Origin of the sequence: Halovenus aranensis, assembly GCF_900100385.1 — an archaeon.
Taxonomy (GTDB): domain Archaea; phylum Halobacteriota; class Halobacteria; order Halobacteriales; family Haloarculaceae; genus Halovenus; species Halovenus aranensis.
Genome location: NZ_FNFC01000007.1, coordinates 110,373 through 165,684, shown reverse-complemented (window position 1 = coordinate 165,684; position 55,312 = coordinate 110,373). Strand labels below are relative to the sequence as shown.

The window sequence follows — 55,312 nt, the reverse complement described above, 5'->3', positions numbered from 1 at the left end:
CGGCGACGAACGCCGGAATGGCAAAGAGGAACGGCCACACGAAGTGCGAGACACTCAGGCCGGCCAGTCCGAAGCCAGTTAGCACGACGCTCGACGCGGTGAGGAACGGCCACCAGCTCGCGTGGTCGGCGTGTTCTTCTGGCGGCGCCAGCGTCTCCTCCACACCGCCGTCGGTCGCTGCATCCTCGACGCCGCCGTCGGTTTCGGCTCTGTCGAGGAAGTTCAGTTCACCCGAGGCGAAGCTCGGCTTGCCGGGGAAGTTCTCCAGGGGCGGCGGCGAGGAGACCGCCCACTCGGGCGAGGCGACGTACGACCACGGCGACTCGCCGACGTGACGGTCACTGTAGAGGCTCTTGGCCAGGTTGTAGAACATCACCAGGAACGACGCCGCGAAGAGGAACGCTCCCGCAGTCGCCGTCTGGTGCCACATGGTAAACCCGGAGTTATAATGGAAGATACGTCGCGGCGTCTCCCAGACGATGAACATCGGGAAGTACAGGAGATTGAACCCGATAAAGGCCATCGCGAAGTGCACCTTCCCGAGGAATTCGTTGTACATCTTGCCCGTCATCTTCGGGAACCAGTAGTAGACGGCCCCGATGAGTATCACTGCACTGGAAGCCATCACGTAATGGAAGTGTGCAACGACCCAGTAGGTGCCACGGAACGAGTAATCCAGCACGATAGCACCGAGGAAGACCCCTGTGATACCGCCGATGATGAAGATAACGAGCGCACCGAGCGAGAACAGGAACGGTGTCTTCCAGCGAATCTTGCCCTTTATCATCGTGTAGATGAGCGAGAACACCATCAGGTCGAAGGGCAAGGAAATGGCGACTGTCGTCACCATCATCACGGTCTTTATTTCGAGGCTGATAGCGGTGAGGAACATGTGGTGCATCCAGACGATGAAACTCTGGATGCCGACGAGTGCCATCGCGATGATGAACCACTTGCGACCCACCAGGCGGCGGCCAGAGAACGTCTGGACCATCTCACCCAGCACACCGAGTGCCGGGAAGAAGACGATGTACACCTCCGGGTGACCGAAGAACCAGAAGATGTGTGTCCACAGCAGCGAACCGCTGTCGGTCGCTTCGGGGCCGCTGCCGGTTTCGAGTGCGAAAAACGACGTGTGAAGCAGGTGGTCAGAGCTGAGGATGATGAGCGCAGCCAGGTACGCCGCGAAGGCGAACAGCATCATCCAAACCGTGACGAGAATAGAGATACTGAACAGCGGGATATCACGCATCCGCAGGCCTTTCGCGCGCATCCGGTAAATCGTCGTCAGGAAGTTCACCGAGCCGATGGTGACCGACCCGATGAACGCAATCAGCGCGAGAATCGTCGCGAAGGAACCGACCTGACCGAAGTCGGGGATGTAAGACGGGACATTAAGCGGCGCGTATGCCGTCCAGCCGCCCATGAACGTCGCACCCTGGAAGAACGAACCCAGGACCAGCACACCTGAGAACAGGTACAGCCAGTAACTCATCGCGTTCAGCCGCGGGAACGCGAGGTCGTCGGCCCCAATCTGGAGGGGGACGAAGTAGTTCGCGAAGCCAAACGCGAACGGAGAGAGGAACCAGAAAATCATCAGGAAGCCGTGGGACGTGACGACCTGATTGTACCCCGCGTCGCTGAGAATCGTTCCGCCAGACTGCAGGAGCTGAATTCGGATAAGCAGCGCCAGCACCCCTGCGACGACGAGGAAAAACACCGACGTCAGCAGGTAGAGGATGCCGATGTCCTTGTGGTTAGTTGTGACGAGCCAGCGCTTCACGCTTGACCGTGGTGGTAGATCTCCCATCAGTTGGTCACCTCAAGTTGGTTGTCGAGTTCGCCGTTTTGCCAGGCTTCGAGCGTCTGCTGGTACCACTCCCCGAACTCCTCGGGGTCGTCGAAGTCGTACTCTTCCTGTCCCTGTTCCCAGACACTCGTGGGGACGACGAGTACGTCTTCACGCATGTTCGAGTGGCCGTTGCCACACAGCTCGAAGCAGATTGCCTGGTACTCGCCGGACTCGTCGGCCTGGAACCACGTCTCGGTGGTCTGGCCCGGGATAGCGTCGCTCTTTGCCCGGAGTCCGCGTATGCCGTAGTTATGCATCACGTCGCGTGATGTCACTTCGAGTCCGACCACCGCCTCGTTAGGCACGACCAGTTCGTCGGTCGTCTCGAAGCCGTTGTCGTACTCGTAGGCCCAGGCGAACTGGAATCCCTCGACGTTGACTTCCATGTCGGGCTCGACGTCGCCGGTGTCCTCGACGTACAGCAACAGCGAGTACGAGTAGATAATCAGCCCCAGCACGATGACGGCGCTGATACCGAAAGAGAGGAAGAGCTTCTTTCCACCCTTCGAACTCGACGGCATCTCGCCGAGTTTCGGGCGGACGACGTCGTCGTCTTGAACCTCTTCGACATCGTACTTTCCGTCGGCGTCGGGCGCATCAGTCCTGTACTTGTACGCGTTGTACACCAGGTAGCTGATGACGACGACGCCGACCAGCGTTCCCATGCCGAGAAACACCAGGTAGAGTCGGCTGAAAATGTCTACCTGGGTTCGGGAGAGCGTAGCGACTGCCCCCAGCCTCGGCAACAACGTCTGTATGGCTCCGGAACCCAGCATTTGACTCGGCCTTACGACCACCATGTATTATGCATTTCGGTACCCCGCCATATCCGGGGCCAGTTTTTATTAGGACAGCCGTATCTCGGCAATCTCTGTCGGTTTGTCGAAGAAAAGTCGGGGATATCTCCGTCTGTGCGAACGAGACGACCGGCGTTACTGCCCGTCCCACTCGGGCTCGCGGTCCTCGAAGAAGGCGTCGATTCCCTCGTCTTTATCCTCGGTCGAAAACAGCGTCGCGAACAGTTCAGCCTCGTACTCGATACCAGCTTCGAGGTCCATCCGCGTCCCGGCTTTGACGGCTTTCTTTCCGATTTCGAGGGCAATTGGGCTCTTTTCTGCCATCGAGCCAGCCAGGCCGTAGACCTCCTCGTCGAGTTCGTCCTCGTCAGCACAGACGACGTCGACGAGCCCGATATCGCGTGCCTCGTGGGCGTCGATGAGTTCGCCCGAGAGAATCAACCGCATCGCCTGCCCTTCACCGACGAGTCGGGGCAGTCGCTGGGTTCCGCCGCCACCTGGGATGATGCCGAGATTGATTTCTGGTTGGCCGAGTTTGGCCCGCTCGTGAGCGATACGCACGTCACAGGCTTGTGCAAGCTCCGAGCCGCCGCCGAGCGCGTGGCCGTTGATGCGGGCGATGACCGGCTGGCGAAGGTCGTCGACGGCCTCGTAGACGCGCGGTCGTTTCGAGGCCTCCCGCTGTTCGATGGCACTGCGCTCGCGCAGTTCTTCGACATCCGCGCCGGCAACGAAGGCTTTTGCCTCGGCCGCACCGGTCAGGACGACGACTCGGATGTCACTGTCGTCGATGGCGTCGAGTACCTCCTTGAGTTCGCGGCGCAGCTGCCCGTTGAGCGCATTCCGAGCGTCGGGGCGGTTCAGCGTCACCGTCGCGACCCCATCGACGCGCTCGCCGACGGCCACAGTCAGCAGGTCACAGTCAGCTGCCAGTTCCTCGATGTGGTCGGCTCCCTCGACGCGGTCGTCGCTCATCGTCGCACCTCGGCTGGACAGTTCATACCGGTCCGTCGGTCGGCGCGATAAAAGGCGTTTCCGTGCCAGGGACGCGGTACAGTTTTGTCGTTCCGATGGGTAGAGTAGGGTATTCCCCACGACGCGTGGGAGAGACGGAGTGAGCGTACGTGTCCGAGACAACGGCCGAAGACTGCCAGTTCTGCGGGCGAACAGCACCGGCCGACCCAATCGAGACGGGCGGCCACAGCTACTGTTCGCCGGGGTGTCGAGACGCAGCCGACACGCTCGATTCGGCGCCGGTAGACCCAGAGCCAGTAGCGACAGACCCCGACGACGGCGAGCGCGTCTTCTTTCACGTCGCCGGGATGCACTGTGTGACCTGTGAGTCGTTTCTCGAATCGACTGCACTCGACCAAGACGGCGTCCACGACGCCAGCGCGAGCTACGTCTCCGAGAGCGTCCGCGTCACCTACGACCCCGACGAGACCGACACCGAGACGTTGGCAGAAGCGCTCTCTATCGCGGGCTACCGCGTCGCCGACCGGGAGCAGACCGGGAAAGAGTCTGTCACCACAGTTCTTTCACGAGAGGGCGGGGCCGAAACCCGCGACCTCGAAGACCTGCTGGGCTTTCGATACGCTGCCGGCGTCCTCTTTGGCCTCTTCTTGATGTTCCCGTACGTCGTCGTTCTCTACCCCTACCAGCTCTCGGACCTGCTCGGCGGCCCGCTGCAGGGGTTCGAGGGCGGGACGATGGACAGCGGCATGATTCTCCTCTTGCCGCTGTTTACGAGCGTCGCGGGCGTGGTCGTCTTTTTCACCAGTCTCCCACTGCTCCGTGGCGCGTACGTCAGCATCCGGTCCCGGGAGCCAAACACCGACCTGCTCGCGGCGGTCATGTTGCTGTCTGCATACAGTTACAGCATCGTCGCGGTCCTGCTCGGTCGGCTGGACATGTACTTCGATTTGACTATCTTCGTGGGCGCGAGCGTCGTCGCGGCCGTCTTCTACGAGTCACTGACCAAACAGCGTGCGATGGACCGCCTCACCGACCTCACTATCTCACAGACCGAGACCGCGACGCTGTATCGCGGCGGCGACACCGAGCAGGTGGCCGTCGAGGACCTCACACCTGGCGACGAGGTGCTCGTCGGCCAGGGGGAACGGGTCCCTGTCGACGGCACGCTCACGGCCGAGGGCTGTACCGTCGACGAGTCTGTGGTCACCGGCGAGTCCCTCCCGGTGAGCAAGGAAGCCGGCGACCCGCTTGTCGGTGGCTCCGTCGTCACCGAGGGGGCGGCCGTCGTGCGTGTGGGCGACCCGCCGACGAGCAGTATCGACCGCCTCACGACGGCAGTCTGGCTCCTCCAGAGCGCGACACACGGCCTCCAGCGCGGGGCCGACAGGCTCGCCGGTCGCGTCGTCCCGCTGTTGGCTGTCGGGGTAGTCACAGTCGCTGCAGTCGTCCTCGCGACCAGCGCCGCACCGACGGCCGCCCTACTCGGCGCGTTGACCGTCGTGCTGGTGGGCTGTCCGTGGGGCCTCGCGCTGTCGACGCCCCTGTCTGTGGCGGCGAATCTCCAGGCGGCGATGCAGCGGGGTATCGTCGTCTTCGACGAGACGGTCTTCGAGCGCGTCCGCGAGACCGACGTGGTGGTCTTCGACAAGACGGGGACGCTGACCCAGGGCACCATGACCGTCCGGGAGACCGACGCCCCACCGGATGCCCTCGCCGCCGTCGCCGACCTCGAACGGCGGGCCGCCCACCCGGCTGCCGAAGCCATCACGGCCGCGTTTGGCGACCACGCTGTCACAGACGGCGGAGCGGCGGCCGACGTGACCGAGTTCGAGACCCTCGGCCGTGGGGTTGCCGGCACCGTCGACGGCGACCGGTACCTCGTTGGGCACCCGGACCTCTTCGAGGAACGCGAGTGGCCTGTACCCCCGTCAGTCGAGTCGGCGGCTGCGGACGCACGCGCGGACGGTCATCTGCCGGTCGTCGTCGGTCGTGACGGCGAAGCGAAGTGGGTAGTCGTTCTCGGCGACGAGCCACGAGAGGGATGGGAACAGGTGCTCTCAGAGCTAGGAGAGCGCGGCGTCGATACGGTCGTGTTGACCGGCGACGACCCCGAGGCGACCCGGTTTTTCGAGTCCCGGGCCGACGTGACCCACGTCTTCGCCGAAATCCCGCCCGAGGGAAAAACTGAGGCGCTGCGGCGTCTCCAGGCCGAGCAGACCGTAACGATGGTCGGTGACGGCACCAACGACGCCCCCGCCCTCGCCCAGGCCGACCTGGGTATCTCGCTTGGCAGCGGGACGGCACTGGCCTCCGACGCCGCAGACGTGGCCATCGCGGACGACGACCTCACCGGTGTCGAAGAAACGTTTGACCTCGCGGGCGCGGCCGGAAAGCGCGTGAGACAGAACACTGCGCTCGGCGTCCTCTACAACGCGTTGACAATACCGACGGTGGTACTCGGTGTATTGAATCCCGTGGTCGCCATCGCCGCAGCAGCGACGAGCGGTGCACTGCTCGTGGCAAACGCCCACCGGCCGCTCTAGAGCCGCCGGAACTGTTCTTCGAGACAGACCGTGACAATCGATTTGGCGATAGCCAGCCCGCCTTCGATTGGGTCGAGTTTCGTCTCGCCTTTGCGCTCGCCGTACCGGATTGGGCGCTCCTGTACGTCGTAGCCACGCATCAGCGGGCGGATGAGAAGTTCGGCCGACAGTCCCGTGTTCTCGGTCCACTCGATAGACTCGATGACCTCGCGGCGGTAGGCCCGCATCCCAGTCGTCGTGTCGTGGACGCGCTCACCCATCAAGACACTCGCCGTGAGCGCAAACAGGTGATTGCCGAGACGGTTGAACGCTGGCATCGCCTCGGCCCCGTGATAGAGACGGTCGCCGCTGACCACGTCGTACCCCTCGTTGATGGCCGCGAGGAACTCCGGCAGTTGCTCCATCGGGTAGGTGTCGTCACAGTCGGTCGTCACGACGATTGGTCGGTCGGGCGTGCGAATCGCCTCCTCGACCGCGACGCCGTACCCCTGGGGCTCCTGTTCGATGACCCGCGCGCCGTGTTCGCGGGCAATCTCCGGCGTGCGGTCCGAGGAGCCGTCGACGCAGACGACCTCGGCCTCGCCGTCGGTGACTCTCTCGATATCTTCGAGGACGGTTCCGATTGCCTCCTCCTCGTTGTAGGTCCCCATCACGACGCTCAGGTCCGCGAAGGTGAACGCGTCGTCTGTCTGCTCGCCGCCGCCATCTCCGTTGAGATGCTGTTTCTGACTCATTATCCCGGCTTTCGGCCCGATATACTTATGTTTTAGGTTTGCCTAAAATAGAGGGAAGCGAACAAGAGCAGTGCCCGGGTGGCTGCTGACGACGGCGTCACAGCGCGTCGTCGAGATGCTCGGCCGCCCGGAGCGCGAGCGCCCCAATCGTCAGCGTCGGATTCATCGCGCCGCCAGTGGGGAAGACGCTACTGGAGACAATCCAGCAGTTATCGAGGTCGTGGGTCTGTAGACGCGGGTCGACGACGCTCTCGTCGGGGTCGGTGCCCATCCGCGTCGTCCCCATGTGGTGGTAGGCCGGACCGGTCGAGTCGGGGCCGGCCTGCCACGTAATCTCTGCGCCGAGTTGCTCCAGTATCCGCTCTTGAATCTCGTTTGCCCGTTCGATGGTCCGCAGCGCCCGGTCGCCGACGTTCCAGTGAACGTCAGGCACGGGGTTGCCGTGGTCGTCGGTCTGGTCGCGGTCCAGCCCGACGTAGCTGTCCTCGCGGGGGAGTTGCTCGACCAGTGCTCCCACCGCGACGTGGTTGCCGTAGTCCTCGCGCAGGCGTCCCAGCAGGTCGTCGCCCCAGTCCTCGCCGGATAGGGCCATCTCGACTGGCGAGGGGCCGGCGTAGTTGAAAAACTCCAGTTTGAACGGGCCGACCTCGGCGTCGGCCTCGTCGTAGAACTGGTGGGACTCGCTGGTGAGAAAACCAACGTGGTTCTGGCGGGTCGGCTCGTCGAGGACGCCCCCGGTGCCGGCAAAGAGGTGGTCCATGAAGTACCGCCCCACCAGCCCGCTGGAGTTCGCCAGCCCGTCGGGGTACTGCGCCGACTTCGAGAGCAACAGCAGGCGGGGCGTCTCGACGCCGCCACAGGCGAGGACGAACTGCTCGGCGGGCTGACGGTGGCGCTCGCCGTCCGGTGTGGCGTACACCGCGGCCTCGATGGCGTCTGCGTCGTGGGCGAGGTGCTGGACTGGGGCGCGGTCGATGACCGTCGCACCCGCCGCCTCGGCGCGCTCGATGTGAACGGTCGCGTCGTATTTCGCGCCGGAGGGACAGACCGGCTGACAGGTGCCGTAACCGACGCACTCGCTGCGGTCGTCGTAGGGTTCGGAGTTGCGGGCGTTTGGCACCGAGTGCATATCGATACCCAACTCGGCACAGGCCTCGGCGAACAGGCTGTCACTGTAGGAAGGTTCGAACGGTGCCATCGGGAACGGTTCCTCACGCGGCGGCGCGTAGGGATTGTCCATCCCGCCGGCGACGCCGATTTCGCGCTCGGCCTCGGCGTAGTGTGGACGCAGGTCCGCGTAATCGAGTGGCCAGTCGACGCCGACGCCGCGCTCGCTGGCCGACCGGAAATCGGCCTCGTGTAGACGCATCACCATTCCCTGCCAGTGGAGCGTCGACCCGCCGACACCCTTGACGCGGGCGTGATTCAGCGGATAGAACCACTCGCCGGAGGCGGCGTGTGCGTCTCGCTTTGGGTCGCCCTCCCAGACGTCCGGTCTGTCGTACGCCGGCCGGATGGCTCGCTCCTGTCTGGCGAGTCGGTCGTCGGCGTCGAACCGCGGCCCGGCATCGAGAACGACGACCTCCTGGCCCGCCTCGGCGAGTCGGGCGGCCACGAGCGCGCCGGCCGGTCCCGCTCCAACGACACAGAGGTCGGCGTCGGCGACGGGCTGGCGGTCGTCGCTCATTTCGATGGCCCCCGCTGATACGTGTCCGTCCCTCCGGGATGGCCCTGTGGGTTCTCGATGCCGACCAGGTCGCCGCCGGTGGGCGAGCTATACAGCGCGAGCAACAGTTCGTTGACGACATAGAAGCGCACCCGCTCGGCGAGTGTCCCCTCGGGGTCTTCGTCGGCCGCATCGACTCCGACTTCCCGCAACAGCTGGTCCCGGGCCGACTCGTCGAGGGCCGGTACCTCCTCGTCGTACCACTCGCGGGACACAGTCTGTAACTCCGTGACGGTCTCGCGCATCGCCGGGCCGTGTGTCGACCGGTCGAGTCGGGCCGGCAGGAACGACCTGACGAACGACGGCACGCCCGAAACGGCTGTGGGGTAGACGACCGCCGCAATCGCGACGTAAGTCTCGACGACCGACTCGTCGACTCCCTCCTGTGGCGCGCGAGCGGCACAGCCAGCCATAGCAGTGGTCCCAAGCGCCGAGAGCGCAGCGAGTGCGTCCCGTCTCGACAGTTCCATGCCCGCTCCTAGGCAAACCTAAACCTTATAATCGTTGGAGCGACTTCGTTGAGCTAGATGCGAGGGCCAGTTGCGGCGCTCCGTGCGGTCAGGAGACAGTTTTCGAGGGACGAACTGCCGCTCGGCCTGACGTTGCTTTGTGGCGTGATAGCAGCCAGCATGGTATTTCCGGTTTCCTGGCTGTTTATCAAAGCCTTCCAGGTCGAACGCGGCCGAGCCGTCGACCTCGTCGTACAACAGGAGACGCTCGATATCCTTGTCAACAGCCTCCTGTTGATGGGGGGCGTGACGGGATTTTCTGTTCTGCTGGGCGTGCCTCTCGCGTATCTCACCACGCGGACGAACCTCCCCTTTCGCCGGTTCTGGACTGTTATTGTCGCACTCCCGCTCGTGATTCCGAGCTACATCGGAGCGTTTACGTTCGTCTCTGCATTCGGCCCCCGCGGCGAGTTCCAAGACTTGCTCGCACCGTTTGGCGTCGAGCGCGTGCCAGAAATCTACGGCCTCGGCGGCGCAACGCTCGTTATCACACTGTATACCTATCCATACGTCTATCTCACCGCGCGGGCGGCGTTGCTGACGCTCGATACGTCGCTGCTCGAAGCCGCGCGCACCCTCAACCATTCGCGGTGGGAGGCGTTCAAGCGGGTGACCCTGCCACACATCCGGTCGGCGACCGCGGCCGGCGGCCTGCTGGCGGCGCTGTATGCCGTCTCTGACTTCGGGACACCCGCAATCATGCGTTTGCCGGTGTTCACCCGCCAGATTTACGTCGAAAACGATACCTTCGGCACCGAGTATGCGGCGTTGCTCGCCTTGCACCTGTTGGGTATCGTGCTGGTGGTGCTGGCACTCGAACAGCATATTCGGTCCGACGACAGGCTCGACGGCGACACCAGCAACCCCGCGAAACCGGTCGACCTGGGTCGGTGGCGCTGGCCGGCACTTGTGTTTCCGCTCGCCGTCACCGGCCTCGCGCTGTTGGTGCCAATCTGGATTCTCCTGCTCTGGGTGGTCCGGGCCGACACCGCCGGCGGGCGCTCCGAACTCGCCTTCGAGTTGGGCCACGTCATCAACTCGGTCGAAGTCGCTGGCGCGGCCGCGATACTCTCTGCGATGGCTGCGATACCCATCGCGTACTACGCGGCACGCCACCGCTCCTGGCTGTCGACTATCTTCGAGCGGACCACCTACATCGGCTTCGCCGTCCCGGGTATCGTCCTCGCGCTCTCACTCGTCTTCTTCGGGACGGATTATGCGCCAGCGTTCTACCAGACGGTGCCGATGCTGGTGTTCGCCTACGTCGTCCGGTTCATGTCTCAGGCGGTCGGCATCATCCGCTCGGGTACCCAGCAGGTCGACCCGACACTCGTCGAGGCTGCGCGCACGCTCGGCGAGTCGTCGCTGGGCGCGTTCCGCCGGGTGACGCTGCCGCTTATCAGCTCCAGTGTTGTCGCCGGGATGGCACTGGTCTTCCTGACGACGATGAAGGAGTTGCCGGTGACGCTCGTGCTTCGGCCGACTGGCTTCGAGACCATCGTCACCCAAATCTGGCGCGCCCAGAGCAACCTCCTCTATCAGTACGCGGCCGTTCCGGCCCTCCTGTTGCTCGCTATCTCCGGTATCTCGATGGTCATTCTGCTCTCACAGGGCGGCCAGGAAGGGCTGTGATTACCGATTTGCTTCGAACCACTCGACGGCGAAGTCGACGAGGGCTCGCTGGTCGATGCGTTTCGCCTCGGCGGCCCCGACCGTGCCCGTCTCGAAGGCCTCGGGACGTTCGCGCTCGAAGGCCGCGCCACAGGCGGGAAAGTCCTCGTCGCTGAAATCGATATCCTCCCACGTGACCCACTCGCGCTCGCCGTCGACGAGTATCGCGCTCCCGCAGTCTCTGGTCCCGACGTCGAGGTCTGTCCGGTACTCCGCGAGGTGTATCGACGTGTTCGTCGCGTGGTCGGTCCCGAGAAAGACCACCTGGCCCTCGCGGTCGTAGACCCGCGCGAGCGGTGACGCCTCGCCGAGCGAGTACTCGAGCGAGTGCTCCCCGGTCACGTCGTCGGCGTCGGCCCCCCAGGCGGCAAACGAGTGCTGTGGGTGATCGCTGCGGACGACCCCCGGACAGGACCGGAAACACTCGGCGATGGCTCCCATCCCCTGTGTCGGCGTCATCGCCGGCCGGTAGGGGGGCATCTGTTCGCGGACCGTCCCGTGCCACGACTCCGGGAGCGGCGGGTGTTCCATCGCCGACGGCTCCATGTTCCCGGGCGAGTGTGTCGGCATCACGAGCGTCCCCGCCTCGCCGAGGGTCCGCTGGAGCGCGTCGACGACGGCGGGCGCACCGCCACACACCCATCCGAGCGAGGACAGCGAACCGTGGACGAGAACAGTGTCTCCGCGCGCGACTCCGAGGTCCCGGAGGTCCGCGGTCATCGACGCGACCGTCACCGGCTCCGCTGAACGCTCCTCGGGCGGTCGTTCGCTCATGCAGAGACGGTGCCCGAGAACCCACATAAGCTTCGTGGCTGTGAGCCAACCCGTCACAACCATTTAGGCTTGCCTAAGAATCGACAATCTTTTAGGTTCTCCTAAAAACAATTGCATACCACGATGAGCGAGGACATTTGCGTCATCGTTCCCACGATACGGGAGTACGACTGCGTCAGGGCGTACGTCGAAAACGCCCGACAGCACGGATTCGATACCTCGCGGCTCCACTTTGTGCTCGTGACAGAGGACTTCTGTGAGACCGACGAGATGGAAGCGATGCTCGAGGAGGAGGGCGTCGCTGGCGAGGTCTTCGACGGAACCCGCCGGCAGACCTTCTACGAGCGCCACGGCATCGAGAACTACAGTCACGTCGTGCCGGCGGCCAGCCACGCCGAGACGAGTTTCGGCCTGCTGTATATGTGGGCTCACCCCCGGTTCGAGTACGGCGTTTTCATCGACGACGACACCCTGCCCCACGAAGCCGACGACTTCTTCGGTCGGCACCTCCAGAACCTCGCCTACGAGGGCGAAATCGAGGCGGTCTCCTCCGACGAGGAGTGGGTAAACGTGCTCTACCAGCGCGCCGACGAACACGGGCTCTACCCGCGAGGGTACCCATACGCCGCGATGGACGAGTCTGTCGAGACGACGACGGCCGAGGTCGACGACGTGGTCGCTTCACAGGGGCTGTGGACGAACGTTCCCGACCTCGATGCGGTGCGCATCCTGATGGACGGTGACCTCGACGGCCAGGCCCAGACGCGGACGAGCCGCGACGATTTCACCGGCGATTTCGTCGCCGCACCTGGCCAGTATCTGACCGTCTGCTCGATGAATCTGGCCTTCCGCCGGGAAGTGGTTCCGGCCTTCTACCAGCTCCCGATGGACGACAACGAGTGGGACGTGGGCCGGTTCGACGACATCTGGAGCGGCGTCTTCCTCAAGCGGGCCTGTGACGTGCTCGGCAAGCAGATTTACAACGGGTATCCCCTCTGTGAGCACAACAAGGCACCGCGGTCGACGTTCGACGACCTCACAAACGAAGTCGCCGGACTGGAGCTCAACGAACACCTCTGGCAGATTATCGACGATGTCGGCGGCGACGCGACGACCTACGCCGGCGTCTTCGAGGCGATGGCTCGGGAACTCGCCACACGGGAGTTCTCGTCGTACAACAACGGAGCGTTCTTCAACCACGTCGGCGAACACATGCTCGATTGGCTCGACTGCCTCGACGACCTCGACGGACTCGAGGGCCACAGTCGCGTTTCGACACCTGCTGACGACTGATACACATGACCGGACACGATTCACACGACAGCTACGACAGGCGGCGGTTCCTCGCGGGGATGACCGCGCTGGGGGCCGCAGGCCTTGCAGGATGTACAGACCTTCTGGGCAGTGACGACAGCGAAGACACCCCAGACATCGGCCAGATTGGGTCGGGACGGGCCGGTCGGGACGCCCCCGGCGGCACGTCGATGGAAGAACTGCCCGACCTCTCAGGCGAGCTGACAGTCTACTCGGGCCGCAACGAGTTCCTCGTTGGCCCCCTCGTCGATTACATCGAGAACCTCTACGACGATTTCGAGTTGACGCCCCGGTACAACGCCTCGACCGACCACGTCAACGCCATTCTCAACGAGGGCGACGGCACGCCCGCAGACGTGTTCTACTCCGTCAACTCCGGTTCACTCGGCGCACTCGCCGACGAGGGCCGCACGCAGGCCCTGCCCGAGGCAGTCACCGAGACCGTCAGCGAGGAGTTCCGAACCGACCAGTGGGTCGGTACCTCGGGTCGAGGGCGGACGATTGCTCACAACACGAACGCCTACTCGGCCGAGGACCTCCCGAACGACATCATGGCCTACTCCGACTTCGAGGGCGACCTCGGCTGGGCCCCGTCGTACGGCTCCTGTCAGGCCTTCGTGACCGCGATGCGTCTCCTCGAAGGCGAGGAGGCGACACGCGAGTGGGTCGAGGGTGTCGTCGACGGCGGCATTCGCTCGTATCCCGACGAGTTCGCCGCCAGTCAGGCCGTCGCCGACGGCGAAATCGACGCCGCCTTCGCGAACCACTACTACATCCAGCGCGTCCTCGACGGCAACCCTGAGGCCCCTATCTCGACGGCATTTACGAGCGGCGACGCCGGCGCTGTGTTCAACGTCGCTGGCGCGACTATCATCGACGCCGCCGACGACACGGAGCTCGCAGGGAACTTCATCAGACACCTCCTCTCGGCAGAAGCACAGGAGTACTTCGCCGTCGAAACCTTCGAGTACCCACTCATCCCCGAGGTCGACCCTGTCGGTGACCTGCCGTCTATCGACGAACTCGACGTGCCCGACATCGACCTCTCGAAGCTGTCGAACCTTCAGCCGACGGTCGACCTGCTTCGAGACGCGGGCGCGAACCTCTAGGAGGGGATTCGCGTGCCCGGCGACAGCCACGGCAGACGGATACGCGAGAGCCTCGAACAGCGCGTCGTAAGCGCTCGCGACCGCCTCCGCGCGATGTCTCCCGAGGCTGTGGCGGCCGGTGGACTCGCAGTTCTGACCGGCGTCGCCGTCTTCGCTCTCGCCTCGACTGTCTTCGAGTACCACTCCAGTAATCACGACGAGGCGGTCTACCTCCAGCAGGCGGCGATGTTGCTGGAGGGGAAACTCGAGTTAGCCGCCGGCGACCTCGTCGGGGCGTTTCGCCCCTGGTTTTTCGTCGAAGACGGCGGGACCCTCTATCCGAAGTACGCGCCGGTGCCGGCCGCGATGTACGCGATTTCGATGGCGCTGTTTGGCGAGCCACGCGTCACCCTCGCAGCAATCGCCGCCGCGAACACCGGCCTCGTTTATATCCTCGGGGCCGCCGTCGCCGACAGACGCGTCGGCCTCGTCGCCGCCGCTCTCTTTGCCTGCTCGCCGATGGCGTTCGTGACGAGCGCAACCTTTCTCCCCTACGCGCCGACGACACTGTGTAACCTCGTCTTTGCCGTTGCCTACCTCCGTGGCGTCCGGACCGGCGGCTACCGGTGGGGGGCTGTCGCCGGCCTCGCCATCGGCATCGCCTTTTTCGCCCGGCCGTACACGGCCGTCCTGTTCGCGCTCCCGTTCGTCGCACACGCCGCCTACACCGCGCTCGCGTGTCTCGCAGACGAGGGGTACTGGCCGCTTCCGACGACAGCTCGCCGACAGCTACTCACCGCACTCTGTGGGCTCTGTTTTGTCCTCGTCACGCTTTGCTACAACGCCCGGCTGACCGGTGACCCACTGACCTTTCCATACGCGGCGTTCGCGCCGCTCGACGGGCCGGGCTTTGGCTACCGACGGATTCTCGACCACGCTATCGAGTACACGCCTGGCGTCGCCGTGCGGGCAAACGGGTTCGCCGTCTGGTATCTGCTCTCCCGGTGGGTCGTCGCCGGCCTCCTGGGTGCGGGACTCGCGCTCGGGGGCATCGCGGTCGTCGTCCGGGCCTGGCAGCGCGAAGGCGACAGTCTGGTCGACCCGACCGCCGGACTGCTGGTCGCGGCCGTCGTGCCCTCGGTCGTCCTCGGGAACGTGCCGTTCTGGGGGAACTACAACCTGCTTGCCACGCTCTCTGACCCGACCGACGGCCTCGTCTCGCAGTTCGGCCCCTTCTATCACTTCGACCTGCTCGCGCCGGTTGCCGTCTTCGCCGCCGTCGCCCTCGTCGTCGGCTGGCGGCGGCTCTCGTCCCGACTGGCCGCGCACGGTCCCGTCTCTCCACGGCGGCTAGCGCTGTCTGGCTTGCTGGTGAGCGTCCTCGTCCTCGCGGGAACGAGCGCGGTCCTCGCGGCGACACCCGTCGACCGAAACGCGGCCTACGCCGAAAAGTACGACACCGCCTACGGGCCGGTCGAAGCGGCTGACTTCGAGAACGACCTCGTGTTCGTCCCGACACCGTACGGCGAGTGGCAGGCCCACCCATTCCAGGTGCTCCGAAACGACCCCGGCTTCGACGGCCCGGTCGTCTACGCGCTCGACCGCGACCCCGCCGAAGACTTCGCGGTCATCGACGCCTATCCAGACCGGAGTCTCCATCGCTACACCTACCGCGGCGAGTGGAGTGCCGACGCCAGCGAACACGTGCTGCCGAGACTCGAATCCCTGTCGGTTCGTCGCGCCGCGGCCTTCGACGCCGAGGCTGTCGTCGGCGTCCCCGACCGCGTCGACCGCGCTCACGTTCGACTGACGACGCAGGGCGGCGGTCCCGTCGAGTACACCGTCGACGACCCGGACACAGAGCTGACTGTCCCGTGGTCACTCGACGGAAACAACGCCAGTCTGGATGAGGCCGCCGGCGCTGTCGCCCTCGACGAGACAGACCTCGTCGTGGTGACGGTAACACTCGTCCAGCCCGATGGGTCGACGCTCACATACCGGCAGGAAGCGACTGTCCGAGCCGACGGCGACGCGGTCGAGGTCGTCTGGCCGCCCGAACGCACGGTCTGTCGGCTCACGACAGCCTGTGGCAGGGAGGGGACCTATCTGCCAGACCACCCCGGAGAACACCTCGGCGGCGTGAGCTTCCGGGTCTCACTCGACCCCGAGTGAGTTACTGGAAGCGCAGGCGGAACCAGCCGAGCCCGGGAATCCGCGCCTCTGCAGTCCCGACGACCCACTCGGGTTTGACCGGTCTGGTGGCTTGGAGCGAGGCCTGGTCGTAGCGGCCGTTGTTGTCGCCTTTCGTAATGAAACCGTCGTTGGGCGCGACACACTCCTCGTCGTCCGGGTCGAGACTCCCCAGGTAGGCCTGGTTCGCCTGTGCACACCAGTTCTCGCCTTCCTCGACCCAGAACATCGCCCGGTGAATTATCGGTGTCGTCCCCTCGTTGCCGTCGGGATTGAAGACGATAACGTCGCCGTCACCACCGTGGCTCCCGTACCCGGTCTCGTTCCCGACGGCGGCGGTCACGACACCGGTGTCGCCGTGTGCCTCAGCGGGCTGGAACCGCTCTGTCTCCATCAGGATGACGAGGTCGTTGACCTCCATGTTGGGCTCCATACTCCCGCTCTCGATAGCGACCATCGGCGGCCAGACGCCGCTTATCGCAAACAGGTACGCGCCGAGTAACAGGACAGCGACCACGCTCGTCACGATATCCCGGACGAACTGCACCCACTCGCTGGACTCCTCGGTTGCCGGGGTCGGGCGGGGTGTGCCACCGCGGCCGACCGCGGGCGGGCGGGACAGGTCCTCGGACTGATAGCCCTCGGCGAGGGCCGCCGAGTGGACGCCGTCTGTATCCGACTCGCTGTCCTCCACGTCTTCCGGTGGGTCGTTACCGGAAGTCGGTGACGCTCCGGCGTCCCCGGGCGCTCGCTCGGCGTCTGTCTCCTCGTCGCCGGGCGCTGTCATTGGCTAGCTGTTCCACAGTCGGGCGTTTGAATGTTCTGGAGTCGTGGTTCGAGCTCGTCGACGGGCGCAGTATTCGCTATGCTTTTGAGCGCTTCGCCCCAGTACCGACCTGTGTCTCTCGACGCGAGCACTCGCATCGTTCGTGCACTCGCAGACCGTGGCTACAACGCAGACCGGGAAGCAGTCACGCTACTGGCGAGTGCGTCGGACCCACAGGCGGCAATCGAGCGTGCACTCGAAACGGTGCCCGATGGGACTGTCGTCGTTACGGCAGACCACGTCAAAGAAGCGGTCGATACACCGGCAAATGGCCCGAAGTCTGCCGGTTCGTCACAGCCAACAGAGACCGACGAATCCGGCCAGAGTGACGATTCCCAACACCCCCCTATTTCAACTGGAGACAGCCACGACCAACCAACCGACAGCAGGGACGGCGTTCCAGTTGAAACGAAGGGGTCTGAGAACGATGCACGTGGTAGCGATTTCCGAGACAGAGACAGCACATCGAGCGGGCGGTCGCCCGTCGAGCCGGAGCTGAGCGGCGACATCCAGAGCACCGGAACCGGCGAGTACGACGATTTCGTCTCCGTCTTCCGGAACCGCTACGAGAAGCTGGCGGCACAGCTCCGGGGGCGCGTCAACCACCGGCCGACCGACGCCGTCGCGGAGATGAGCGGCAACAGCGACGCCGCCATCATCGGGATGGTGTCAGATATTCGCTCGACGGCCAGCGGGCACTGGCTGGTCGAACTCGAAGATACGAACGGGACCTTCCCCTGTCTGGTGATGAAAGACCGGGATTTCGCCGACGACGTGCAGACGTTGCTGTACGACGAGGTCATCGCCGTCGAGGGGAGCCTGGCCGACGACGCGGGTATCCTCTTCGTCGACACGATGCACTTCCCGGATGTGCCCCGCACCTACACGCCGTCGACGGCCGACAGGCCGGTCGAAGCCGCGCTCGTCTCTGATGTACACGTCGGCAGCGAAGAGTTCCGCGCCGACGCCTGGCAACGGTTTGCCGACTGGCTCCACACTCCCGAGGCCGAGTCCGTCGAGTATCTGCTCGTCGGCGGTGACATGGTCGAAGGCGTCGGCGTCTACCCCGACCAAGACGAGGAACTCGACATCGTCGATATCTACGACCAGTACGAGGCCTTCAGCGAACACCTCAAAGACGTTCCCGGCGACATGGAAATCGTGATGATACCGGGGAACCACGACGCCGTCCGGCTGGCCGAACCACAGCCGGCCTTCGACGAGGAACTCCGCGATATCATGTCTGCCCACGACGCCCGTATCACGGCGAACCCGTCGATGGTAACCGTCGAGGGTGTCTCGGTACTGATGTACCACGGCACCTCCTTCGACGAGATTATCGCCGAGTTGCCCGACGAACACGCAAGCTACGAGAATCCCGAGGGGACGATGGCACAGCTGTTGCGGAAACGCCACGTCGCCCCCCAGTACGGCGGGATGACGCGAATCGCACCCGAGGAGGAAGACCACCTCGTCATCGAGGAGGTGCCAGACATCCTCCACACCGGCCACATCCACAAGCTCGGCTACGGCACCTACCACAACGTCCTCACTATCAACTCCAGTTGCTGGCAGGCTCAGACCGACTTCCAGAAGAGTGTCAACCTCGAACCCGACGTGGGATACGCGCCGATTGTCGACCTGCAGACGCTTGATTTGACGATTCGACAGTTCGTCTAGTCCGTCAGCCGGAGCCTAAGCGTCTCGTCGACCGCAAGTGTCGGCCCCGCGGTCACTGACACTGGTTCACTCGCCCGGAACCGGCCGTGTTGACAGACGACCGCAACGGCCAGCCGAAGCAGTTGGTCGGCCATGTTCGCGCCCAGACAGTAGCGGGGGCCGCCACCGTACGGGAGATACGCGTACTCCGGGCAGTCCGGGCCACCGTCGAGCCAGCGTTCGGGTCGAAACGCCGACGGTGCTTCCCAGAACGTGGGGTCACGATGGAGCACCCACGGCGCAACGACGACGGGAGTACCGGCCGACACCTGATACCCCGCGAGCGTCGTGTCGGCTGTCGGCTCGCGAAAGAGGAGATACTGTGGCGGATACAGCCGGAGGCTCTCTTCGACGACCGCATCCAGCACGTCGAGTGAGTGGACGTCCTCGGCGGTCGGTGTCCCATCGAGCGACACAGCGAGGTCGCGCCGCAGGTCGGCCTGAATCTGCGGGTGGGTGCCGAGCAGACCGAGCGTACACGACAGCGCGGTCGCCGTCGAGTCGTAGCCAGCAAACAGCAACGCGATGAGTTCGTCACGCATCTCCGAAGACGAGAGGCCCGCCGCCCGCATCCGACCGAGCAGTGAGTCGTCACTCCCGCCGTCATCGACGACCACATCGAGGCGGTCGTGCAGCGTCGAGACAGCCCGCTGGAACCGACGGTTCGTCGGCGTGGGAACCCACTCCGGAAGATACGTCGACGGCGACCGCAGGTCGAGACGCGCGAGGATGTCTGTGGCCGCCTCGTGAATCGGCGTCTGTTCGTTGCGAAGCTCCAGCCCGAACAGCGCCTCGGCCAGCACACCGAGAACGAACGTTCGCGTCTCGTCGACGACACGGATTGACGCTCCCGGCCCCCACGTTGCAACCATCTCGCGGGCGTGGTCGGTCGCAACTGCGCCAGTCGCCGACACCTCCGCCGGTCTAAAGGCCGGCTGCAGGGTCTGTCGCCGGTCGCGCCACTGTTGTCCCTCCAGCAAGACGAGACTGTTCCCCTGAAGCGTGCCGAGTCGGTCACGAACGAGTTCGGCTTTCTGGTAGCTCTCACTGTCGGTCGCAAGCACCTGCTTGGCCGGGTCGGGCGCGGTGACCAGTACCATCGTCTGTCCCGCAATCTGCAGGCGAACGAGGTCCTCGTCGGTCCGTCCCCAGCGCTGGATAGCGTCCAGCGGTCCGCGCAAAAGCGAAACCGTGTGGCCGATGACGGGATGACGACCGTGCGCTGCCGGCGGTCGCTCGTTCACGCCGAACGTTCGGACGGTGGCGGTGAAAATGTTGTGTCGCCTCCGGGGAGCCACAGCATTATGTCAGTCTGTCGTGAACAGCCAGATAACGACGAAGACAGATGTTCGACAGGATACTCATCCCGACAGACGGCAGCGATGCGGTCACGCCAGCAGTCGAAAACGCGGTCACGCTGGCAGAAATCCACGATGCCACGCTCCATGCGCTGTTCATCGTCGAGAACCCGGTCGTCTCTGGCGTCGGCGAGGGCAACTCGGAACTCGAATCGTACATGGAATATCTCGAAGAGGAGGGGACAGACGTCACGGCCTCGGTCGCAACACGAGCCGAGGACCACGGCGTCGAGACGGAGATATCGGTTCGGGAGGGAGCGCCGAGCGAGACAATACTGGAGTATGCGACAGCACACGATATCGACCTGATTGTAATGGGGACACACGGGCGAACGGGCGTGAAGCGGGCGCTGGTCGGCAGTGTCACCGAAGGCGTCGTCCGCCACGCCGACGTTCCGGTTCTGACCGTGCGGCACGACACAGAGTAGCGAAGTCGGCGGCACCGCTCAGAGACGACCCGTCCGGGGCACGTCGGCGCTAATCACTCCGGTTCGGTCTCGGCGAGCAGGGAAGCGAGGTGTTCGGTCGCTGCGTCGTCTGGCGGCTGGTGCGGTGAGCGCGGGTAGCCTGCCGGCGCGCCGCGTTCCCGCATCGCCCACTTCAGCCCGGGAACGCCGTAGGTCGCCGTAATCGCCGTGTTCACGTCGACAACGGCCGCGTTTGTCGCTCGCGCGCGCTCGGCGTCCTCGGTCTGTGCAATCTCGCGACAGACCTCGGGAAAGAGGTTTGCCAGCGCGAGGACGCCCCCACTCGCACCGGCATCGAGGGCCTGGGCCAGCAGGCTCCCGCTGCCGACCAGCAGGTCGAACGCCTCGTCTGTAGTCCGACGCTGGGTTCTGATGAACGCCGCCAGGTCGCCCGAGGAGTCTTTCATGCCAGCGATGTTGGGGTGTGTCGCCAGGTCGGCGACCGTTTCGGGGTCGAGCCTGAGGCCCGTGTAGCTGGGGACCGAGTAGAGATAGACCGGCAAGTCAGCGCTGTCTGCTACCTCGCGGTAGTACGCGGCGAGTGTCGACTGGTCGTGGTCGTAGTAGAACGGCGTCACCACGAGCGCCGCATCCGCGCCGGTCTCGGCGGCGGCGTCGGTCGCCGCAAGCGTCTCGCGCAGGCCGGGGTGGCCGGTGCCGGCCAACACCGGCACCGACGCCGCCTCGACGACCGTCTCGATGACGCGGTTCCGTTCGGTCGCGGTCAGCAGTTCGGCTTCGCTGTTCGAGCCACAGGGGACCAGAAAGTCGACGCCGCGTGCTTCGACCCAGCCGACGAGTTCGCGAAGCGCCGGGTAGTCGACCTCACCATCCTCCGTAAACGGGGTTACGAGCGGTGGCCCGATACCGTGCATGGGTGTGTCTCGGTTGCCCGGAACTTAACGTCTTTCTAGGCGGAGTCCTCTTCCTCAAGGAGCAACGCAGTGAGCGGAGCGAACGAGTAGCACAGTAGGGAGAGGAGGAGCCGACAACCACCAATTATTAATTGACTTTAGTACTACATTGAAGGTAGTGTCGGACGACGACTATCACCGCCGAACCGCCATCACACGGCTCGCCGTATCCCCCACCGACGAGTCACTCCTCCGAGATACCACCGCGGAGTGGAAACAAGGCTGCCAAATCGCCGTGGACAAAGCATGGGAGCGGTGTCACTCCAAGTCCGACGTGCAACAACTCGCCTACGACGACGTGCGAGACCAGACGAGTCTCGGTAGCCAACACGCTATCCTCGCGTGTCACCAAGCCGCCGAGAACATCAAATCCTGCATCTCCCGCCGCCAAGACGGGAAGAAAGCCAGCAAGCCCACCTACACCAGTCCGACCGTCACCTACGACAGTCGGACGATGACAGTCTTCCCCGAGAAAGAGCAGGTCTCGCTCACCACGCACGGCGACCACGCTCGCGTTCGTGCCGACCTCGTACTCCCCGACGACGAGGACGGCTACCAACACCAGTACCTTGACAGCGACGAGTGGGAACCCACTGAATCCACGCTCCATTACCGAGACGAAGACTGGTATTTGCATCTCGGCTTCCGCAAGCCCAAGACTGCCGACGAAGCGACCGAGAACGGAACGGTTCTCGGCGTTGACCTTGGCGTGACCGAAATCGCTGTCACCAGTACGGCCCGCTTTTTCTCGGCTGGTGAACTCAACCACAAGCGACGGGAGTTCGAGCGTGTGCGTGGCGACTTACAGGAGTGTGGCACGCGGAGCGCTCACCGAACGTTGGAAGTCGTGAGTGGGCGGGAAGACGAGTACGTGAAACACGTCCTCCACAGCGTGGCCAACGGTATTGTCGAAGAAGCACTCCGCTACGACTGCGAGGGCATCGTCTTCGAGGAGTTAGATGGCATCCGTGAACGGTTGCCCGAAGCGGCGTGGCACTCGGAGTGGGCGTTCGACCGCCTCTACGAGTACGTCGAGTACAAGGCCGAAGCTGAAGGGTTGTTCGTGGAGACAACGAATCCGAAGAACACCAGTAAGCGGTGCGCTGAGTGTGGGTTCATTCACGACGACAACCGCCCGTCACGCGATACGTTCGAGTGCCAGCAATGCGGGAATCAGAATCACGCCGACTACAACGCCGCTAAAAACGTAGCAGACGTGTATCTCCGACGCGAGCAACAGTCCTCGCGTGGGAGGGGCGTCAGTCAATACGCCCTGAAGTCTGGGACGGTGACGCCGAACCGGGGATACACCCCGTACCCAGACGGGTTCGAGGTCGAGCCCACGGACAAGCCCCACCCTCAACGAAGCGAGTAGCGCGAGCGAGTAGGGTGGGGTCGTTGACTCGTGTGGTGGCCGAAGTTCATTCGACCCGTCCGCCGGAGAACTGTCCGCGGTAGACGATCTCCCCCTCAGTTCGAATTTCCTCCTCGCCGTCGAATCGGTCCAGGTTTCCATCGACAGTACTGCGGTAGGATAGGTCGTCCCCGCGGAGCTGTTCGGGGCCGCGGTACGGCCGGGCAGGAGTCGCCTCGCGTAACGCGTCACGGAGGAATCCGTACACCTTGTCGCGGTCGACGGTGACTGTCGTCAGGTCGCCGTAGTAGCTCATTCCCCAGACGGGGTCGCTCTCGTGAGACACAACCTCGTGCCCGACAAACGCGCTGGAGCCGGTGTAGGAGTCCCGGTAGCGCCACGGGCCACGCTCGTAGGTGAGAATCGTCCCGGCTTGTTCTGTGGCGTTATCGGGCTGTGCAGCCGCATAGCCGTGCTTGTGGGCCTGGGCGATGAACGCAGACAGGTTGGTCATATGAGTGTCTCGTCGGTACCAGGAGAATAAACAAACACTGAACCACAGAAGCTACTTCGCGAAGATGCTGTCGGCGGTCGCCGCGCCGACGACGCTGAATATCGCTCCGATACTGATGGCTTTGACCGTCGTCTGTGCGAGGTCGGCGGTGTCGCTCGCGTCGAGAAACGTCGCTGGCGCGCCAAACAGCGCCGCGAGAATCGCCACCGAGCCGAAAGAGACAGCCATCAGCGAGATGAACCGCACAGGAATCCCGAGAAAGCGCTGTTCGTCGGTCGTGTCACGCGTCGTGTCCGCCTTGTACAGCGCCGCGTATCCGATTGCGAACACGACGCCGGCCGTGCCTACGGCGTGGAAGATAGTCATGTTGCCTGCGAGTGTCCACACCTCCTCGGTGACGACGAACGGTCCCGCGAGCAGGAAGCCGCCGACGAGCTGCTGTGCGGAGTCGGCGAGCCGAAACCCGCGAGGGCGGCGTGGCCGGCGTATTCTCATGCCCGCCAGTACTACGGGGAGTGGCAAATAAGACAGGGTCGACACGCAGTGTCGACCGGTCAGGTGCAGTCGGCGAGTATCTCGGTCACCGTCGTGCGAAGGTCGGCCGCCTTCTGCTCGGTCGTCTCCGGGTCGTGTTGGTCCTGGACGTACAGCGACTCGAAGAAATAAAGCAGGTGCAATAGCACGTACCACGGCCGTCGCGTCGCGAGACCGTCCGGAAGCGGGCGGACGGATTCGTACCCCCGACGGAACGCCGCTCGCGTGCCGTCGTCCTCGGGACCGAACGTCGGCAACACCGTTCGCCAGTAGTCGAACTCACCGGGTGCGCCGATAGCGTGTTCGAAATCGACGAGACAGGCGGGTTCACCGTCGCGCACCGCGAGGTGTTCGGGAGTCACCCAGCCGTGACAGCAGACCGACGTGCCCGTGCCGGCAAAGGCGTCGGGATGAGCACGCAGGCAGTCAAGAGCGCGCTGTGCGATGTCGCCGTGGCCGTGCCGTTCGAGCGTCGGCCGATACTCGGTGACGTACTCGATGGCGGCCGCGTGCCACTCGTCGTGGCCGGTCGTCTCGATGGCGTTGCTGCCGGCGGGTTCGAACTGTCCGTACCCGTCGAGATGAGAGGCCGTCTCTGCGTGGAGCGTGGCCATCCCGCGCCCTGCGGTCCGTGCCCACTCCTCGGTCGACACCTGATCGGCCTCCGGCGTCGGTGCTTCGGGGTGCCACGCGGTGACGTAGTAGTCGTTTCCACGGGCGAGAACCTCCGGGACTGGAACCGACGTTCGCGCGCCGACGAAGCCGATGACTGCCCCCGCCATTCCGGCGCTCCCGGTCCTGTCGGTGTCGAGTTTGGCGACGGCGCGTCGTCCCTCGACGGTGACCTCGTACACCGCGTGGGGTGGCACGTCGTGAAGGCGGTCGTCGATACTGTAGCTCTCGAACTGTGCCTCGAGTCTATCGCGAGTCTTCTCTCTCATGAGTCTCTGCCACTACGGGTGGTGTCCGGCCGGAGTCGGAACAGTGCCGCGGCTCCGGCCCGAAGAATGTGTATCTTCGTGCATCCGGCTCGTATATAAATAGCAGTGATTCGGGAGCTATCTCGGCATTGTACTCTGGGTACAAACCCGCGAAATCCTTAGGTTCGTCCCGGCACAAGCTATCGTCGTGTCTACTATCAAACTCTACGACAGAGAGCAGTGTCCATACTCGAAGAAAGTCAGAGACAAACTCGACGAGTTAGACCTCGAGTACGACGAGACAGTCGTCCCGGACGCACACGCCGAGCGCTCGGAAGTCGAGGAGGCGACCGGTCAGACCGGCGTTCCCGTCATCCTCGACGACAACATGGACGAGGAGTTTCTTGCCGACAGCGACGATATCGTCCGCTATCTCGAACGACAGTACAGTTAGAGTCGGTCTGCGACGCTTTCGAGTTCGGTGTGGAGTGTCTCGTTTGCCACCGCGATGTCGGATATTTCAGTCGAGATTTGTGAGGCTTTCCGAGAGGCTTCGTCAATCATCAGTGCTAGCTCTTCGGCGCTTTCGGACTGTTCTTCGGTCGCGGTTTCGACCTCTTCGAGCGCCGTCGACACCGTCGTGACGTGTTCCTCGATGCTATCGAAGGTGTCAAGCGCCTGTGTGACGGCGTCGACGCCCTCGTCGGTTTCACTCTCTAGCTCGTCGAGTTCCGCTGCGGCCTCGGCGGTACCGGACTGAATCACGTCCACGAGCTCCTCGATTTCGCCGGCCTGTGCTTTGCTCTTTTCGGCGAGTGACTTGACTTCGTCGGCGACGACGGCAAAGCCCTCGCTGTCGCCGCCGGCACGAGCGGCCTCAATGGAGGCGTTCAGCGCCAGCATGTTCGTCTGCTCGGCGATGTCGTCGATGACATCGACAATCTCGTCGATTTCCGAGGTCCGGTCCTGGAGCGTCCCGACGCGCTCGCCGACCTGGGTCGCCCTGTCGTTGATTCGTTCGAGTCGGTCGGCCATCTCATCGGCGCGCTCTCGACCCTTTTGTGCGAGGTCCTGTGCCTCGTCACTTTGCTCGTTTACCTCCTGTGCTGTCGCGGCAATCTCCTCGGTCGCGGCGTTGATGTCGTCGATTTCGCCCGCGAGGTTGTCAGTGTTCTCTGCCTGCTGCTCGGCGAGTGTCTGTATCTCGAAGGAACTCTCCTGGATGTCGGTCGCCTGGTCGACGAGTTCGTCTACCGACTGCTTGGTCTGTGTCACGCCCTCCTCACCCCCGTGGATGCGAGGCGCGAGCGCGGCGGTGTCTATCGTCACGACCCGCGAGAGCGCCGCGGTCGCGGCCGGCGAGCCGTCCTCGGCGAGCAGGTTGGCCTGGACCGTCGCCAGTGCCCCAAAGAACTCCGCCGGCGCTGTCTCCGTCTCGGCGACGAGTGCGACGAGGTCCTCGTACGCACTGTCTCCGTTCGGAAGCGTGTTCGTGAAATACTCGCCGACACAGGTCAACAGCTCCTGGTCCCGTGTGTCGAGTTGGGACGAAACGTACGCTGTGGTTTCCTCGCGTGATTCGGGTAGTGCAGTCTCTGCGGTGTAGCGAAGCTCGGCGGTCGGCGTCGAGAGGGTGGTCGCCGTCTCCACGTCGACGGTTGGGTCTGGCGTACTCATCTTGGCCCGGTATTGGTGGGGGCGCGGGATAACCGTTCTGTAGCCACAGTCCGGGAACGGCCACCCGGACCCGTGCAGGCCAGTCTCGGGAGCTTGAAGATGCCGGGAACCGTAGCTACCCGACGACCCCGATGAAACGACGGAGCGCACTACGAACACTCCTTGCAGGGGTGGCCGGCGGCCTCGCCGGGTGCCTCGGCTCTGAGAACGATGACAACGCCCTGTCCGGGACAGCCACGCCAGCGGAGACGGCGACTACCACGCCGACCGAGACAGAGACCCCGACCGAGACAGAGACCCCGACCGAGACGGCAACGCCCACTGAGACACCGACTCCCGAGTCGCTCTTTCCGGGCTACGAGACGACTGAGATAACATTCGCCACGCCCGACGGCGAGCAACTCGCTTCGATTACCGCCGCACTCGCAGAGACCTCCGAGGAGTGGCGGCTCGGCCTCAGCGACACCGTGTCGTTGCCCGAGGACTGGGGAATGTTGTTCGTCGACGAGTCGGTCTCGGACCGGGAGTTCTGGATGAAAGAGATGGATTTCGGCCTCGATATGCTCTTTGTCGACGACGAGAAAACCATCACCGGCATCCGCCACGCCCCCGAGCCAGCGGGAGACGGCACCGAGGACACGTACAGCGGCCGCGGGCAGTACGTCCTCGAAGTCAACTACCGGTGGACCGACCGAAATGACGTGTCCGAGGGCGACGTGCTCGAGTTTACGCTGTAGCTACGCACTGTGTGTCATTTGCGCTCAGTCTGTTCGCGTCGAGTGACTCACAGTCGTCGTCTTACCGCTCCTCGGAGTCGAGCACCCGAATCTGGTCGCCACGAACCGTGACGGGAATCGGGACTGTCGCCTCGTAGAGTTCGACCGTGACCTGGTCTTTGCCCTCGTCGATGCGCTGGACCTGCGCTTTCTCGCCTTTGAACGGGCCGGCGATGAGTTCGACGATGTCACCCTCGGCGATACCCTCGACATCGGGCGTCGGCGAGAGGAAGTGCTCGATTTCGGCCATCGAGGTCTGGCCGGGGACGACACCGTTTGCGTGGGGAATCTCGTCGAGGATGCGCTCGAACACCGAAGAGTCCTCGGCCTCGACCATCACGTAGGAGGTGACCGAGTCCGGCGCAAGCGCCGCGTGAATCTCTGGCTCCTCGCGGTTGATAATCATATCCGCGACGGTCTGTTCCTGACTCGCTGTCGTCTTGACCGCGTAGATTCCCATTACGGACCACCCGGCACGAACGTCATGAACGCGAAGATGACGAACCCGATGAACCCGACGAGGACGATTCCCAGGCCGGCAATCTTGGCGACCTGACTGAACTCCTCCCAGGCGGGCGTGCTCGCCAACTTGAGGACACGGATGTACGAGCTGAGGTCTGTTGGCGTGTTCATACGGACCCTTTTCCGGTGCGTGCTTTTCTATCTATTGGTTGGCACCGACTGTCAGCAGTCTGTAACACTCTGTCCAGTTCACTCAACTCTCAAAGGTAGTACCCACCCCAAAACCGTTAATTACCCTCAATCCCCCTGTCTTTGTATGGCAAGTGAAAACATGTCAGGGGGTGGCTCGCGGCTGTCGGCACGGATAGCTGCTGGCTACGAGGATTTCGTTCGGTACGTGCCACAGGGGCGGTCGATACCGGACGACACGTGGACTGCACGTCACCGGGGAATCCTCCCCTTGCTGTTCGCACATCCACCGTTGTTGCTCTTACTCGGACTGTTCGACGGCCACGACCCATACCTCACCGGAGCAACCTTCGACGCAGAGCCCCTAGGTGTTGTGCTCTTCGAGGTGGGCAGTATCACTGCACTCGCGGTGCTTGCAAGTGTCTCTCGTCTCGACCGACGGGTGCGGACGTTCATCGCCGCGCTCGGACTGATGACCGGCTCGGCATCGCTCGTCCACTTCTCTGGTGGCTTCATCGAAGCACACTTCCATTTCTTCGTGATGGTCGGGGTCGTCGCCATCTACGAGGACTGGCTGCCGTACATCCTGGCGATTCTTTACGTCGCACTCCAGCACGGCGCTGCCGGGATGTACTTCCCCGAGGCTGTCTACAACCACGCCGCCGCCATCGCTAACCCCTGGCGGTGGGGCTTCATCCACGCGGTGTTCATCCTCGGACTCGCGGGCGCAATCGTCATGCATTGGCGGTCTATCGAGCGTGCCCGCGAGGAGACACAGCGACAGATTCAAAATCTCAAGGAGAACCGTGCCGACATGGCCGACCTCGAAGCGGCGAAATCAGAGGCCGAGGACGCCCGGTCAGCCGCCGAGGAGGCACAGGCAAAGGCCGAGACGCGCAGACAGGAGGTCGAACAGTTGAACGATGAGTTGCTGACCCGGGCCGATAATATCGCAAACGCGATGGATGCCGTCGCCGACGGCGACCTGACAGTCGACCCACCAGAGAATACTGACATCGAAGCCATCGACGAAATCAACGCCGCCTTCGGGACGATGACAGACGAGCTATCGGCGACTATTGCCGACCTGCGGGCATTCGTGGGGACCGTCGAGGAGACGACGGCCTCGGTTTACGACGACGCCGAGACCTTCGAGCGCGAGCAACAGGAGATGGCCGACGATATCAGGGGTTTTGCGACACAGCTCCGTGAGCGGGCGGCCGACCTGGAGGCCGCGACCGACGAACTCGGCGACCTGGCGGCGACAATCGAGGAGATTGCAGCAAATGCCGACTCGGTCGCAGCCGAGGCCGGCGCGGCTGCCGATGCGGCCGAGGCGGGCGGCGAAACCGCCACAGAGGCCGTCGAATCGATTGCCGAAATCGAGAACAGCATCGAAGAACTATGGGGGCTGATTGACTCTCTCGACAGCCGGATGGACGACGTTGCAGAGAGCACGGGTCTCATCGACGATATCGCTGAGCAGACGAACATGCTAGCGCTGAACGCGAACATCGAGGCTGCCCGGGCCGGCACCGACGGCGAGGGATTCACTGTCGTCGCCGACGAGGTCAAGTCACTGGCCGACGAAACCCGAGAGCACTCGACGGCAATCGAGGAGACTATCGAGACCACTGTCGGGGACGTCGAGCGGGTGCTCTCCGAGATGGAGCGAGCCAGAGACCGCACCGAGGACGGGAAATCGACAGTCACCGAGGCCGGCAACCAGTTCGAAGCGCTCTCGGAGACGGTCGACTCGGTCGACGATTCGGTGGATGGGGTCGCGACGGCGACCGACAGCGCCGCACAGACGACCGAAGGCGTCGTCGATGCGGTCATGCAGGTGGCAGACCAGTCTCGCTCTATCGCGGCCCAGAGCGAGGCGTTCGCCGACCGCGCCGAGGAGAACGCCGCCACGATGGCCGACATCAGCGATCGTCTCGCCGACCTCACGAGCCAGACAACCGAGCTACAGAGCCGCCTCGAAGCCTTCGACTGTGCCCCGCGAGGTGGCGTCGAGTCACCACAGCTGACCGACGGTGGCTCGGAGACGGAGCAATGACCTCGCGACGATGACGACCTGTCGCCTCTGTTCGTTGCCGGTGACAGAGCCCGTCCGCGGCGAGGACGTCGAGGGCGTCTTCTGCTGTCAGGGCTGTCTGCAGGTGTACCAGACGGTCGGCGACGTCGAGACGACCGAGGGTACGGCGGACCGACAGCCAGCACCCGAGGACGCGACAACCGCGTTTTTCGCGATGGACGGGATGCACTGTACGACCTGTGAGGTGTATCTGGAATCGGTCGCGACCGACTGCGACGGCGTCTATCACGCCGAAGCGAGCTACGCGGCCGAGGCGGTCAAAGTGGTGTACGACTCCGAGGCACTCTCCCGGGAGCATCTGAAGGAGGCGCTCTCGGGGACGGGATACATCGCGCGGAACCGTGACACGACGAGTGAGGACGACGTCGAGGCAATCGAGAACCGCCTCATCGTCGGTGCCGCCCTGGGGATGATGGCGATGACGGCGTACGCGGCCTTTCTGTACCCGACGTACTTCGGGTACGACCCGCTGGTCCCCCTGGAGCCAGGCGACAGCGCACACATCTACGGCCATCTCGCCGCGCTCTCAGCTATCCTCGTGTTGTACACTGGTGCGCCGATGCTCCGGGGCGCCTACGTCAGCCTCCGGACCAGGCGACCGAACGTCGACCTACTGGTGACGACCGCTGCGCTAGCGGCGTACACCTACAGCACCGTCCGTCTGGTCGGCGGCCACGCCGACCTCTACTACGACGTGACCGTCGTCGTCGTGTTGGCGGTGACGGCCGGAACCTACTACGAGCGGCGAATCCGGGCACAGACCTCGGGGCTGCTCACCGACCTCACGCCGCTACAGGTGGAGACGGCCACCAGAGAGAACGGAGAGTCGGTCTCTGTCGACGCTGTCGACCCCGGCGACCGCCTCCTCGTCAAGCCGGGCGAGCGAGTTCCTGTCGACGGCGTGGTCCGCGAGGGGCAAGCCCCAGTCGAAGAGGCACTGGTCACGGGGGAGTCGCTGCCGGAGACGAAATCGCCGGATGATACCGTCGTCGGCGGCGCAGTCGTCACCGACGCGCCGCTGGTGATCGAAGCGACGCGGGGTGAGAACACGCTCGACCGGGTCGTCGACTCGCTATGGGAGGTCCAGACCGCCCGGTCGGGCGCACAGCGGTTCGCCGACAGACTCGCGACGGTCTTCGTCCCGCTGGTGTTGACGGTCGCGGCGCTGGTGAGCGGCTGGCTCCTCCTGACAGCCGCACCACAGACGGCACTGCTCACCGGCCTAACGGTGCTCATCGTCTCCTGTCCGTGTGCGCTCGGGCTGGCAACGCCGCTTGCGGTCGCATCGGGCCTCCAGTCAGCGGCCGACCGAGGCGTCGTCGTCACGACGCCCGCGCTGTTCGAACACGTCGACGCCGTCGATACCGTCGTCTTCGACAAGACCGGTACCCTGACCGACGGCGAGATGGCCGTCCGAGACATCTACACACCGGGCGATGCGACCGAGGAGACGGTGCTCGCGCGAGCGGGCGCCGTCGAACAGCACGCCACTCATCCAGTTGCGACGGCAGTCGCAGCCGCAAGCCCCGACGCCCGGACCGACGGTGGTGCTCTCGCAGTCGAGCGAGCCGGGCGTGTCTCGTCGTTCGAGGGGTACGACCGTGGCGTCGCCGCGACGGTCGACGGTCGCCGTGTCCTCGTTGGCCACCCGAAGCTGTTCGACGACCGCGGGTACGCTGTCTCCGCGGATATCGAGCGTCGGGCGGCGACCGCAGCCGACCGAGGCGCGGTACCGGTCGTCGTCGGCTGGGACGGGACGGCCCGTGGCGTACTTACCGTCGGCGACGAGGACCGCCAGGCGTGGGAATCGGTCGCGACAGCTCTCGGCGACCGGACGGTTGTCCTGACGGGCGACGACGGACCTGCCGCCGAGCGACTGGCAGCCAACACTGCAGTCGACGAGGTGTTTGCAGGGATGAAACCGGACGGCAAGGCTGTGACGGTCAGGCGACTGGCGGCGACGGAGACGGTGGCGATGGTCGGCGACGGGAGCAACGACGCGCCAGCACTGGCGGCCGCCGACATCGGCGTTGCACTCGAACAGGGGACCGAACTCGCGCTCGACGCCGCCGATGCGGTCGTTCTCGGCGACGACCTCCGGCGGCTACCCGATGTGTTCGCCGTCGCGGCGGCGACCCGCCGGCGCATCCGCGAGAATCTCGCCTGGGCGTTTGTCTACAACGCTATCGCGATACCGCTTGCGGTCTCTGGTCTGTTGAATCCGCTGTTTGCCGCGCTGGCGATGGCGACGAGTAGCCTGCTCGTCGTCGCAAACGCCGCGCGAACGACCGACGGACGCGAAAAGAATTACTCGACGTAGTCGATGTCGTCGCCAATCTGCTGGGCGGCACGTTCTTCTTGAGCTTCGCTCTTGCCGTAAATCTGTGGGCTCTCGACGCCCGTGACGACGATCATCGTCTCCATCTTGCCCTCGAACTCCTGGTTGACCGAAGCACCCCAGATGATGCGGGCGTCGGGGTCGATGCGGTCGTAAATCTCCTCGACGACGCCTTCGGCTTCCTCGATGGACATGTCGGGGCCGCCGACGACGTTGACCAGCGCGGAGTTTGCGCCGTCGAATTCCACGTCGAGCAGCGGCGAGCGCAGCGCCGAGCGAATCGAGTCCTGGGCCTTGTTCTCGGAGTCGCTCTCGCCGAGACCAATCATGGCGACGCCGCCGTTTTCCATGATAGTGCGAACGTCGGCAAAGTCGACGTTGACGAGGCCGGGTTTGGTGATGAGTTCGGTCATCCCCTTCACCGAGCGCATCAGGACGCGGTCACAGATTTTGAACGCGTCCTGTAGAGGCATCGACGGCGCGTAATCGAGCAGGCGGTCGTTAGGAACGACAATCACGGTATCAGAGACAGAGCGGAGGCGTTCGAGACCCGCGTCGGCGTTGGCTCGCCGGCGCTCACCTTCGGCGGTAAAGGGAATCGTCACGATAGAGATAGTCAGCGCGCCGGCGTCCTGTGCGGCCTGTGCGACGACCGGAGCGGCTCCCGTGCCGGTGCCGCCACCTAGTCCCGCAGTAACAAAGACCATATCGGAGCCGTCGATGGACTGCTGGATGTCTTCGAGGTTCTCTTGGGCGGCCTCCTCGCCGATTTTCGGGACCGAACCGGCACCGCGACCGCCGGTCCGTTTCTTGCCGATGAGGATTTTGGTATCAGCCGCCACTTCATCTGCAAGGTGCTGGGCGTCGGTATTCGCCGCGACGAGCTTCGCGCCGTGAATCCCTTCCTCCATCATCCGGGTGACGGTGTTGCCGCCTGCGCCGCCACAGCCGACGACGGTGATTTTCGTTTCGAGGTCTTCGACTACCTCGGCGAGCTCGTCGTCGGTCATCGTCCCCGAGGTCGATGGTTCCTCGGTTGTCGGGCCGCTGTCGGTCGGTTCCTCCCGTACCTCGTCCCGCTCGTCCTCGGCCTCCTCAATCGCGTCGTCGATAATCGAATCCATAATTTAAATACCCATTGCGGGCCGAGTATTAATTACTTTTCCCTCCTGTCTGACCGTTGTCTGACACTCATGTCACGATAGTGTGTGTGAAAACTACTATCGCCGACTGCGGTTTTCTCGCAATCTCCAGACGAAGCGAAGGGGAGTTCTCACTCGGGTGAGAGCGGGAACCGGCTGGTCCGTTCGTCGTGGACCGCCTCGGGGGGGATAGTCTCGCCGTCGACCTCGACGGGCTTGCCGGCAGCGAGTTTCCCAAACGCCGGTCCCTCGGGGACGCCGAGAGTGCGGGCTTTCTCGTCGTCGAGGACGCGCTGGCTGGCGACGACCGTCTCCTCGTCAACCTCGACGCTGTCGTATTTCGAGGCCAGTACGTCCAGCAACGCCTCAACGACCCGCTCGCGGTCGGTGTCCGGGCCGAGAACGAGCGGGCCGGTCGGGCGGGTTCCTCCCTGGTCGGTTCCGAAGGCGAGCGCCGTCGCCGCGAGCGCCTCGTAGGTCGCCTCGCGGTCGATACCACGAGCCTCGGCGAGCAGGTCCGCCGGTAACTCGACGACGCGATAGGTGTCGGGAAGCGCGCCGTCTCTCGCCGGCTCACCGAACCGGAGGCCCGCATCGACGGTCATCACGTCATCTTCGACTGCCCGGACGAATCCGAGCGGCACGCCATCGGTTTCGCGGACCCAGGTTTCAGACACCGCGCGGTAGCCGAGAGATTCGACGCGCTGGGCCGCCGTTCCTTCGACGAGTGCGTAGGCGCTTGCACTCTCGGCAAACGCCTGTCGGAGGACCGACTCGGCGGCCGGCGTGTCCAGGTCGCCGAGCGCGTCGAGCCCCCAGTCTGCGAGGATGTGCCCGACTGTCCAGTCGGTCTCTGCCATCACACGCTCGAACCGCGGGGCGTAGTGGCCGCCGCCGATGCCGACGAGCTGTCGCCGTCGCTGAGTGTCGCTGCCGTCGGTCCAGCTTCCGTTTTCGGGCGGTCGGTGTGGCGGCGTCTCGCACAAATCGAGGATGGCCTGTGCGACTGCCCGGGCGGCGTCAGGGTCGTCCCACTGGGGTTCGGCGCTTCCCACCTCGACGAACAGCGACGGGACGCCGACGTCGGTGGGGCCGTGGTGTGTACACTCGATGCCGACCTCGTAGTCGGGTGGGGCGTGTCGTTCGAGCGCCTCGCGGACGGTGCCGAGAGCGTTCGGACAGGCCTCGGCAAGCGCGTTGTCGTCGCCGCCGTGTTCTGCCGGTCCGACGTTACCTGTGTGATGGGCCGTCAGCAGTGGGCCGGTCTCGCCGGCGTGGCGGGAGGCAACGGCGAGTAAATCGATACCGTCGAAGGCCTCAGCCGGACGGACGATGTCGAGGTGGCGGCCGCCGAACTCGCGGAGCTGTGCCCCCTCGGTTTCGTAGACAGTTCCGCCGCCTGCCCCGTCCGGGCGGCTATCGTCCTCGCGGGTCTCCCAGTCCGCGACGGCGCGCAACTGCTCACCGATGTGTACCGAGGCGCTGTCGGCACGGGAGACCAGTATCCCGAGCATACCGTCTGTTCGGGGAAGCGCCGGCAAAACCGTTGTTATCCGGAGCCGGCGGCCGGACGAGAAGCGCCGTCGCCCCGGCAACAATCCAAACGACCCCGGGAATTAATGTAGTGTCCGCCGTTAGGTCGAGTATCACATGGTCGAAATTCCGGATTCCCTGCGGAGTTTGTTCACTGCGACTGTCGAAGAGCAGGAAGGTAAATATGTTATCGAGGTACCAAAGTCTGAGATAGAAAACGAGGCCGCGCGTCCCGGGAGTACCTACCGGGTCGCCGTCCTGCCCCATGCGGTAGAAACTGACTCCACGGAGACAAGCGACACTAACGAGGCAGCGCCCGACCGCGAACCCGGCCCGCCGGAACCGCCCGTCGACGAGGGCGAACGCCGGGAGGTCACCATCGAGTCCGTCGGCGACCAAGGCGACGGTATCGCCAAAGTCGAGCGCGGCTACGTCGTCATCGTCCCCGGCGCTCGGCCGGGCGACCAGCCGACCATCGAAATCGACCAAGTAAAGAAGAACGTCGCCTTCGCGACCGTCGTCGAAGGCGGTCGGTAGCTCACTCCCAGGGCTTGGCGTTCGGGGCAGAGGGCCAGAGTGGATACCAGTATCCGCGGTCGTCTTCGACGTCGAGTTCACCGTCGAGGACGCTCGATAGTTTGAGTTCGACGCGTTCGTCACGGCTGCTGGTGCCCGTCGGTACGAACGGATAGTAGGCACCGCGGCGGAACGAGTACACCCAGTAGACTCGCTGTCCAGCCTCGTCCGCGCGGTCTGTTCCCTCGAAGGCAAACAGCGCAGCCAGCAGCCGGGAGCCATAGCGCCCCTCGATGAGCGTGTCCGCGCCGAAGTGGACGCTCGTGACGAGGTCTTCGAAGTCGTTTGCGGTGACGACAATCCACTGCGTGCCGTGCTGGTCTTCGTGGAAATCGGCGACGGTACCGTCTTCCTCGGTCGTGGCGAGTATCTGGCGAACTTCGTCGACTGTCTCTCTAAAGCCCGTACTGTCGACATCGGAGAAACAGAGCGCAGCCTCGCCCGTCGGTTCGTAGCCGAGGTCGGCCTCCATCGTGACATAGGCCGTACTCATCCCGAAGAGGTCCTCGGCGTCGGCCTCGTCTGTCGCCGCCGCCTCGGCTTGGACACCAAGTAGCTGTTTTACCGTATCGAACAGTCCCATTCGTGCTGTCCTTGTATCGCCACCCCCATCAAGGCGTCTGTTCTGTCGACTGCTACCACGGCGTGTAGGCGTGCGAACAGCCACCAGACCGCCGCGACACCGTGAGGCTTAATTGGCCAAATCCGTTCCAATAGACAACCATGCCCGAGAGCAAACAACATCCGACGGAATCGGCGATGACGACGGTCAGCGGTGTGCAGTTCACCCCCTTCGACCCGAGTCCCAGTGACGTGCGGCTCCGGGACATCGCTCACGGGCTCGCGAATCTCTGTCGTGCCTCGGGCCAGACCCAGTTTTTCTACAGCGTCGGTCTGCACTCGATTTACGTGAGCCAGGACCTCGCCGCCCGCGGCCACTCGCGCCGTCGCCAGCTCATCGGCCTGCTTCACGATGCACAGGAGGCTTACATCACCGACCTCATCTCGCCGGTCAAGAGTCACCTAGAGGAGTACCAGCATCTCGAATCCGGCGTCGAGGATGCGGTTTGGGCCGCCTTCGACCTGGAGCCAACCGAGGACGACCTCGCGGTCGTCAAAGAGTCCGACCGGCGGCTCTGCAGACACGAACTGGGCGTCGTTCTCCCCGGCGCTCCCGAGGGACAGCCGAACACGGAGGTCGCCTACGACCTCTGGGCAGGCCAACATCGGGACGTGGCGTCGTGGTTCACCAGCCGCGCCGAGCAGCTCGTGGCCGCGACCGACGCGACGCTGCCGCAGTAGCTACTCCCGGAGGTCGTAGTACGTCGAGCGCACAGTAACCGGGGCAACGTCGGCCACGTCGGCGACGGCCTGCTGTGTCAAGGAGCACTCCCGCTCCTGAGCGGCGGTGTAGAGACAGGCGGCGGCCACGCCGCTCGGGTCCCGTCCCGTGTCGAGCCCCTGCTCGCGGGCCTCGCCTGCCAGTTCCTGGGCTCGCATCTCGACAGCCTGGGACAGGTCGAGCTTGCTGGCAAAGCGAGCGAGGTACTCCCGCGGGTGGATAGGCCCGGTCGGGAGTCCGAGGCTGCGGTTCATCGCGTCGTAGGCGGCGTCGAGTTCCGCACGGGTGGCCTTTGCCGTCTCGGTCACCTCCTCGCAGGTTCGGGAAACTGTCTGTGCCCGACAGGTGGCGTACACCGCCGCGGCCGCGAACCCCTCTATCGAGCGCCCCTGCAGGAGGTCGGCGTCCTGTGCTGACTCGAAGAGAACACAGGACTGTTCGCGGATGTGCTCGGGCAAATCGAGCGCCCCGACCAGGCGTCGAATCTCTGTGAACGCGTAGACGCGGTTGCGCTCGACCTTGCTGCGAATCTGGGTGCGCTTGTGCTGGCGGCGCATCCGAGCGACCCGCCGCCGCTTGCGCCCGGTGAGTCGGTTCGTGTGACCGATTTCCGTCGACAGGCCGCGGTCGTGACGCGACCGCGTCAGCGGCGCACCGGTGCGTTCCGGGTTCGTGTCCTCGTCGGCGAACGAACGCCACTCCGGCCCCGGGTCGATTGCGTGCTCGTCAACTACCAGCCCGCACTGCTGGCAGACCGTCTCGCAGTCGTCACTTCGTAACTGTCCCTCACACTCCGGACAGGCGTGCATCGTCGTTGCCATCTTCACTCGGAGATTGTCCCGGAATGCACTTTTAAAGAAGCCAGAAACGGCCGGAGTTGGGCCGAATCGTGATTGAACAACCTACCGGTTACCGGTAGGTTAGTTAGGAGTCGATAGCCTGGCCTCCACACCGTCGCTGCCATCAAAAGACGCACCTTTTTATGAATGGTTTCGAATCAAGATAATATGGGGCTGGCGGACATCGCAGCGGGAATCGAAGTGACCGACACACAGGACGCGCGGGGGGTTGCGACCGTCGACGACACCGATGCGACACTCGCCGAACGGTTGGAGCCGTTCGCGTCGGCACTGCCGTGTTCGGTAACGGCGGCCGCGACGGTGCTAGAGCGGTACGCCGCCTGTGGCTCGGTGGGTGCGGCCGGTCGGGCGGCGGATGTCGCGCCGATGACCGCCGCGAAGACGCTGTATCTGCTTGGCGAATCTGTCTCGCCGGCGACGCCACTCCAGCGCGATGTACTCGCTGACTGGCACGCGGGCGACCTCTCTCGCAGGGAAGCCATCGAGTTGACGGGCCTGAGCGAAACAGAGTTCGCGCTGGCGGCCTACGTCGAGACGCACGACCCCATCGAGGAGGCCTGTGCCGCTGTCGAGGGTGTCCTCGCCGGGCAGGCACTCGACGAGACCGAGCCACTGGCAGACGCCGTCGGAGACGAGCGAGGGTTCTGAGCGCACGAGAACCCACTCGGCGAGCCCTCAGGAGTCGGCAACTGCGTCCGCGAGATACCCGAACTGTGCGGCCAATTCTTTTTGTCGCTGTCGTTCGATGACCGTCGAATCGAGTATTTCACCCACCAGCGCGACATCGAGTGCGAAATCGGTCGTGGCCGTCAGTGTCGTAGACGCTCCGGCGTCGAGTTCGTATCTCGTTGTCATCGTGTCGAAGATGCCCTCGCGTTGCTCGTAAGCGAGAACAGCACCCGGTTCGTCGACGAGTTCGAGGTCGAGTTCGATAGTGAGAAGCCCGACGCTGTTTTCGATATGAACCGCGGAACCGGTCACCGACACGTCGTCGAAACCGCACGCCTCGATAAACGGCCGCACGTCAGTCACCAGCCCACGAATCGACTCTGGCGACGCGTCGAACGTCCGGGTGACCGAGACTGTTTCCATATCCGAACGAAGACTGCCAGTCCGGTTACGCCTTGTGTCCAGTCTCACTCGGTAAGAACGTCTCGCCATAGGGGCGAATATGTTCGGGAACATTGATACGCAGGGAGCGGCTCGGATATAGAGTATGCCAACCGCTAGACTGACAATTACGATTCCCGAGAATATCTGGGTCGGCGAACTCTCTCGGGAGTACGCAGACGCGGAGTTCGAGGTTCTCACCGCGTTTCCGAAGGAGATCGGAGGGGTGGCACTCGCAGAGATAACCGCCACCGACGGGGAGGAGATTGTCGCAGCGATGCGGACATACGAGGCGGTACTCGAGGTGAACCTGCTCAAACAGACGGCCGACACGCTGTTAGTGCAGTTCGAGACCTCGGAGCCGATTTTGCTGTTGCCAGTCAAGGAGGCCGGAACGCCCCTCGAACTGCCCTTCCGGGTCAGGGACGGGAGCGTCAACTGGGAGATTACCGCGACACAGGACCGCCTGTCGCGACTGGCAGACCAGCTTCGGGAGTTCGACATCACCTTCGACGTGCGCTCGGTCACACACGAAATCGAGACCACGCAGTTGCTAACCGACAGACAGATCGAGATTCTAACACACGCAGTGGAGACCGGTTACTACGACACCCCGCGGACGAACACGCTGACCGACCTCGCGGCGGACCTCGACCTCGCGAAGTCCACCTGTAGCGAAACACTCCACCGGGCAGAAGAGAAGGTAATCAAACAGTTCACCAACGACGTCGACTACATCGACACCGACGCGATTGGCCTCGCACAGCAGTGACAGCAGCGCAAGGTCACAGCAGTTTCGCCGCGAGCAGTCGCCATCCGCCGAGAAAGAGCCAGCCAAAGAGAATACTCACGATGAAAAACGACGGCGGCGCGTAGCCGGGGACGAGTGTCGTCCGTCTGATGACGCCGCCGACGACCGCCACGACGAGCCAGACAGGGGCCATCCACAGGACTGCGCGGCGATAGTTCGCGACCGAGCCAGCTGTGGCGAGCCCGCAGACGACCCCAGCGACGAGCCACGAGCAGACAAGTGGCGCGGAGATGAGGACCGTCCGACTCGGATACTCCCAGAAGAGATAGCCGTGTTTGTACTGGCCGACGACGACGAAGGCAAACAGCGCCACGAGGTCGCCAGCCAGGAGTGTCAAGCCGGTCGTCGTCGGAACCCGGCCGGTGAGCGATGCGACAACGCGGTGAGTCGTAGTTGTATTGCTCATGAGTGGACGGCCACTGTCTCGACGACGATTGCGCCGAGGACGATACCGAGATAGGCAATCGAGATGAAAAACGTCTGCATTGTTGCGTCACGAGTCCGGAGCCGGCACTGCGAGACGGTGCTCCAGAAGAACAGGCCACCCGCGAGCACCGAGGCGACGGTGAACAGCCAGGCGAGCGGCGTCCAGACGACTAGCCCCACTGTCACTAGCAGCGTGGCACCGAGCGTGAGGAGGATGCGACGCCGCGCGGCCGGGACACCAGCGATGACCGGAAACATCGGATAGCCAGCGCGGGCGTAGTCGTCTCTGTAGACGATAGCGAGGTTGTAGAAATGCGGCGGCGTCCAGACGACGACCAACACGGCGAGCAACAGCCCACCGAGTCCGACAGAGCCGGTCACGCCGGCCCAGCCGATGAGCGCGGGGAGTGCGCCAGCGCCGCCGCCGATTGCGATGTTCCAGGAGGTGTTCGGCTTCAGAACGACAGTGTAGACTACGCTGTAGTAGACGACGGCCGCGAGCGTCAGCGCTGCCGCGAGAGCGTTGACAAAAACGAGGAGGATGCCCATCGCGAGCGCGAGTTGGACACACCCGAACGCGGCCGCGTTCCGGGGTGGAATCTCGTTTGTCGCGACGGGACGGTCGTTCGTCCGCTCCATCTGCTGGTCACGGTCGCGCTCGTAGAGGTGATTGAACGTCCCACTCGCGCCGATAGCGAGGATACCGCCCGTGAGCGTTCCGGCGACTTCGAGCCCGGTCGGCCACTGTCCGGTCGTCGTCGCCAGCGCCATCCCGGCGAGTGCGAGCAGACAGAGCAGCCACATCAGGCGCGGCTTCGTCAGTTCGAGGTATGCGCGTGCCGTCGCCGTGGCTCCCGCGGAGGGACGCTCCGAATGGGATTGTGCACTCGTCTCGTCTGTGACGACATCGCGTTCCGTGACCGCTGGCTCTGGCGTGGCTGTGTCTGATTCGCCGGTCCCGTCTTCGAGCGTCCAGGATAGCGCAGTCAGGAGCAAGACGAACAGGCAAGTCCCGAGCGCCAGATGTATCTCTGTGACTGCAGACACATCCGTGAGGACAACGAGCGCGCCAACCGAGACCTGCAACGGAAAGGCGACGCCGACGCTGTACAGGGCCACTCGGGCGCGCCAGTCGAGTGAGACAGACAGCCCACCGAGAAGCGTCACTGCGAGCAGGAGACCGACCAGTGCTGTCAGTGCCCGGTGTCCGACGACGAGGAGAAATCCAGGGGTGAACAGCCCCGAGTTCGAGACACAGACGGGCCACTGCGAGCAGGTCGTCGTTCCTGTCGACGCGAGCGTCGCGCCCGTCGCGATGAGGACATACACTGCGAGCGTGGTCGCTGCGAGGACGGTTTCGAACTGCCGCGTTGTGAGATTCCAGAGACGCATTAGCGTATACGAGTGATAGGAAGTTTCCGGTCGTACTCGGTGGTATTCCCGAACATGTTCACGCGGCAGAAGTCGCGGTACATGGTGACAGTGGCCGACCTGTGCTGTGGCCGGTTCGAACATACTCGGGAGAACGCTCATCCAGATGGCGACGACTCAAACAGATATGTCCGCTATCGACACCGACTGCGACCGCGTACTCGACGCGCGCGACATCGAGGGAGAACCGTTCGGCCACATCAGCACAGCACTCGACGAGCTGGGCCCCGACGAGACGCTGTTGCTCGTCAACAGCTTCGAGCCGGTGCCGCTGTACGATGTGCTCTCAGACCGCGGGTTCGAACACGAGACGGCGCACGTGGCCGACGCCGAGTGGCACGTCGAGATTTCGCGGGCGTGAGTCGGCGACGGGTGGGAATATGTTCGGGAGCAGCGGGAGGTGAGTGGAACGGGTACGCTGTCGTATGAGCGCGATTCCGGGAACTCTCGATACGGCCCAGCAGCCGCCGATGACAGTGCCGCTGCGACACTTCTTCGTCGCGCTGGGATTCCTGTTTGCGGGCGTCGGTGTCGGCGTCGCGTGGACTGTCGATGCCGTCCCCGGCCTCGGTCGGTTGGCTCACGTCCATCTCCTGCTCGCCGGCTGGGTCTGTCTCACGATTATGGGCGCGATGACGCAGTTCGTCCCCGTCTGGTCGGGAACCGATTTGCACTCCCGGACGCTCGCGAGCGTGCAACTCGGGCTGGTGACCGTCGGCCTCGCCGGGTTCGCGGTCGCGTTTCTCACGAGCGCACTCCCGTGGCTGGTCGCGTTCGGCGGCGTGTTGCTCGCAGGATTCTGGGTGTTCGTCTACAACATCGGCCGGACGCTCACGACCGTCGACGGGTACGACGTAACCGAGGGCCACTTCCTGTTCGCGCTTTGCTGTTTTCTGTTGCTCACTGTTCTCGGGCTCGCGCTCGCGGTGAACCTCGACCGCGGCGTGCTGTCGGGGCTTCCCGTGACACACGGCGGCGTCCGCGGTGCCCACGTGACGCTCGCGGTGTTCGGTGCGGTCCTCACCACGATATACGGCGCGTTGTACCAGCTCGGGACGATGTTCACCCAGACCGCCCTCCACGACGTCGACCATCACCTCCAGACGGCCGAGGAAGTCGGCCATCCCGTCGGTGTCGTTCTCCTCGCCGCAGGACGGCTTCTCGATTGGCTCTTCGTCGCCCGCCTCGGTGCAGTCCTGCTTCTCGTCGCCGCACTCGCGGTCGCGACCGTCCTCGGTCGGAAGCTCGTCGAGACGCAGGTCGAGGTGACGCCGATGCACAGGCGGTATGCGGTCGGTGTGCTGGCGCTTACACTCTGGGCGCTGGTTTCGCTCCCGGAGTGGGTCAGGGACCCAACTGACCCCACACGTCTTTTCGGCGCGGAGGGGGCCGCACACCTCCTCGTCGTCGGGTTCGTCGGGTTCATTGTACTCGGGACGCTGTATCACGTCGTCCCGTTCGTCGTCTGGGTGCATCGCTACAGCGACCTGCTCGGCTTCGAGGACGTGCCGATGATAGACGACCTCTACGACGACCGGGTGGCGGCCGCTGATTTCGCCCTCACACTGAGCGGGACGGCACTGCTTGCCGGAACGTCACTCGTCGGCGGACCACAGTGGCTCGTCGGCCTCGGCGGTGTCCTGCTGATACTCGGGCTCTGTGCCGTGCTGGCGAATCTACTGCTTGTCGTCCGGCGTCACAGTCCCCACACGCTCGACCAAATCGTCCTCGGGTCGCTGACGCCACGGCGCGCTGATGGCGAGGACCGAGCCGAACAGCGCTCCTAAAACGGCGCGTCAGGGGCGTCTCCGCGGCCGGTCGTCTCGGTGTCGTCTGTGTAGGCGGGTCCCGTGCCGAGGTCGGACGCCTGGTCTGTAGCAGGTGCCACCGACCCAGTTTCGCGGTACGTGGCTTCGAGCGATTCGAGCGCAGCGTTGATGTCGTCGCTCTGGTGGTGTGTCTCGGCGACCCGCACTCGAACGCGGTCGTAGTCGTGTCGGTCGCTCAGTTCGTTCCAGGCGCGAAAGGCGCCTTTCGTGAGTGTGTCGCTCTGCGGGCAAAACGGCGTCGTCGGCGTGAACTCGGCGCGGAGGACCGCGGCGTCGTCTGCCTCCTCGGCGTACCGGTACCCGGCGTCGGGGTGACGGGTGTCATGGTTCAGGCGCGCGAGGTTGTACCCGAACGTCATGTCGTAGACGCCGCGTTCGTCGAAGATGTCGCTCGTCGTCTCGTGGAATGCCAGGTGGTCCTCGCCCGTGAGGACGGTCTGTCCCTCCAGGAACCAACCCGGTTCGGGGACGTGTTCTGGAACGAACTCGTCGGCCTCGTCGAAGAGGTCGTCATCAGTCGACCCACCGAACGGTGACGGGAATCCCATACCCAGTGAAACGGTCCAGTCCCTCCTCAGAGTTCGGGCGAACGTATTCGCCTACGCCAGTGACAAGCGTCTCGAAGCGGTCTGGTGACCGCCCCGTCACCGAACACGAACCAGCCTCTGGCTAGATACAGGAACACCTTCGACACAGCGGTTATTCCGGTACGAGTCACAGGACGACTACATGACAGACCTGGACCTGCGAGAACGCGACGGCGAGTACCGCGAGGCGATATTCAACGCCCTCTCAGCGCGTGACGTTGGTGACAGGCTGACGGTTGTCGCCGACCGAGATATCGACCCACACCTAGCACGGTATCAAATCGAGCGCAGCGAGGCCCTCGACTGGACGTATGCCGAGCCCGACGCCGAGCCGCGACGCCTCCAGATACGGACCTGTGGCGAACGTGATGGGCTCGGTGCCGTCGATGTCAGAGACCTGAGACCACAACGCCGTCACGAGGTCCTCCTGGAGACGTTTGACGAACTAGACGCCGGTGAGGGGTTCGTTCTCATCAACGACCACGACCCCAAACCCCTCTATCACCGGTTCGACGCCGAGGAGGGCCCCGAGTTCACCTGGGAGTACCGACAGAAATCACCCGGCGAGTTCCGGGCCCTCGTCGGGAAAGCCCAGTAACGACCGTCGGCCGAAGATGTTCGCCGACAGCCCCCAGTTCAGGCGAGTACAAGCGACCCGCATGCCGGTAGAGACCGACCACATCGTCGAGGAGACAGACGCACCGGAGCAACGACGCGAAGAACTCGACGTGCGCCAGCTCGGCCCGCCAAAACCGCTTTCGAAGACGCTCGAACGGCTTACCGAACTGGAGGAAAGAATCCTCGTCCAGTTGAACGACAGGGCTCCACAGAACCTCTACCCGAAACTAGACGACAGGGGGTACGCCTACGAGACTGTCGAAGCCGACGATGCGGTTGTCACGGTAATCTGGGAACGATGAGCACTGACGCCGCACACACCAGCGAAGACGACCCTACGGAGGCCGCAGTAGAGGCGATACGTCGCCGCCGCTCGCACGTTCGTCGAGACGCACTCGAACAAGCCGTCAGCTCGATAGGCACCGACAGGCGACAGGCGCTGGTCCTCTCGGCGCTCTCACACCGGCTCACGCGACGGCTCACGGCCGCTCCCATCGAAGCGCTCGAACAGACAGACGACCCCGCGGTGGGCGAGGTAGCGTTGTGGCTTTTCGAGATGGACGGTGGCCAAAGCGAGTGACCGATTCACGGCCGCGTCGTGTACAGTGAGTAGACGATAACGAGAAAGCCAGCCGTGACGAGCACGCTCTCGACGAGTTGTCCCATCCGGAAGCCAGCGTCGAAGACCTGGTCGACGACGCCGGCGAGGAATGTGCCAGCAGTGATGATGCCAAAGCCAACCGAGAGTGCTTCGAGTGACCTGAACTGCGTCGTACGGAAGGCCTTGAACGTCAGATAGGTGATTAGGCCACCGAGCAGGAGGGAAAGTACTTTGAGCCCGATTATCACGGAGGTCACTGTCATCGGAGTCATGTTTCCTCCCGAACGGCAGACCACAGCGTCGCGAGCCGCTCGTCGGCGCTCTGGGGGTCCTCATCGAGTTCGACGACGAACTCTCCCTCCTCAGACAGCTCGATACTGACGCTGTCGAACGAGAGTGCGTACTGGCTGACATGTTGGCCGTCGGCTCGCATCTCGACGCCCTCGGCAACGAGTCCAGCCGCCGTCAGCACGTCGAGTTTTCGGTACGTGGTCGACAGCGGGATATCGGTCGTTTCAGCGATTTCGTTTGCGGTCATTGGTTCCGTGAGATTCGTGAGTATGGTTCGACAGTCTTCGTCGTACAGTCCTTCGAGGACGGGCTCCAGATCCGGCTGAGCTGTGTCCTCAAGCGGGCTACGGCCCATTTAGGTAGCACCTTCACCACCGGGGACGCTGTCGTCGGTCCACTGTTCGATGTGAGTCCCACTCATCAGCACGTGTCACACGTAGCGGTGTTGACTGCGTCGGCACTGCCGCCACCTGAACGCCGTTCGAGACCATCGTAAGTCATACGTGGCTGTTGACTGGCGACGTACAGGACTGTAGTGCCGAATATGTTCGCCCATGATGAGAGCAAACAATATGGCGGGTAGAACACCACCCGGTACATAAACCTCCAGCTGGAGCCGAACATGTACGCGGCAATATCCACGGGAGTCAGTTGAGTATCGGCGGACGTGAGCATCACATGAGTGCAGACGAGATACCGACGATGCAATGGTTGTACAATCGCATTTTCCTGCTCGCAGTCGCGTCGCTCGTGTTCTTCTTTCTGGTGTACGTCGGGTGGGGACTGCTCGATATCATGTCGGTACCAGCGAGGTAATAACATATGACAAGTCCACTCGACCCCCCGGACGGTAACTGGTGGGACAGGGCGGTAAACAGACGCGAGACAATCTGGCTGGGCATCGCCGGCGCGTGGTCGCTCGGCATCTTCGCCTGGATGAGCGGGTTTACCAGGTTCGGCGACCAGAACCCCATCGGCGAGACCTACGACGTGGAACCGGAGGCCTACGCCGCGACGGTCGACACCTACGAGGAAAACGCGGAGACGACCTCAACCGCGGCAATCGAAGAGAGTCGAGCGCCGACTGAGGAGGAACGACAGGACGTACTGGTCCCGCCGAGCAAGTCGGTGTATGTCTTCCCGCGACGGTTCAGCTGGGGCGGACTCCCGGTGGTCCTCGAAGCGGGGACGGAGTACGATATCCACCTCAGTTCGGCCGATGTCCAGCACGGCTTCTCGGTTCGGCCCGAAGAGAGCCTGAGCCAACAGATAAACCTGCAGGTGTTCCCCGGGACGGAGTGGGTCGTTCCGATGAGCTTCGACGAGCCCGGGACCTATCAGGTCATTTGCAACGAGTTCTGTGGGCAGGGCCACGCCTCGATGCATGGCACGTTCTACGTGGTCGACCCCGCGGAGTACGAGACGGTGACGGGTGAGTGACAATGCTAGCAACAATCACGAGACTCTTCGAGAACGACTACGACGAGGACGGCTTCCGGACCTGTTCGGTGACGGGGCTGAACATCCACCGCTCGGCGGAGGTACACGTCAAACTGTTCGGGCTGACAGCTGTTATCGCGATGATCGTCGGCGGCCTGTTCGCCTTCTCGGTGGCGATGACCCGCTGGGAGGTTGTCGGCCTCATCGGCGAGTTCGAGGGGTACTACCGCCACCTCAGCATGCACGCCTGGAACCTCCTCATCTTCTGGATGGTTTTCATGGAGATTGCGGTGTTGTACGTCGGCGGCCCCATCGTGTTGGGTCGCCGCCTGCCGCTGACGAAAGTCGCCAAGGCCGGCTGGGGGATTATGGTCGCTGGCGCACTGGCAGTCAACTACTTCATCTGGACGCTCAGCGGCGGCTCCGACGCGCCGTTGCTGACGGCCTACGTCCCGCTCGATGTCCCGCTTGGCTTCTACGGCGGTGCTATCCTCTTTTTGCTCGGCGCAACTGTCGCCGCGTTGCCGTTTCTCGTAAGCATCATCCAACAAAAGCGGGAGGACTGGAACGGGACGCTCCCGCTGGTCGCCTTCGGCGCGTTCGTCACCTTTGTCATCGCTGTCCAGGCGATTCTGGGCGGGATTGCGGCGTTCAGCTACGCTTTCATCTGGCAGGCCGGCATCATCGACACCATCAACGCCGGCATCTACCGCCAACTGTACTGGATTATCGGCCACGGCAGCCAGCAAATCAATCTCCTGGCGATGATCACGGTCTGGTACTTCCTGACCCACGTCGTCGGCGGCGCGGTCGTCGCGAGCGAGAAAGTCTCCCGGACCGCCTTTATTATGTATCTGTTTTTCATCAACCTCGGGGCCGCACACCACCTCATGGTCGACCCCGGGCTCTCGGCTGGCTGGCGCATCTTCAACACGTCGTATGCCTTCTACGGCGCGGCGTTTGCCAGCATGATTCACGCCTTCGCCATCCCGGCGGGGCTCGAAGCCGGACGCAGACAGCGCGGGCTGGGCGGCGGCCTGTTCGGCTGGCTCACCTCCGCGCCCTGGAAGAACCCCATCTTCGCCTCGACGATTTTCAGCATCATCCTGTTTGGCTTTCTCGGCGGAATCACCGGTGTCCTGATGGGACAGATGCAGCTGAACATGACCTGGCACAACACCTACGCGACGGTCGGCCACTTCCACGCGACGGTCGCGCTCGGGACGACACTCGCCTTTATGGGACTGGTGTTTTTCGTCATCAAGACCATGTTCCAGCGCAACTTCATCTCCGATAGGCTCGCGCTGCTGGTCCCGTATGGCTACGCGGCGGCGATGGGGCTGGCCTCGCTGTTGATGGTCTACATCGGCATTCTCTACGGTGTGCCACGCCGGACCTCACAGGTCGTCAGCAACATCATCGGGTCGGAGTTCAGCCTCTCGGCCGCGGAGCCGTTGTTCCTGATTCTCGGTCCGATGACGCTGCTCGCTATCATCGTGGGCGCAGTGTTCGTGCTCGTCGCGGTCGGGTCACTGCTTGGCGGCTCGCGGACGACCGAGTCGGACGCACAGGCCTTGCTCCCCCAGGGTGGACTCGTCCCCGACGGCGGGTCTGACTCCGTGCATGCCGTCGAGATGCGCGGGACGTTCACCCTCTGTCTCGTCTTCATGGCGGCGTTTGTCACGCTGTACGTGTTGAATTGGTTCCTGCTCACCCAGCTGTGGTCGATTGGAGCCTGACGATGACCCAGGTTCGACGAACAGCCCCATGATACACGCAACACTCATCGCGACGGCTCGCGGCTACGTACAGCAGTCTTGGCGAGACCTGCTCAGCGTCTACTACGCCAATACGCCAATCTGGCGCTGGCTCAAAAGCGGCGCGTTGCTCTTTCTCGGCATCGGCGTCTGGGCCGGCGGTTCCGCGGTCCATTCGGTGACAGGATGGCGGCCGGTGCTGTACCTGATGGCGTACGGCTTCCTGCTCATCGTCTGGGGACCGTTTACTCACATGGTGCTGGTCCCGCTCACGATTCGGCTCCGCCGGAACGCGGAGACGACCGTCGGCCGAGCCTTCTCGCGGAACTCGGGGAAAATCAACCTGACTATCTTCGCGGTGTGTATCATCGCACTCGCGACGTTCGCGCCGGGTGTGATGATGCTCGAATTCTCGCCCTCTACGGGGGGTGACAGTGGCCCAGCCGTCGGCGGCGAACTCGTCTGTGAGGACGGTGACAGCATCACGTGTGAAATCGTCGACCCGCAGGGAGTCGACCACGTCGTCGTGCTTGCCGACGACCAGACCCTCGAACGCGTCGAGGGACCGCCGTTCCGGTTCAGCGTCGCCCGCGAGGACCTCACCGAGACGCGAAGCGGCCGGCAGTTCATCGTCGAGTTTCGCGACGCCGACGGCAACCGCCTCCAGCGACTCGTCCAGCAGGTCGGCGACCCGTAGTAGCACGCACAGTCCGATTGGTTTTTATTACTGAGAGGAATTAAGCGTGTTGTGAGCGCACGGTAACGACACGGGCTCGTCGGGCGACGGGGCAACTTTCAAATGTTCAAATATCCAATTATCAAACAGGAATGGACCTCGAAGATGTGCTCGAATTCGGTGGACTGGGACTGTTGTTCGGTGGGTTCGAAATAGCAGGAGCGATACTGGGAATCGGCTTGGCGCTCGTGCTCATTACCGGTCTTGTCACCGCATTCCTGTGGCTTGACACCGGAGTCTTGCAGGTAGTAGCGGTGCTGGGTCTGATGTGTATTACGGCCCTGCTGGGCGGCCTCGCCGGAATGAAAATCGAACGAGCGCGCCAGAGAGTGACGGATACGTACGATTCAGAGATAAAAGACTGGATGTGACAGGGTGGTCGGCGGTTGTGCGGTATCGAACGCGTAGGCCTGCTGCTTGCAGACCTGTCCACGTCTCGATGTGCTCTGGTCATCTCGGAGCACGTCGAGCAGACTTATCAGACACTACCGCTGTCCATTACAGCCGCCCCGAAGGCGACTGCATTCGGACTGGCGGGTCTCGACACAGAGGTCGGTCTCCGCGTACACCTCCTCGATGACCTCGTCGAGCAGGTCGATTTCGCGCTGTCCGTGCACCGGGCTGGTGATGAAATGCGGTCCGAGGCGGTGTTCGGCGATGCGTCGCCCACAGAGTCCCTCTGCCTGCAGGTCCTCGACGACGGCACGGAGGTCCGCCTTCGTCGGCTCCGGGTCGATATCCGGTCCCGACGGCGTGGTGTCTATCATGTACGTGTCCCTCGCCTGAGGGCCGTAAAACTGTTCTCCCGAATATGTACGTCAGGGAGTCAGAGGACGGCCCGTCTGGAGTTCGACACGACGATGAGACTGCTCGCGGCCATGGCGACCGCCGCAAACAGCGGGTTCAACAGGCCAGAGACCGCGAGCGGAATCGCCACGGCGTTGTAGACAAAGGCCCAGGCAAGGTTCTCGCGGATGCGCCGCCGGGTCCCGCGCACGAACGCAAACACCGTCTCGACGGCCGTGAGGTCGTTGTCGGTGACGACGACGTCGGCCGCCTCGATGGCCCGAGCGGTTCCGTCCCCCATCGCAACCCCGAGGTCGGCGGCCGCCAAGGCCGGCGCGTCGTTGGTTCCGTCGCCGACCATCACGGTAGTTCCCGACGCCGACAGCCGGCGCACCGTCTCGACTTTCCCGTCGGGCGGGACGCCGGCGAAGACGCTATCGACGGCTGGATGCTCGCGGAACCGCCGGGCTCCGGGTCCCTCGTCGCCGGTCAGCACCGCTATCTCGTGGTCGTCGAACGTTTCGAGTGCGCGCTCCCACTCCTCACGGGCGCTGTCGCCGACTGCGATGACCCCTCGGGCTTGTCCCTCCCAGCCGACGACGACCGGCAGGTGTCCCGAGCGCTCGGCCGCGTCGATTTCGTTCTGGAGATTCGCGACCGGCCCGACGCGGTCGGCGACGAACTCGGGAGTGCCGACGACGACCTCGCGTCCCTGGACGGTCCCGGAGACGCCGTCGCCGGGGTGACGCGTGAACCCGTCTACGCCGGGGAGCCCCGCGGCGACCGCCGTGCCGCCGTCGGTCATCCCCACCTCGTCCTCGCTCGCGGCGTCGAGAATCGCGTCCGCGACCGGGTGGCTGGCGAGGCGTTCGACCGCCGCAGCGTACCGTAGCGTCCGGTCGTCGCCGGCGAGCTCTCGGACGGTCATTTCGCCGGTCGTGAGCGTCCCCGTCTTGTCGAAGACGAGGGTATCGACCGCGGGCGCGACCTCGAACACAGATTCGTTGGCGATTATGACACCCCGTTCGAGCCCGTCTCGCAGCCCGGCCGAGACCGCAAGCGGCGTCGCCAGCCCCATCGCACACGGACACGAGACCACGAGCACCACCAGCCCGGACAGCATCGCGCTCGCAACAGAGCTTCCCCCAGCAAGCTGCCAGAGCGTGACCGCCGTACCGAGGACGAGGACGAGCGGAACGAATACTGTCGCAATCGCGTCGGCAAGGCGCTGGATGCCCGGCGTGGCGCTCTGTATCTCCCACAGCGCCGTCGTAATCCGTTCGGCCGTGCTCTCGACGGCCGGCCCGACTGCGACGACGAGCGCGTCGTCGGTGACGACAGAGCCGCCGACCACCTCGTCATCGGGCGCTTTCGTGACCGGCATCGGCTCGCCGGTCACCACCGATTCGTCTACGTCGGCGACACCCTCACTGACAGTGCCGTCGACGGGAACCCGCTCGCCCGGCGCAACGACGACCTCGTCGCCCGCTGTCAGGCTGTCGATGTCGACGGTCTCGCGGCCGTCGTCGGTGAGGCGAGTCGCCTCGCTCGTGCGTGCGGCCGTGAGGTCGGTGAGGCGAGCGGTCGCCTGCGAGCGGACCGAGCCCTCGTAGTAGCGTCCGAGTGTCACAATCATCACGATAGCCACGCTCACGTCGTAATAGAGGTGGATACTGCCGGTGGCAAGCGCCACGGTGCTGTAAGCAAAGGCGGCGCAGGCGGCGACTGCAACCAGTAAGTCCATGTTGAGTTGTCGTGTCGTGATGCTCACCCACGCGCCCCTGAGGACAGGGCCGCCAGTATACAATAGGACGCCGGCTGTCGCGAAGGCGATAATAACCATCGGGACATAGAGCGTCGCCGCCGTCGTCGCGTCCACGTCCAGAATCCCCGTCTCGATGCCGACGTAGCTCGGATAGAGATAGACGAAATACCACGGCATCACCAGCATCGAGAGGAAGCCGCCGACGACCAGCCGCTGTGCCGTGTCGCGCTGACGGCTCCGCATCGCCGCGCCGCTGCCCTCGTCGGGCTGTCGGAACTGGTAGCCACGGCCCGAGAGTGTCTCGGGCAGGGCCGCCGCCGACACCTGCTCCGGGTCGTAGAACACGCGCGCGGTTTCGAGCCCGTAGTTCGCCTCGACGCCGTAGACTCCTTCGGTCTCGTCGCCGCGCAAGGAGAGAAACGCCTCACAGGTGGTACAGTGCATGCCGTCGACGGCGAAGTAGGCCGTCTCGGCGTCCGCGGGCACGTCGGGTGTGTCGGTTTCTGTGTCCGCGCGCACGTCCGTGCTCGAATCCGGGAGTTCGTCTAGCGACCGTGCGACCTCCAGACAGCCGCGACAACAGAACGTCCCCTCGACCCCCGCCTCGGTCACGGGCGGAGTCGGCGTCGGGAGGTCACAGAGGCTACACGTACTCATTGTTCGCCGTTTTCCCGGTACCGACGAATGTCTGTGGCCGAACTTGTTCGGCCAGTCCGTCGACAATCAGCGCATCGCTCGAAGACGACTGCGCCAGCCGCCCGTCCGTCGAGATGTATTCATTCCTTCCAAACTGTGTTCGAATACATCGCTCTGGGAGCAAACGCCGGCCGGTTACTTATTAATGGCCCTGCGTATGAGGGGAAATTGAGACCGTATCTCAGCGCCCGAGAACGGCTCTCGGCGGACAAGAATAGACTCTACGCTTCATATGCTTGTGTATTAAATGTACAGGTGTAAGGTGACAGCTAATGTCCGAACCAACCTCCACGAGACGACGCCCGTTCCTCTCGGCGCTCGGCGCCGGGGGTGTGGCCACGCTCGCGGGCTGTACGGGCCCGCTTTCGAGCAGCGATGACACCGATGACAAACCCCAGGAAACTCCTACAGATATGCAAGACTCACTCGACAACGCGGCGGAGACGGACACGGACAGAATCGCGGCAGACCCGAGAGAGCTTCCGGACCCGGTCGACTGGGACGAGCCGCGTCACCACGAAATCGAGATGACGACGACCGAGGAGACGGCCGAAATCGAGCCCGGGGTCACCTTCGATTACATGACCTTCGACGGGCGGATTCCGGGACCGATGATTCGGGTTCGTCGCGGTGACACGGTCAGGCTGACGCTGACCAACGACGAGTCGAACTCGATGCCTCACAACGTCGACTTCCACGCGGTGTACGGCCCCGGCGGCGGGGCAGACGACACCACGGTCGCACCCGGCGAGAGCGCCACCATCGAGTTCAAAGCGATGTACCCGGGCTCGTTCGTCTACCACTGTGCGGTCCCGAACATGGACCAGCACATCAGCTCCGGCATGTTCGGCGCAATCCTGGTCGAGCCAGAGGACGGTCTCCCCGAGGTCGACCGCGAGCTCTACTTCGGCCAACACGAGATCTACACGAAAGCCGCGGCCGGCAAGGAGGGTCACCACAAGTTCGACTTCGACGCGATGAAAAACGAGGAGCCGACCTACGTCTGTCTCAACGGCGAGGCCTACGCCTTCACCGGCAACGGCTACGGTCCCGTGACCGTCGACAAGGGCGAGCGGATTCGCATCTTCCACTCGAACGGCGGCCCGAACCTCACCAGCTCCTGGCACGGCATCGGCAACGTCTGGGAGACGTTCTACCGCGACGGCGACGTGGTGTCCGACCCCGACCGGTTCGTCGAGACCGCGCCGGTCGTCCCCGGCAGCGTCGCAATCGCCGAAATCGACACCCCGGTGCCCGGCCCAATCAAGCTGGTCGACCACGCGCTCTCGCGGGTCGTCAACAAGGGAATGCTGGGCGTCATCCAGGTCGAAGGCGAAGAAGAGCCCGACATCTTCAACCCCGAGCCCTGAGGACGCACCCGCGGAGACAAGACCAACTATGACACCACAACTCTCCCGTCGTGACGCACTTCGCGTGACCGGTGGCGTGGCCGCCGCCGCGCTCGCGGGCTGTGTGGGCGGGTTCGCCGGCGGCGAGAGTGACGACGAGCCACCCGAAAACGCCGGCGAGCTCGGCGTCCCCGCGGAGACGTTCACGGTGAAAGTCACCTCGCGGCCGTTCCCGGAGTTCAAGCCACAGGTGGTCCACGTCAGCCCCGGCACGAGGGTCGAGTGGGTCGTCGAAACCGGCAGACACAACGTGACCGGCTACCACGAGGACAATCACCCGCCACACCGAACGACCCCGCAGGCGGCGGCCTGGGGCAGTGACCTCATGACCGGTCCCGGGTCGAGCTACACACACACCTTCGAGACCGAGGGCGTCTACGACTACGTCGACACCCAGCAGGTGTGTGTCTCACACGAGATTGCCGGCAACGTCGGCCGCGTCGTCGTCGGCTGGCCGGAGCCGGCCGACGAGCCGGCGCTGGCCGAGCCACAGCCCGACCTCCCCTCACAGGTCGCCAACGCGCTCGCACAGTTCAACGAACAGACCAGACCGGTCCTCGAAGACGGTCCGGAGTGATTTCCCATGCCAATCAAGCGAGTCGACAGACGGACGCTACTGGCCGCAGGCACAACAGCGGTTGCCACGGCAGCGGCGGGCTGTGTTGACACCTTCGTCGGCGGCGAGAGCGGCAACGACGACGTGGTGTTAGACCCCCCGGAAAACTACGACCGCCGGAAAGACCTCGATATTCCGTATCCAACCTACGGCGAGCAGATTCCGGACGTGTCGGTACCTGCGCCGTTACACGACAGAACTGTCTCGACGCGGGAGTTCGTCGGCGAGCGCCACGTGATGATGACGTTTATCTACACGAGCTGTCGGACGGTCTGTCCGGGGCTGACCGCGTCGCTCCGGCAGGTCCAGGCCGACTCCGTCGAGCAGGAGTACGCCGACGAAATCGCCTTTCTGCCGACGACGTTCGACCCGAAACAGGACACCCCCGAGCGCCTCCGGACCTACGGCGAGGAGATGGGCGTCAACGACGACGCCGACAACTGGTATTTCCTCAGGCCGGAGACGCCCGAGGCGGCAAAGCGGGTCGTCGAGGACACCTTCGGCGTCGCCTTCGAGTCGGGCGAGGGAGGCCACGGCGGCGACACCGAGGCGACGATGTTCCAGCACGCCTCGGTCGTCCTGCTGGTCAACAAGGACGGCTTCGTCGAGCGCGCCTACAACGGCGGCC

The 55,312-nt window shown here is 64.1% G+C and carries 57 protein-coding genes (2 of these 57 only partly in view); 29 read left to right on the top strand and 28 right to left on the bottom strand.

The window, feature by feature from the left end; translation table 11 throughout:
* The 3 genes from BLR34_RS08925 to BLR34_RS08915 form a co-directional block, all read right to left on the bottom strand.
* Window positions 1–1,810: the 5' portion of a cbb3-type cytochrome c oxidase subunit I gene (locus BLR34_RS08925; RefSeq protein ID WP_092702133.1), read on the bottom strand. 890 nt of this gene lie to the left of the window's left edge; only the first 1,810 of its 2,700 coding nucleotides appear in the window; it begins with the start codon at window positions 1,808–1,810; the stop codon falls past the left edge of the window.
* Window positions 1,810–2,628: a cytochrome c oxidase subunit II gene (gene coxB, locus BLR34_RS08920; RefSeq protein ID WP_176765278.1), complete on the bottom strand. Its 819-nt coding sequence runs from the start codon at window positions 2,626–2,628 to the stop codon at window positions 1,810–1,812. Before coxB ends, BLR34_RS08925 begins: the two co-directional genes overlap by 1 nt.
* 156 nt (window positions 2,629–2,784) lie before the next feature.
* Entirely contained in the window at window positions 2,785–3,624 is an 840-nt protein-coding gene (locus tag BLR34_RS08915; protein WP_092702129.1) for an enoyl-CoA hydratase/isomerase family protein, read from the bottom strand.
* Window positions 3,625–3,773: 149 nt separating this feature from the next.
* On the opposite strand from BLR34_RS08915, the gene BLR34_RS08910 reads away from it, so the two are divergent.
* Complete coding sequence (locus tag BLR34_RS08910; protein ID WP_092702127.1) at window positions 3,774–6,167, top strand: heavy metal translocating P-type ATPase; 2,394 nt, start codon at window positions 3,774–3,776, stop codon at window positions 6,165–6,167.
* Here the strand turns inward: BLR34_RS08910 and BLR34_RS08905 are convergent.
* The 3 genes from BLR34_RS08905 to BLR34_RS08895 form a co-directional block, all read right to left on the bottom strand.
* Window positions 6,164–6,901 (bottom strand): dolichyl-phosphate hexose transferase, encoded by a 738-nt coding sequence (locus BLR34_RS08905; RefSeq protein WP_092702125.1) that lies wholly within the window; start codon window positions 6,899–6,901, stop codon window positions 6,164–6,166. The two genes, BLR34_RS08910 and BLR34_RS08905, sit on opposite strands and share 4 nt — an antisense overlap.
* Window positions 6,902–6,998: 97 nt before the next feature.
* Complete coding sequence (locus BLR34_RS08900; RefSeq protein WP_092702123.1) at window positions 6,999–8,588, bottom strand: GMC family oxidoreductase; 1,590 nt, start codon at window positions 8,586–8,588, stop codon at window positions 6,999–7,001.
* Entirely contained in the window at window positions 8,585–9,097 is a 513-nt protein-coding gene (locus BLR34_RS08895) for a hypothetical protein (protein ID WP_092702121.1), read from the bottom strand. Before BLR34_RS08895 ends, BLR34_RS08900 begins: the two co-directional genes overlap by 4 nt.
* Window positions 9,098–9,154: 57 nt before the next feature.
* Here BLR34_RS08895 and BLR34_RS08890 point away from each other — a divergent pair, with 57 nt between their 5' ends.
* Window positions 9,155–10,768, top strand: a complete 1,614-nt coding sequence (locus BLR34_RS08890) for an ABC transporter permease (RefSeq protein WP_092702119.1) — start codon at window positions 9,155–9,157, stop codon at window positions 10,766–10,768.
* Here the strand turns inward: BLR34_RS08890 and BLR34_RS08885 are convergent, their stop codons facing one another.
* Entirely contained in the window at window positions 10,769–11,581 is an 813-nt protein-coding gene (locus tag BLR34_RS08885; protein ID WP_092702117.1) for an AAC(3) family N-acetyltransferase, read from the bottom strand. It lies immediately after the preceding gene.
* A 123-nt stretch (window positions 11,582–11,704) separates the two neighbouring features.
* On the opposite strand from BLR34_RS08885, the gene BLR34_RS08880 reads away from it, so the two are divergent.
* The 3 genes from BLR34_RS08880 (at window position 11,705) to BLR34_RS08870 (ending at window position 16,155) form a co-directional block, all read left to right on the top strand.
* Complete coding sequence (locus tag BLR34_RS08880; RefSeq protein WP_092702115.1) at window positions 11,705–12,874, top strand: alpha-1 4-glucan-protein synthase; 1,170 nt, start codon at window positions 11,705–11,707, stop codon at window positions 12,872–12,874.
* Between the two features lie 5 nt (window positions 12,875–12,879).
* Complete coding sequence (locus BLR34_RS08875; RefSeq protein ID WP_092702113.1) at window positions 12,880–14,004, top strand: extracellular solute-binding protein; 1,125 nt, start codon at window positions 12,880–12,882, stop codon at window positions 14,002–14,004.
* 93 nt (window positions 14,005–14,097) lie between these two features.
* A complete protein-coding gene (locus tag BLR34_RS08870) occupies window positions 14,098–16,155 on the top strand; it encodes an ArnT family glycosyltransferase (protein ID WP_092702200.1) in 2,058 nt (685 codons plus the stop codon).
* 1 nt (window position 16,156) lies between these two features.
* Here BLR34_RS08870 and BLR34_RS08865 read toward each other — a convergent pair whose 3' ends face one another.
* A complete protein-coding gene (locus BLR34_RS08865) occupies window positions 16,157–16,960 on the bottom strand; it encodes a S26 family signal peptidase (protein ID WP_092702111.1) in 804 nt (267 codons plus the stop codon).
* Between the two features lie 111 nt (window positions 16,961–17,071).
* Here BLR34_RS08865 and BLR34_RS08860 point away from each other — a divergent pair, with 111 nt between their 5' ends.
* The gene (locus BLR34_RS08860; RefSeq protein ID WP_092702109.1) at window positions 17,072–18,679 is read left to right on the top strand and encodes a DNA-directed DNA polymerase II small subunit; all 1,608 of its coding nucleotides are present in this window, start codon (window positions 17,072–17,074) and stop codon (window positions 18,677–18,679) included.
* On the opposite strand, the gene BLR34_RS08855 is transcribed toward BLR34_RS08860, so the two are convergent.
* Window positions 18,676–19,962: a cytochrome P450 gene (locus tag BLR34_RS08855; RefSeq protein WP_176765276.1), complete on the bottom strand. Its 1,287-nt coding sequence runs from the start codon at window positions 19,960–19,962 to the stop codon at window positions 18,676–18,678. The genes BLR34_RS08860 and BLR34_RS08855 overlap by 4 nt on opposite strands.
* Before the next feature lie 101 nt (window positions 19,963–20,063).
* Between BLR34_RS08855 and BLR34_RS08850 the strand changes: the two genes are divergently transcribed.
* On the top strand, window positions 20,064–20,504 hold the full coding sequence (locus tag BLR34_RS08850) for a universal stress protein (protein WP_092702105.1): 441 nt from the start codon (window positions 20,064–20,066) through the stop codon (window positions 20,502–20,504).
* A 53-nt stretch (window positions 20,505–20,557) separates the two neighbouring features.
* Here BLR34_RS08850 and BLR34_RS08845 read toward each other — a convergent pair whose 3' ends face one another.
* The gene (locus BLR34_RS08845) at window positions 20,558–21,418 is read right to left on the bottom strand and encodes a dihydrodipicolinate synthase family protein (protein ID WP_092702103.1); all 861 of its coding nucleotides are present in this window, start codon (window positions 21,416–21,418) and stop codon (window positions 20,558–20,560) included.
* Between the two features lie 157 nt (window positions 21,419–21,575).
* Between BLR34_RS08845 and BLR34_RS08840 the strand changes: the two genes are divergently transcribed.
* Window positions 21,576–22,832 (top strand): RNA-guided endonuclease InsQ/TnpB family protein, encoded by a 1,257-nt coding sequence (locus tag BLR34_RS08840; protein ID WP_092702101.1) that lies wholly within the window; start codon window positions 21,576–21,578, stop codon window positions 22,830–22,832.
* A gap of 46 nt (window positions 22,833–22,878) precedes the next feature.
* Here the strand turns inward: BLR34_RS08840 and BLR34_RS16955 are convergent, their stop codons facing one another.
* Genes BLR34_RS16955 through BLR34_RS08825 form a run of 3 tightly spaced genes read right to left on the bottom strand, consistent with a single transcriptional unit; the run spans window position 22,879 to window position 24,800 of the window.
* Entirely contained in the window at window positions 22,879–23,325 is a 447-nt protein-coding gene (locus tag BLR34_RS16955; RefSeq protein ID WP_176765275.1) for a DUF5680 domain-containing protein, read from the bottom strand.
* A 51-nt stretch (window positions 23,326–23,376) separates the two neighbouring features.
* Window positions 23,377–23,820: a DUF2391 family protein gene (locus BLR34_RS08830; RefSeq protein ID WP_092702099.1), complete on the bottom strand. Its 444-nt coding sequence runs from the start codon at window positions 23,818–23,820 to the stop codon at window positions 23,377–23,379.
* A gap of 59 nt (window positions 23,821–23,879) precedes the next feature.
* Window positions 23,880–24,800 carry a phosphotransferase family protein gene (locus BLR34_RS08825; RefSeq protein ID WP_092702097.1) on the bottom strand — a complete coding sequence of 307 codons (921 nt, stop codon included), beginning with the start codon at window positions 24,798–24,800 and terminating at the stop codon, window positions 23,880–23,882.
* A gap of 187 nt (window positions 24,801–24,987) precedes the next feature.
* Between BLR34_RS08825 and BLR34_RS08820 the strand changes: the two genes are divergently transcribed.
* A complete protein-coding gene (locus BLR34_RS08820; RefSeq protein ID WP_092702095.1) occupies window positions 24,988–25,233 on the top strand; it encodes a glutathione S-transferase N-terminal domain-containing protein in 246 nt (81 codons plus the stop codon).
* On the opposite strand, the gene BLR34_RS08815 is transcribed toward BLR34_RS08820, so the two are convergent.
* Window positions 25,230–26,456 carry a methyl-accepting chemotaxis protein gene (locus tag BLR34_RS08815; protein WP_092702093.1) on the bottom strand — a complete coding sequence of 409 codons (1,227 nt, stop codon included), beginning with the start codon at window positions 26,454–26,456 and terminating at the stop codon, window positions 25,230–25,232. The two genes, BLR34_RS08820 and BLR34_RS08815, sit on opposite strands and share 4 nt — an antisense overlap.
* A gap of 131 nt (window positions 26,457–26,587) precedes the next feature.
* On the opposite strand from BLR34_RS08815, the gene BLR34_RS08810 reads away from it, so the two are divergent.
* On the top strand, window positions 26,588–27,193 hold the full coding sequence (locus BLR34_RS08810; protein ID WP_092702091.1) for a DUF192 domain-containing protein: 606 nt from the start codon (window positions 26,588–26,590) through the stop codon (window positions 27,191–27,193).
* A gap of 61 nt (window positions 27,194–27,254) precedes the next feature.
* Here the strand turns inward: BLR34_RS08810 and BLR34_RS08805 are convergent, their stop codons facing one another.
* Entirely contained in the window at window positions 27,255–27,692 is a 438-nt protein-coding gene (locus tag BLR34_RS08805) for a transcription elongation factor Spt5 (protein ID WP_092702089.1), read from the bottom strand.
* Complete coding sequence (locus BLR34_RS08800; RefSeq protein WP_092702087.1) at window positions 27,692–27,865, bottom strand: protein translocase SEC61 complex subunit gamma; 174 nt, start codon at window positions 27,863–27,865, stop codon at window positions 27,692–27,694. Before BLR34_RS08800 ends, BLR34_RS08805 begins: the two co-directional genes overlap by 1 nt.
* A 145-nt stretch (window positions 27,866–28,010) precedes the next feature.
* Here BLR34_RS08800 and BLR34_RS08795 point away from each other — a divergent pair, with 145 nt between their 5' ends.
* Both BLR34_RS08795 and BLR34_RS08790 read left to right on the top strand, forming a co-directional pair.
* Window positions 28,011–29,945 (top strand): methyl-accepting chemotaxis protein, encoded by a 1,935-nt coding sequence (locus tag BLR34_RS08795; protein ID WP_218120873.1) that lies wholly within the window; start codon window positions 28,011–28,013, stop codon window positions 29,943–29,945.
* A 10-nt stretch (window positions 29,946–29,955) separates the two neighbouring features.
* Window positions 29,956–32,304 (top strand): heavy metal translocating P-type ATPase, encoded by a 2,349-nt coding sequence (locus tag BLR34_RS08790; protein WP_092702085.1) that lies wholly within the window; start codon window positions 29,956–29,958, stop codon window positions 32,302–32,304.
* Here BLR34_RS08790 and ftsZ read toward each other — a convergent pair.
* Window positions 32,292–33,446, bottom strand: coding sequence for a cell division protein FtsZ (gene ftsZ / locus BLR34_RS08785; RefSeq protein ID WP_092702083.1), 1,155 nt, complete (start codon window positions 33,444–33,446; stop codon window positions 32,292–32,294). The two genes, BLR34_RS08790 and ftsZ, sit on opposite strands and share 13 nt — an antisense overlap.
* A 149-nt stretch (window positions 33,447–33,595) precedes the next feature.
* Window positions 33,596–34,978 (bottom strand): D-aminoacyl-tRNA deacylase, encoded by a 1,383-nt coding sequence (locus BLR34_RS08780; protein ID WP_092702081.1) that lies wholly within the window; start codon window positions 34,976–34,978, stop codon window positions 33,596–33,598.
* 136 nt (window positions 34,979–35,114) lie between these two features.
* Between BLR34_RS08780 and BLR34_RS08775 the strand changes: the two genes are divergently transcribed.
* Window positions 35,115–35,534, top strand: a complete 420-nt coding sequence (locus tag BLR34_RS08775; RefSeq protein WP_092702079.1) for a TRAM domain-containing protein — start codon at window positions 35,115–35,117, stop codon at window positions 35,532–35,534.
* A 1-nt stretch (window position 35,535) separates the two neighbouring features.
* On the opposite strand, the gene pspAB is transcribed toward BLR34_RS08775, so the two are convergent.
* Window positions 35,536–36,156 carry a PspA-associated protein PspAB gene (gene pspAB / locus BLR34_RS08770; protein WP_092702077.1) on the bottom strand — a complete coding sequence of 207 codons (621 nt, stop codon included), beginning with the start codon at window positions 36,154–36,156 and terminating at the stop codon, window positions 35,536–35,538.
* A 140-nt stretch (window positions 36,157–36,296) separates the two neighbouring features.
* Between pspAB and BLR34_RS08765 the strand changes: the two genes are divergently transcribed.
* Complete coding sequence (locus tag BLR34_RS08765) at window positions 36,297–36,875, top strand: hypothetical protein (protein ID WP_092702075.1); 579 nt, start codon at window positions 36,297–36,299, stop codon at window positions 36,873–36,875.
* Here the strand turns inward: BLR34_RS08765 and BLR34_RS08760 are convergent, their stop codons facing one another.
* Complete coding sequence (locus BLR34_RS08760; RefSeq protein WP_092702073.1) at window positions 36,876–37,736, bottom strand: transcription initiation factor IIB; 861 nt, start codon at window positions 37,734–37,736, stop codon at window positions 36,876–36,878.
* 186 nt (window positions 37,737–37,922) lie between these two features.
* Between BLR34_RS08760 and BLR34_RS08755 the strand changes: the two genes are divergently transcribed.
* Window positions 37,923–38,423 (top strand): DUF7858 family protein, encoded by a 501-nt coding sequence (locus BLR34_RS08755; protein ID WP_092702071.1) that lies wholly within the window; start codon window positions 37,923–37,925, stop codon window positions 38,421–38,423.
* Between the two features lie 27 nt (window positions 38,424–38,450).
* Here BLR34_RS08755 and BLR34_RS08750 read toward each other — a convergent pair whose 3' ends face one another.
* Window positions 38,451–38,867 carry a hypothetical protein gene (locus BLR34_RS08750; RefSeq protein ID WP_092702069.1) on the bottom strand — a complete coding sequence of 139 codons (417 nt, stop codon included), beginning with the start codon at window positions 38,865–38,867 and terminating at the stop codon, window positions 38,451–38,453.
* 124 nt (window positions 38,868–38,991) lie between these two features.
* Between BLR34_RS08750 and BLR34_RS08745 the strand changes: the two genes are divergently transcribed.
* Window positions 38,992–39,657: a helix-turn-helix domain-containing protein gene (locus tag BLR34_RS08745; RefSeq protein WP_092702067.1), complete on the top strand. Its 666-nt coding sequence runs from the start codon at window positions 38,992–38,994 to the stop codon at window positions 39,655–39,657.
* A 13-nt stretch (window positions 39,658–39,670) separates the two neighbouring features.
* On the opposite strand, the gene BLR34_RS08740 is transcribed toward BLR34_RS08745, so the two are convergent.
* Window positions 39,671–40,102, bottom strand: coding sequence for a DUF3054 domain-containing protein (locus BLR34_RS08740; protein WP_092702064.1), 432 nt, complete (start codon window positions 40,100–40,102; stop codon window positions 39,671–39,673).
* Window positions 40,099–41,514: a heme o synthase gene (cyoE, locus tag BLR34_RS08735; protein ID WP_092702062.1), complete on the bottom strand. Its 1,416-nt coding sequence runs from the start codon at window positions 41,512–41,514 to the stop codon at window positions 40,099–40,101. The genes BLR34_RS08740 and cyoE overlap by 4 nt, the downstream gene beginning before the upstream one ends.
* A 166-nt stretch (window positions 41,515–41,680) precedes the next feature.
* Here cyoE and BLR34_RS08730 point away from each other — a divergent pair, with 166 nt between their 5' ends.
* Window positions 41,681–41,914, top strand: a complete 234-nt coding sequence (locus BLR34_RS08730) for a DUF2249 domain-containing protein (RefSeq protein ID WP_092702196.1) — start codon at window positions 41,681–41,683, stop codon at window positions 41,912–41,914.
* A gap of 64 nt (window positions 41,915–41,978) precedes the next feature.
* A complete protein-coding gene (locus BLR34_RS08725) occupies window positions 41,979–43,340 on the top strand; it encodes a hypothetical protein (RefSeq protein ID WP_092702061.1) in 1,362 nt (453 codons plus the stop codon).
* Here the strand turns inward: BLR34_RS08725 and BLR34_RS08720 are convergent.
* Window positions 43,337–43,930, bottom strand: coding sequence for a DUF7998 family protein (locus BLR34_RS08720; protein WP_245683199.1), 594 nt, complete (start codon window positions 43,928–43,930; stop codon window positions 43,337–43,339). The two genes, BLR34_RS08725 and BLR34_RS08720, sit on opposite strands and share 4 nt — an antisense overlap.
* A gap of 181 nt (window positions 43,931–44,111) precedes the next feature.
* Here BLR34_RS08720 and BLR34_RS08715 point away from each other — a divergent pair, with 181 nt between their 5' ends.
* From BLR34_RS08715 to BLR34_RS08705, 3 genes are all read left to right on the top strand, one after another.
* On the top strand, window positions 44,112–44,567 hold the full coding sequence (locus BLR34_RS08715; protein ID WP_092702059.1) for a DUF2249 domain-containing protein: 456 nt from the start codon (window positions 44,112–44,114) through the stop codon (window positions 44,565–44,567).
* A gap of 61 nt (window positions 44,568–44,628) precedes the next feature.
* Complete coding sequence (locus BLR34_RS08710; RefSeq protein ID WP_092702194.1) at window positions 44,629–44,889, top strand: DUF2249 domain-containing protein; 261 nt, start codon at window positions 44,629–44,631, stop codon at window positions 44,887–44,889.
* On the top strand, window positions 44,886–45,167 hold the full coding sequence (locus tag BLR34_RS08705; protein ID WP_092702057.1) for a hypothetical protein: 282 nt from the start codon (window positions 44,886–44,888) through the stop codon (window positions 45,165–45,167). Before BLR34_RS08710 ends, BLR34_RS08705 begins: the two co-directional genes overlap by 4 nt.
* Window positions 45,168–45,172: 5 nt before the next feature.
* On the opposite strand, the gene BLR34_RS08700 is transcribed toward BLR34_RS08705, so the two are convergent.
* On the bottom strand, window positions 45,173–45,460 hold the full coding sequence (locus BLR34_RS08700) for a DUF7521 family protein (protein ID WP_092702055.1): 288 nt from the start codon (window positions 45,458–45,460) through the stop codon (window positions 45,173–45,175).
* On the bottom strand, window positions 45,457–45,834 hold the full coding sequence (locus BLR34_RS08695; protein ID WP_092702053.1) for a winged helix-turn-helix domain-containing protein: 378 nt from the start codon (window positions 45,832–45,834) through the stop codon (window positions 45,457–45,459). The genes BLR34_RS08700 and BLR34_RS08695 overlap by 4 nt, the downstream gene beginning before the upstream one ends.
* 323 nt (window positions 45,835–46,157) lie before the next feature.
* On the opposite strand from BLR34_RS08695, the gene BLR34_RS16950 reads away from it, so the two are divergent.
* The 5 genes from BLR34_RS16950 to BLR34_RS08675 all read left to right on the top strand — a co-directional run bounded on the left by BLR34_RS16950 (window position 46,158) and on the right by BLR34_RS08675 (window position 49,783).
* Window positions 46,158–46,295 carry a hypothetical protein gene (locus BLR34_RS16950; protein ID WP_176765272.1) on the top strand — a complete coding sequence of 46 codons (138 nt, stop codon included), beginning with the start codon at window positions 46,158–46,160 and terminating at the stop codon, window positions 46,293–46,295.
* Between the two features lie 6 nt (window positions 46,296–46,301).
* Entirely contained in the window at window positions 46,302–46,919 is a 618-nt protein-coding gene (locus tag BLR34_RS08690) for a cupredoxin domain-containing protein (RefSeq protein WP_092702051.1), read from the top strand.
* Between the two features lie 2 nt (window positions 46,920–46,921).
* Window positions 46,922–48,658 carry a cytochrome c oxidase subunit I gene (locus BLR34_RS08685; protein WP_092702049.1) on the top strand — a complete coding sequence of 579 codons (1,737 nt, stop codon included), beginning with the start codon at window positions 46,922–46,924 and terminating at the stop codon, window positions 48,656–48,658.
* A 28-nt stretch (window positions 48,659–48,686) separates the two neighbouring features.
* Window positions 48,687–49,373 carry a hypothetical protein gene (locus BLR34_RS08680; RefSeq protein WP_092702047.1) on the top strand — a complete coding sequence of 229 codons (687 nt, stop codon included), beginning with the start codon at window positions 48,687–48,689 and terminating at the stop codon, window positions 49,371–49,373.
* 131 nt (window positions 49,374–49,504) lie between these two features.
* Complete coding sequence (locus tag BLR34_RS08675) at window positions 49,505–49,783, top strand: hypothetical protein (protein WP_092702045.1); 279 nt, start codon at window positions 49,505–49,507, stop codon at window positions 49,781–49,783.
* 114 nt (window positions 49,784–49,897) lie between these two features.
* On the opposite strand, the gene BLR34_RS08670 is transcribed toward BLR34_RS08675, so the two are convergent.
* Both BLR34_RS08670 and BLR34_RS08665 read right to left on the bottom strand, forming a co-directional pair.
* Window positions 49,898–50,179 carry a hypothetical protein gene (locus BLR34_RS08670; protein ID WP_092702043.1) on the bottom strand — a complete coding sequence of 94 codons (282 nt, stop codon included), beginning with the start codon at window positions 50,177–50,179 and terminating at the stop codon, window positions 49,898–49,900.
* A gap of 59 nt (window positions 50,180–50,238) precedes the next feature.
* Window positions 50,239–52,620, bottom strand: a complete 2,382-nt coding sequence (locus BLR34_RS08665; protein ID WP_092702041.1) for a heavy metal translocating P-type ATPase — start codon at window positions 52,618–52,620, stop codon at window positions 50,239–50,241.
* Between the two features lie 311 nt (window positions 52,621–52,931).
* Between BLR34_RS08665 and nirK the strand changes: the two genes are divergently transcribed.
* The 3 genes in view from nirK to BLR34_RS08650 are tightly spaced (at most 28 nt apart) and all read left to right on the top strand, a layout consistent with a single transcriptional unit that may run on beyond the window.
* Window positions 52,932–54,029, top strand: a complete 1,098-nt coding sequence (gene nirK / locus BLR34_RS08660; protein ID WP_092702039.1) for a copper-containing nitrite reductase — start codon at window positions 52,932–52,934, stop codon at window positions 54,027–54,029.
* Between the two features lie 28 nt (window positions 54,030–54,057).
* Entirely contained in the window at window positions 54,058–54,645 is a 588-nt protein-coding gene (locus BLR34_RS08655) for a plastocyanin/azurin family copper-binding protein (protein ID WP_092702037.1), read from the top strand.
* Between the two features lie 6 nt (window positions 54,646–54,651).
* A protein-coding gene (locus tag BLR34_RS08650) for an SCO family protein (RefSeq protein ID WP_092702035.1) crosses the window boundary here: on the top strand, window positions 54,652–55,312 show its 5' portion. 56 nt of this gene lie beyond the right edge of the window; only the first 661 of its 717 coding nucleotides appear in the window; it begins with the start codon at window positions 54,652–54,654; its stop codon lies off the right edge, out of view.

Bases quoted from the DNA above. Each gene is read 5' to 3' on its own strand.
- BLR34_RS08875 (WP_092702113.1), top strand. From the start codon at position 12,880: ATGACCGGACACGATTCACACGACAGCTACGACAGGCGGCGGTTCCTC.
- BLR34_RS08740 (WP_092702064.1), bottom strand. From the start codon at position 40,102: ATGAGCAATACAACTACGACTCACCGCGTTGTCGCATCGCTCACCGGC.
- BLR34_RS08675 (WP_092702045.1), top strand. From the start codon at position 49,505: ATGGACCTCGAAGATGTGCTCGAATTCGGTGGACTGGGACTGTTGTTC.
- nirK (WP_092702039.1), top strand. From the start codon at position 52,932: ATGTCCGAACCAACCTCCACGAGACGACGCCCGTTCCTCTCGGCGCTC.
- BLR34_RS08905 (WP_092702125.1), bottom strand. From the start codon at position 6,901: ATGAGTCAGAAACAGCATCTCAACGGAGATGGCGGCGGCGAGCAGACA.
- BLR34_RS08705 (WP_092702057.1), top strand. From the start codon at position 44,886: ATGAGCACTGACGCCGCACACACCAGCGAAGACGACCCTACGGAGGCC.
- BLR34_RS08870 (WP_092702200.1), top strand. From the start codon at position 14,098: ATGTCTCCCGAGGCTGTGGCGGCCGGTGGACTCGCAGTTCTGACCGGC.
- BLR34_RS08865 (WP_092702111.1), bottom strand. From the start codon at position 16,960: ATGACAGCGCCCGGCGACGAGGAGACAGACGCCGAGCGAGCGCCCGGG.
- BLR34_RS08750 (WP_092702069.1), bottom strand. From the start codon at position 38,867: ATGGAAACAGTCTCGGTCACCCGGACGTTCGACGCGTCGCCAGAGTCG.
- BLR34_RS08850 (WP_092702105.1), top strand. From the start codon at position 20,064: ATGTTCGACAGGATACTCATCCCGACAGACGGCAGCGATGCGGTCACG.
- coxB (WP_176765278.1), bottom strand. From the start codon at position 2,628: ATGCTGGGTTCCGGAGCCATACAGACGTTGTTGCCGAGGCTGGGGGCA.
- BLR34_RS08775 (WP_092702079.1), top strand. From the start codon at position 35,115: ATGGTCGAAATTCCGGATTCCCTGCGGAGTTTGTTCACTGCGACTGTC.
- ftsZ (WP_092702083.1), bottom strand. From the start codon at position 33,446: ATGGATTCGATTATCGACGACGCGATTGAGGAGGCCGAGGACGAGCGG.
- BLR34_RS08685 (WP_092702049.1), top strand. From the start codon at position 46,922: ATGCTAGCAACAATCACGAGACTCTTCGAGAACGACTACGACGAGGAC.
- BLR34_RS08670 (WP_092702043.1), bottom strand. From the start codon at position 50,179: ATGATAGACACCACGCCGTCGGGACCGGATATCGACCCGGAGCCGACG.
- pspAB (WP_092702077.1), bottom strand. From the start codon at position 36,156: ATGGGACTGTTCGATACGGTAAAACAGCTACTTGGTGTCCAAGCCGAG.
- BLR34_RS08885 (WP_092702117.1), bottom strand. From the start codon at position 11,581: ATGAGCGAACGACCGCCCGAGGAGCGTTCAGCGGAGCCGGTGACGGTC.
- BLR34_RS08715 (WP_092702059.1), top strand. From the start codon at position 44,112: ATGACAGACCTGGACCTGCGAGAACGCGACGGCGAGTACCGCGAGGCG.
- BLR34_RS08680 (WP_092702047.1), top strand. From the start codon at position 48,687: ATGATACACGCAACACTCATCGCGACGGCTCGCGGCTACGTACAGCAG.
- BLR34_RS08745 (WP_092702067.1), top strand. From the start codon at position 38,992: ATGCCAACCGCTAGACTGACAATTACGATTCCCGAGAATATCTGGGTC.
- BLR34_RS08780 (WP_092702081.1), bottom strand. From the start codon at position 34,978: ATGCTCGGGATACTGGTCTCCCGTGCCGACAGCGCCTCGGTACACATC.
- BLR34_RS08655 (WP_092702037.1), top strand. From the start codon at position 54,058: ATGACACCACAACTCTCCCGTCGTGACGCACTTCGCGTGACCGGTGGC.
- BLR34_RS08900 (WP_092702123.1), bottom strand. From the start codon at position 8,588: ATGAGCGACGACCGCCAGCCCGTCGCCGACGCCGACCTCTGTGTCGTT.
- BLR34_RS08690 (WP_092702051.1), top strand. From the start codon at position 46,302: ATGACAAGTCCACTCGACCCCCCGGACGGTAACTGGTGGGACAGGGCG.
- BLR34_RS08755 (WP_092702071.1), top strand. From the start codon at position 37,923: ATGGGGCTGGCGGACATCGCAGCGGGAATCGAAGTGACCGACACACAG.
- BLR34_RS08765 (WP_092702075.1), top strand. From the start codon at position 36,297: ATGCCCGAGAGCAAACAACATCCGACGGAATCGGCGATGACGACGGTC.
- BLR34_RS08830 (WP_092702099.1), bottom strand. From the start codon at position 23,820: ATGAGAATACGCCGGCCACGCCGCCCTCGCGGGTTTCGGCTCGCCGAC.
- BLR34_RS16955 (WP_176765275.1), bottom strand. From the start codon at position 23,325: ATGACCAACCTGTCTGCGTTCATCGCCCAGGCCCACAAGCACGGCTAT.
- BLR34_RS08720 (WP_245683199.1), bottom strand. From the start codon at position 43,930: ATGGGATTCCCGTCACCGTTCGGTGGGTCGACTGATGACGACCTCTTC.
- BLR34_RS08880 (WP_092702115.1), top strand. From the start codon at position 11,705: ATGAGCGAGGACATTTGCGTCATCGTTCCCACGATACGGGAGTACGAC.
- BLR34_RS08790 (WP_092702085.1), top strand. From the start codon at position 29,956: ATGACGACCTGTCGCCTCTGTTCGTTGCCGGTGACAGAGCCCGTCCGC.
- BLR34_RS08800 (WP_092702087.1), bottom strand. From the start codon at position 27,865: ATGAACACGCCAACAGACCTCAGCTCGTACATCCGTGTCCTCAAGTTG.
- BLR34_RS08810 (WP_092702091.1), top strand. From the start codon at position 26,588: ATGAAACGACGGAGCGCACTACGAACACTCCTTGCAGGGGTGGCCGGC.
- BLR34_RS08845 (WP_092702103.1), bottom strand. From the start codon at position 21,418: ATGCACGGTATCGGGCCACCGCTCGTAACCCCGTTTACGGAGGATGGT.
- BLR34_RS08730 (WP_092702196.1), top strand. From the start codon at position 41,681: ATGTCCGCTATCGACACCGACTGCGACCGCGTACTCGACGCGCGCGAC.
- BLR34_RS08700 (WP_092702055.1), bottom strand. From the start codon at position 45,460: ATGACTCCGATGACAGTGACCTCCGTGATAATCGGGCTCAAAGTACTT.
- BLR34_RS08695 (WP_092702053.1), bottom strand. From the start codon at position 45,834: ATGGGCCGTAGCCCGCTTGAGGACACAGCTCAGCCGGATCTGGAGCCC.
- BLR34_RS16950 (WP_176765272.1), top strand. From the start codon at position 46,158: ATGAGTGCAGACGAGATACCGACGATGCAATGGTTGTACAATCGCATT.
- BLR34_RS08805 (WP_092702089.1), bottom strand. From the start codon at position 27,692: ATGGGAATCTACGCGGTCAAGACGACAGCGAGTCAGGAACAGACCGTC.
- BLR34_RS08890 (WP_092702119.1), top strand. From the start codon at position 9,155: ATGCGAGGGCCAGTTGCGGCGCTCCGTGCGGTCAGGAGACAGTTTTCG.
- BLR34_RS08915 (WP_092702129.1), bottom strand. From the start codon at position 3,624: ATGAGCGACGACCGCGTCGAGGGAGCCGACCACATCGAGGAACTGGCA.
- BLR34_RS08825 (WP_092702097.1), bottom strand. From the start codon at position 24,800: ATGAGAGAGAAGACTCGCGATAGACTCGAGGCACAGTTCGAGAGCTAC.
- BLR34_RS08815 (WP_092702093.1), bottom strand. From the start codon at position 26,456: ATGAGTACGCCAGACCCAACCGTCGACGTGGAGACGGCGACCACCCTC.
- BLR34_RS08710 (WP_092702194.1), top strand. From the start codon at position 44,629: ATGCCGGTAGAGACCGACCACATCGTCGAGGAGACAGACGCACCGGAG.
- cyoE (WP_092702062.1), bottom strand. From the start codon at position 41,514: ATGCGTCTCTGGAATCTCACAACGCGGCAGTTCGAAACCGTCCTCGCA.
- BLR34_RS08760 (WP_092702073.1), bottom strand. From the start codon at position 37,736: ATGGCAACGACGATGCACGCCTGTCCGGAGTGTGAGGGACAGTTACGA.
- BLR34_RS08795 (WP_218120873.1), top strand. From the start codon at position 28,011: ATGGCAAGTGAAAACATGTCAGGGGGTGGCTCGCGGCTGTCGGCACGG.
- BLR34_RS08895 (WP_092702121.1), bottom strand. From the start codon at position 9,097: ATGGAACTGTCGAGACGGGACGCACTCGCTGCGCTCTCGGCGCTTGGG.
- BLR34_RS08725 (WP_092702061.1), top strand. From the start codon at position 41,979: ATGAGCGCGATTCCGGGAACTCTCGATACGGCCCAGCAGCCGCCGATG.
- BLR34_RS08665 (WP_092702041.1), bottom strand. From the start codon at position 52,620: ATGAGTACGTGTAGCCTCTGTGACCTCCCGACGCCGACTCCGCCCGTG.